This window comes from Coleofasciculus sp. C1-SOL-03 (assembly GCF_040220555.1).
In the GTDB taxonomy this organism is placed as follows: domain Bacteria; phylum Cyanobacteriota; class Cyanobacteriia; order Cyanobacteriales; family Coleofasciculaceae; genus Coleofasciculus.
The window spans coordinates 1-57,671 of sequence record NZ_JAVJUO010000210.1; the positions used below are offsets into that span (position 1 = coordinate 1).

At 46.1% G+C, this 57,671-nt stretch carries 57 protein-coding genes and 2 pseudogenes (1 of these 59 running past the window's edge); 29 read left to right on the forward strand and 30 right to left on the reverse strand.

Annotated features, from left to right (window positions below):
• Positions 1-232: 232 nt before the first annotated feature.
• The 3 genes from RIE73_RS32030 to zds all read right to left on the reverse strand — a co-directional run bounded on the left by RIE73_RS32030 (position 233) and on the right by zds (position 3,834).
• Positions 233-1,255 carry an acyltransferase family protein gene (locus RIE73_RS32030; RefSeq protein WP_446405016.1) on the reverse strand — a complete coding sequence of 341 codons (1,023 nt, stop codon included), beginning with the start codon at positions 1,253-1,255 and terminating at the stop codon, positions 233-235.
• Positions 1,256-1,720: 465 nt separating this feature from the next.
• Positions 1,721-2,170: an SRPBCC family protein gene (locus RIE73_RS32035; RefSeq protein WP_446405017.1), complete on the reverse strand. Its 450-nt coding sequence runs from the start codon at positions 2,168-2,170 to the stop codon at positions 1,721-1,723.
• A 194-nt stretch (positions 2,171-2,364) separates the two neighbouring features.
• Positions 2,365-3,834, reverse strand: a complete 1,470-nt coding sequence (gene zds / locus RIE73_RS32040; protein ID WP_446405018.1) for a 9,9'-di-cis-zeta-carotene desaturase — start codon at positions 3,832-3,834, stop codon at positions 2,365-2,367.
• A 430-nt stretch (positions 3,835-4,264) separates the two neighbouring features.
• Between zds and RIE73_RS32045 the strand changes: the two genes are divergently transcribed.
• Complete coding sequence (locus RIE73_RS32045; RefSeq protein WP_446405019.1) at positions 4,265-5,050, forward strand: hypothetical protein; 786 nt, start codon at positions 4,265-4,267, stop codon at positions 5,048-5,050.
• 372 nt (positions 5,051-5,422) lie between these two features.
• Here RIE73_RS32045 and RIE73_RS32050 read toward each other — a convergent pair whose 3' ends face one another.
• Positions 5,423-6,622, reverse strand: coding sequence for an extracellular solute-binding protein (locus RIE73_RS32050; RefSeq protein WP_446405020.1), 1,200 nt, complete (start codon positions 6,620-6,622; stop codon positions 5,423-5,425).
• 436 nt (positions 6,623-7,058) lie between these two features.
• On the opposite strand from RIE73_RS32050, the gene RIE73_RS32055 reads away from it, so the two are divergent.
• Positions 7,059-7,478 (forward strand): hypothetical protein, encoded by a 420-nt coding sequence (locus tag RIE73_RS32055; protein ID WP_446405021.1) that lies wholly within the window; start codon positions 7,059-7,061, stop codon positions 7,476-7,478.
• Between the two features lie 290 nt (positions 7,479-7,768).
• On the opposite strand, the gene cobT is transcribed toward RIE73_RS32055, so the two are convergent.
• From cobT to RIE73_RS32085, 6 genes are all read right to left on the reverse strand, one after another.
• Positions 7,769-8,923 (reverse strand): nicotinate mononucleotide-dependent phosphoribosyltransferase CobT, encoded by a 1,155-nt coding sequence (gene cobT / locus RIE73_RS32060; protein ID WP_446405022.1) that lies wholly within the window; start codon positions 8,921-8,923, stop codon positions 7,769-7,771.
• 48 nt (positions 8,924-8,971) lie between these two features.
• Positions 8,972-9,934 (reverse strand): cysteine synthase A, encoded by a 963-nt coding sequence (gene cysK, locus RIE73_RS32065; protein WP_446405023.1) that lies wholly within the window; start codon positions 9,932-9,934, stop codon positions 8,972-8,974.
• Between the two features lie 52 nt (positions 9,935-9,986).
• A complete protein-coding gene (locus RIE73_RS32070) occupies positions 9,987-10,466 on the reverse strand; it encodes a DUF4278 domain-containing protein (protein WP_446405024.1) in 480 nt (159 codons plus the stop codon).
• A 324-nt stretch (positions 10,467-10,790) separates the two neighbouring features.
• Complete coding sequence (locus tag RIE73_RS32075) at positions 10,791-11,624, reverse strand: DUF2232 domain-containing protein (protein WP_446405025.1); 834 nt, start codon at positions 11,622-11,624, stop codon at positions 10,791-10,793.
• A 111-nt stretch (positions 11,625-11,735) separates the two neighbouring features.
• Positions 11,736-12,947 (reverse strand): RRXRR domain-containing protein, encoded by a 1,212-nt coding sequence (locus RIE73_RS32080; protein ID WP_446405026.1) that lies wholly within the window; start codon positions 12,945-12,947, stop codon positions 11,736-11,738.
• Positions 12,948-13,277: 330 nt separating this feature from the next.
• The gene (locus RIE73_RS32085) at positions 13,278-13,985 is read right to left on the reverse strand and encodes a Crp/Fnr family transcriptional regulator (RefSeq protein WP_446405027.1); all 708 of its coding nucleotides are present in this window, start codon (positions 13,983-13,985) and stop codon (positions 13,278-13,280) included.
• Between the two features lie 420 nt (positions 13,986-14,405).
• Here RIE73_RS32085 and RIE73_RS32090 point away from each other — a divergent pair, with 420 nt between their 5' ends.
• Positions 14,406-16,775: a hypothetical protein gene (locus RIE73_RS32090; RefSeq protein ID WP_446405028.1), complete on the forward strand. Its 2,370-nt coding sequence runs from the start codon at positions 14,406-14,408 to the stop codon at positions 16,773-16,775.
• A gap of 11 nt (positions 16,776-16,786) precedes the next feature.
• Here the strand turns inward: RIE73_RS32090 and RIE73_RS32095 are convergent, their stop codons facing one another.
• Entirely contained in the window at positions 16,787-17,482 is a 696-nt protein-coding gene (locus tag RIE73_RS32095) for a hypothetical protein (RefSeq protein WP_446405029.1), read from the reverse strand.
• A 101-nt stretch (positions 17,483-17,583) separates the two neighbouring features.
• Here RIE73_RS32095 and RIE73_RS32100 point away from each other — a divergent pair, with 101 nt between their 5' ends.
• Positions 17,584-19,338: a hypothetical protein gene (locus RIE73_RS32100; protein WP_446405030.1), complete on the forward strand. Its 1,755-nt coding sequence runs from the start codon at positions 17,584-17,586 to the stop codon at positions 19,336-19,338.
• Positions 19,339-19,862: 524 nt separating this feature from the next.
• Positions 19,863-20,456: a sugar transferase gene (locus RIE73_RS32105; RefSeq protein ID WP_446405031.1), complete on the forward strand. Its 594-nt coding sequence runs from the start codon at positions 19,863-19,865 to the stop codon at positions 20,454-20,456.
• 244 nt (positions 20,457-20,700) lie between these two features.
• On the opposite strand, the gene RIE73_RS32110 is transcribed toward RIE73_RS32105, so the two are convergent.
• The gene (locus RIE73_RS32110; RefSeq protein ID WP_446405032.1) at positions 20,701-20,931 is read right to left on the reverse strand and encodes a hypothetical protein; all 231 of its coding nucleotides are present in this window, start codon (positions 20,929-20,931) and stop codon (positions 20,701-20,703) included.
• Positions 20,932-20,952: 21 nt separating this feature from the next.
• Between RIE73_RS32110 and pgsA the strand changes: the two genes are divergently transcribed.
• Positions 20,953-21,510, forward strand: coding sequence for a CDP-diacylglycerol--glycerol-3-phosphate 3-phosphatidyltransferase (gene pgsA, locus RIE73_RS32115; RefSeq protein ID WP_446405033.1), 558 nt, complete (start codon positions 20,953-20,955; stop codon positions 21,508-21,510).
• On the opposite strand, the gene RIE73_RS32120 is transcribed toward pgsA, so the two are convergent.
• The 4 genes from RIE73_RS32120 to purU all read right to left on the reverse strand — a co-directional run bounded on the left by RIE73_RS32120 (position 21,456) and on the right by purU (position 24,166).
• The gene (locus RIE73_RS32120; RefSeq protein WP_446405034.1) at positions 21,456-22,391 is read right to left on the reverse strand and encodes an NAD-dependent epimerase/dehydratase family protein; all 936 of its coding nucleotides are present in this window, start codon (positions 22,389-22,391) and stop codon (positions 21,456-21,458) included. The genes pgsA and RIE73_RS32120 overlap by 55 nt on opposite strands.
• A gap of 153 nt (positions 22,392-22,544) precedes the next feature.
• Positions 22,545-22,805: a hypothetical protein gene (locus RIE73_RS32125; protein WP_446405035.1), complete on the reverse strand. Its 261-nt coding sequence runs from the start codon at positions 22,803-22,805 to the stop codon at positions 22,545-22,547.
• Between the two features lie 8 nt (positions 22,806-22,813).
• Entirely contained in the window at positions 22,814-23,149 is a 336-nt protein-coding gene (locus RIE73_RS32130; RefSeq protein WP_446405036.1) for a DUF4388 domain-containing protein, read from the reverse strand.
• A gap of 147 nt (positions 23,150-23,296) precedes the next feature.
• Complete coding sequence (purU, locus tag RIE73_RS32135; protein WP_446405037.1) at positions 23,297-24,166, reverse strand: formyltetrahydrofolate deformylase; 870 nt, start codon at positions 24,164-24,166, stop codon at positions 23,297-23,299.
• 110 nt (positions 24,167-24,276) lie between these two features.
• Here purU and RIE73_RS32140 point away from each other — a divergent pair, with 110 nt between their 5' ends.
• The 5 genes and pseudogenes from RIE73_RS32140 (at position 24,277) to RIE73_RS32160 (ending at position 28,494) form a co-directional block, all read left to right on the forward strand.
• Complete coding sequence (locus RIE73_RS32140) at positions 24,277-25,047, forward strand: gamma-glutamyl-gamma-aminobutyrate hydrolase family protein (RefSeq protein WP_446405038.1); 771 nt, start codon at positions 24,277-24,279, stop codon at positions 25,045-25,047.
• Between the two features lie 175 nt (positions 25,048-25,222).
• Positions 25,223-25,795 carry a hypothetical protein gene (locus tag RIE73_RS32145; protein ID WP_446405039.1) on the forward strand — a complete coding sequence of 191 codons (573 nt, stop codon included), beginning with the start codon at positions 25,223-25,225 and terminating at the stop codon, positions 25,793-25,795.
• Between the two features lie 380 nt (positions 25,796-26,175).
• Positions 26,176-27,519, forward strand: a complete 1,344-nt coding sequence (locus RIE73_RS32150) for a CmpA/NrtA family ABC transporter substrate-binding protein (protein ID WP_446405040.1) — start codon at positions 26,176-26,178, stop codon at positions 27,517-27,519.
• A gap of 190 nt (positions 27,520-27,709) precedes the next feature.
• Positions 27,710-28,348: pseudogene (locus RIE73_RS32155) on the forward strand (hypothetical protein).
• The gene (locus tag RIE73_RS32160) at positions 28,345-28,494 is read left to right on the forward strand and encodes a hypothetical protein (protein WP_446405041.1); all 150 of its coding nucleotides are present in this window, start codon (positions 28,345-28,347) and stop codon (positions 28,492-28,494) included. Before RIE73_RS32155 ends, RIE73_RS32160 begins: the two are co-directional and overlap by 4 nt.
• Before the next feature lie 128 nt (positions 28,495-28,622).
• Here RIE73_RS32160 and RIE73_RS32165 read toward each other — a convergent pair whose 3' ends face one another.
• On the reverse strand, positions 28,623-28,892 hold the full coding sequence (locus RIE73_RS32165; protein WP_446405042.1) for a hypothetical protein: 270 nt from the start codon (positions 28,890-28,892) through the stop codon (positions 28,623-28,625).
• Positions 28,893-28,905: 13 nt separating this feature from the next.
• Here RIE73_RS32165 and RIE73_RS32170 point away from each other — a divergent pair.
• Positions 28,906-29,134 (forward strand): annotated as a pseudogene (locus RIE73_RS32170) (IS607 family transposase); the annotation flags it as partial.
• A gap of 26 nt (positions 29,135-29,160) precedes the next feature.
• On the opposite strand, the gene RIE73_RS32175 reads toward RIE73_RS32170, so the two are convergent.
• Together RIE73_RS32175 and RIE73_RS32180 are read right to left on the reverse strand one after the other, a co-directional pair.
• Entirely contained in the window at positions 29,161-29,853 is a 693-nt protein-coding gene (locus tag RIE73_RS32175) for a histidine phosphatase family protein (protein WP_446405043.1), read from the reverse strand.
• A 362-nt stretch (positions 29,854-30,215) separates the two neighbouring features.
• Entirely contained in the window at positions 30,216-31,073 is an 858-nt protein-coding gene (locus RIE73_RS32180; RefSeq protein WP_446405044.1) for a bile acid:sodium symporter family protein, read from the reverse strand.
• A gap of 177 nt (positions 31,074-31,250) precedes the next feature.
• Between RIE73_RS32180 and RIE73_RS32185 the strand changes: the two genes are divergently transcribed.
• Positions 31,251-31,379 (forward strand): element excision factor XisH family protein, encoded by a 129-nt coding sequence (locus RIE73_RS32185; protein WP_446395408.1) that lies wholly within the window; start codon positions 31,251-31,253, stop codon positions 31,377-31,379.
• Positions 31,380-31,408: 29 nt separating this feature from the next.
• Here the strand turns inward: RIE73_RS32185 and RIE73_RS32190 are convergent, their stop codons facing one another.
• Positions 31,409-31,531, reverse strand: coding sequence for a hypothetical protein (locus RIE73_RS32190; protein ID WP_446405045.1), 123 nt, complete (start codon positions 31,529-31,531; stop codon positions 31,409-31,411).
• 34 nt (positions 31,532-31,565) lie between these two features.
• Between RIE73_RS32190 and RIE73_RS32195 the strand changes: the two genes are divergently transcribed.
• The 5 genes from RIE73_RS32195 (at position 31,566) to RIE73_RS32215 (ending at position 35,126) form a co-directional block, all read left to right on the forward strand.
• Positions 31,566-32,939 (forward strand): AAA family ATPase, encoded by a 1,374-nt coding sequence (locus RIE73_RS32195; protein WP_446405046.1) that lies wholly within the window; start codon positions 31,566-31,568, stop codon positions 32,937-32,939.
• Positions 32,923-33,552 (forward strand): TIGR02646 family protein, encoded by a 630-nt coding sequence (locus RIE73_RS32200; RefSeq protein WP_446405047.1) that lies wholly within the window; start codon positions 32,923-32,925, stop codon positions 33,550-33,552. Before RIE73_RS32195 ends, RIE73_RS32200 begins: the two co-directional genes overlap by 17 nt.
• Positions 33,467-33,688 (forward strand): element excision factor XisH family protein, encoded by a 222-nt coding sequence (locus RIE73_RS32205; protein WP_446405048.1) that lies wholly within the window; start codon positions 33,467-33,469, stop codon positions 33,686-33,688. The genes RIE73_RS32200 and RIE73_RS32205 overlap by 86 nt, the downstream gene beginning before the upstream one ends.
• Positions 33,676-34,011 (forward strand): XisI protein, encoded by a 336-nt coding sequence (locus RIE73_RS32210; protein WP_446405049.1) that lies wholly within the window; start codon positions 33,676-33,678, stop codon positions 34,009-34,011. Before RIE73_RS32205 ends, RIE73_RS32210 begins: the two co-directional genes overlap by 13 nt.
• 485 nt (positions 34,012-34,496) lie before the next feature.
• Entirely contained in the window at positions 34,497-35,126 is a 630-nt protein-coding gene (locus tag RIE73_RS32215) for a hypothetical protein (RefSeq protein ID WP_446405050.1), read from the forward strand.
• A gap of 128 nt (positions 35,127-35,254) precedes the next feature.
• Here the strand turns inward: RIE73_RS32215 and RIE73_RS32220 are convergent, their stop codons facing one another.
• A complete protein-coding gene (locus RIE73_RS32220; protein WP_446405051.1) occupies positions 35,255-35,608 on the reverse strand; it encodes a DUF433 domain-containing protein in 354 nt (117 codons plus the stop codon).
• A gap of 362 nt (positions 35,609-35,970) precedes the next feature.
• Between RIE73_RS32220 and RIE73_RS32225 the strand changes: the two genes are divergently transcribed.
• Both RIE73_RS32225 and RIE73_RS32230 read left to right on the forward strand, forming a co-directional pair.
• Positions 35,971-36,198, forward strand: coding sequence for an addiction module protein (locus RIE73_RS32225; protein ID WP_446405052.1), 228 nt, complete (start codon positions 35,971-35,973; stop codon positions 36,196-36,198).
• Between the two features lie 76 nt (positions 36,199-36,274).
• Positions 36,275-36,490 (forward strand): type II toxin-antitoxin system RelE/ParE family toxin, encoded by a 216-nt coding sequence (locus RIE73_RS32230; RefSeq protein WP_446405053.1) that lies wholly within the window; start codon positions 36,275-36,277, stop codon positions 36,488-36,490.
• A 63-nt stretch (positions 36,491-36,553) separates the two neighbouring features.
• Here RIE73_RS32230 and RIE73_RS32235 read toward each other — a convergent pair whose 3' ends face one another.
• Entirely contained in the window at positions 36,554-36,676 is a 123-nt protein-coding gene (locus RIE73_RS32235; RefSeq protein ID WP_446405054.1) for a hypothetical protein, read from the reverse strand.
• A 285-nt stretch (positions 36,677-36,961) separates the two neighbouring features.
• On the opposite strand from RIE73_RS32235, the gene RIE73_RS32240 reads away from it, so the two are divergent.
• The 3 genes from RIE73_RS32240 (at position 36,962) to RIE73_RS32250 (ending at position 39,823) form a co-directional block, all read left to right on the forward strand.
• Positions 36,962-37,588, forward strand: a complete 627-nt coding sequence (locus RIE73_RS32240) for a Uma2 family endonuclease (protein WP_446405055.1) — start codon at positions 36,962-36,964, stop codon at positions 37,586-37,588.
• Positions 37,589-37,693: 105 nt separating this feature from the next.
• A complete protein-coding gene (locus tag RIE73_RS32245; RefSeq protein WP_446405056.1) occupies positions 37,694-38,473 on the forward strand; it encodes an RNA ligase family protein in 780 nt (259 codons plus the stop codon).
• 201 nt (positions 38,474-38,674) lie between these two features.
• Positions 38,675-39,823, forward strand: a complete 1,149-nt coding sequence (locus RIE73_RS32250) for an AAA family ATPase (RefSeq protein ID WP_446405057.1) — start codon at positions 38,675-38,677, stop codon at positions 39,821-39,823.
• A gap of 428 nt (positions 39,824-40,251) precedes the next feature.
• On the opposite strand, the gene RIE73_RS32255 is transcribed toward RIE73_RS32250, so the two are convergent.
• Complete coding sequence (locus RIE73_RS32255) at positions 40,252-41,898, reverse strand: acetolactate synthase large subunit (RefSeq protein WP_446405058.1); 1,647 nt, start codon at positions 41,896-41,898, stop codon at positions 40,252-40,254.
• 235 nt (positions 41,899-42,133) lie between these two features.
• Positions 42,134-43,498: an NAD-dependent succinate-semialdehyde dehydrogenase gene (locus RIE73_RS32260; protein WP_446405059.1), complete on the reverse strand. Its 1,365-nt coding sequence runs from the start codon at positions 43,496-43,498 to the stop codon at positions 42,134-42,136.
• Between the two features lie 281 nt (positions 43,499-43,779).
• Here RIE73_RS32260 and RIE73_RS32265 point away from each other — a divergent pair, with 281 nt between their 5' ends.
• The 4 genes from RIE73_RS32265 to RIE73_RS32280 all read left to right on the forward strand — a co-directional run bounded on the left by RIE73_RS32265 (position 43,780) and on the right by RIE73_RS32280 (position 51,249).
• Entirely contained in the window at positions 43,780-46,998 is a 3,219-nt protein-coding gene (locus RIE73_RS32265) for a sister chromatid cohesion protein PDS5 (protein WP_446405060.1), read from the forward strand.
• A gap of 1,126 nt (positions 46,999-48,124) precedes the next feature.
• Positions 48,125-50,335: a GAF domain-containing protein gene (locus RIE73_RS32270; RefSeq protein WP_446405061.1), complete on the forward strand. Its 2,211-nt coding sequence runs from the start codon at positions 48,125-48,127 to the stop codon at positions 50,333-50,335.
• Between the two features lie 442 nt (positions 50,336-50,777).
• Positions 50,778-50,978 carry a hypothetical protein gene (locus RIE73_RS32275; RefSeq protein WP_446405062.1) on the forward strand — a complete coding sequence of 67 codons (201 nt, stop codon included), beginning with the start codon at positions 50,778-50,780 and terminating at the stop codon, positions 50,976-50,978.
• 70 nt (positions 50,979-51,048) lie between these two features.
• Positions 51,049-51,249 (forward strand): hypothetical protein, encoded by a 201-nt coding sequence (locus RIE73_RS32280; protein ID WP_446405063.1) that lies wholly within the window; start codon positions 51,049-51,051, stop codon positions 51,247-51,249.
• A 219-nt stretch (positions 51,250-51,468) separates the two neighbouring features.
• Here RIE73_RS32280 and RIE73_RS32285 read toward each other — a convergent pair whose 3' ends face one another.
• The 6 genes from RIE73_RS32285 to speB all read right to left on the reverse strand — a co-directional run bounded on the left by RIE73_RS32285 (position 51,469) and on the right by speB (position 55,901).
• Complete coding sequence (locus RIE73_RS32285) at positions 51,469-52,593, reverse strand: geranylgeranyl reductase family protein (RefSeq protein WP_446405064.1); 1,125 nt, start codon at positions 52,591-52,593, stop codon at positions 51,469-51,471.
• Between the two features lie 109 nt (positions 52,594-52,702).
• The gene (locus RIE73_RS32290; RefSeq protein ID WP_446405065.1) at positions 52,703-52,927 is read right to left on the reverse strand and encodes a hypothetical protein; all 225 of its coding nucleotides are present in this window, start codon (positions 52,925-52,927) and stop codon (positions 52,703-52,705) included.
• 2 nt (positions 52,928-52,929) lie between these two features.
• Positions 52,930-53,478: a ribosome recycling factor gene (gene frr / locus RIE73_RS32295; protein WP_446405066.1), complete on the reverse strand. Its 549-nt coding sequence runs from the start codon at positions 53,476-53,478 to the stop codon at positions 52,930-52,932.
• A complete protein-coding gene (gene pyrH / locus RIE73_RS32300) occupies positions 53,465-54,193 on the reverse strand; it encodes a UMP kinase (protein ID WP_446405067.1) in 729 nt (242 codons plus the stop codon). The genes frr and pyrH overlap by 14 nt, the downstream gene beginning before the upstream one ends.
• A gap of 142 nt (positions 54,194-54,335) precedes the next feature.
• Positions 54,336-54,890, reverse strand: a complete 555-nt coding sequence (locus RIE73_RS32305) for a thioredoxin family protein (protein ID WP_446405068.1) — start codon at positions 54,888-54,890, stop codon at positions 54,336-54,338.
• Positions 54,891-54,995: 105 nt separating this feature from the next.
• Complete coding sequence (speB, locus tag RIE73_RS32310) at positions 54,996-55,901, reverse strand: agmatinase (RefSeq protein WP_446405079.1); 906 nt, start codon at positions 55,899-55,901, stop codon at positions 54,996-54,998.
• Positions 55,902-56,062: 161 nt separating this feature from the next.
• Between speB and RIE73_RS32315 the strand changes: the two genes are divergently transcribed.
• Both RIE73_RS32315 and RIE73_RS32320 read left to right on the forward strand, forming a co-directional pair.
• Positions 56,063-56,971, forward strand: a complete 909-nt coding sequence (locus RIE73_RS32315) for an alpha/beta fold hydrolase (protein ID WP_446405069.1) — start codon at positions 56,063-56,065, stop codon at positions 56,969-56,971.
• A 417-nt stretch (positions 56,972-57,388) separates the two neighbouring features.
• Positions 57,389-57,671: the 5' portion of a hypothetical protein gene (locus RIE73_RS32320; RefSeq protein ID WP_446405070.1), read on the forward strand. It continues 746 nt past the right edge of the window; the window shows 283 of its 1,029 coding nt (coding positions 1-283); it begins with the start codon at positions 57,389-57,391; its stop codon lies off the right edge, out of view.

Below are 57,671 nucleotides of genomic sequence, written 5' to 3' on the forward strand. Positions count from 1 at the left end.
TAAAAAAGTCCAGTTGTTGCAGCGAAGCACGGGGCTAATCGTCGTGCCTATACCTGGACTGTCAAACCTCACCGCGTCGAGCGGCACGGTTTGACCTCTATTCCTCCCCGCATTGCTTCGCGCTCATGCGGGGTCTCACGAGAAAAGCGATGAAAATTCATCAGTCTCGATCGTGATTGAGTTTTGAGAAAATAGTCTTGACTCAGATACCGGGCGAACGGCACAACAGGTATTAAACGAGGCGAAACATATATCGAAGCCGACTTGGTTGGCAAATCCGATACAGTGCGATCGGCGCATAAATACCTAGGGCTGTGCCAAGGATAAGGTGCGCGATCGGATTGGTAAACCCGAAAACATATTGGAGGAAAATTCGTAGTGATGCCGAAGCGATTGTATGAGCCACGAATATTTCTAGCGACAACCTTCCCCACTGTTTCACAAACTCAATTCTATTAAACCGATCCAGGAGAATCGCCAAAGCAATTGAGGCGGCGATGCCAAAGATAGCCACTATAGGCGTCAGTAATTTGACCGCCATCAAATTGAACCCAACCGCTAATCCCACAGCACAAAATCCAGCAATTGTAACCATGAGCAAAGTTTGGGTTTTCCATTGACTCAACTGTGACATGAATCGACTACTGCCTACTACCGCCCCCAAAGCGAGGTAGATAGCATAGCGGCGGACTGAATATAAAACCCTCCACGAACCCAAGCCAACATCAACAATTTGCGTCAAGTAAAACAAAATCGCCAAAATTAAAAATACTCTGGAAGAAACATTGAATTTGCGGACAATTGCGTAGACCACCATGATGACAAACAAAGTGTAGAGAAACCAATATTGCATCACGGGTTGGTAGATAATTCGCCACAAGTTACCCAAGGAAACTGAACTATTGGTATAACTCGATGCTATAGCCTGCAGAACAGTCTGAAGCACCGACCAGACCAAGTAGGGGTAGGCGATAACTTTGAGCTTACTGACGACAAACTTTCTTAGCGGTTTGGAGGCTGAACGCTCAATAAACAATCCTGAAAGGTAAAAGAATAGTGGCATGTGAAAGGAATAAATCCACTGATCAATCGAGACAACTATCATTGAAGTATCAAGGATTGAGCTATTAACTAAACCTCGGAGCGTATGACCAAAAACGACTAAAAATATTCCGATTCCCTTGGCATAATCAACCCATTGCACCCGCTGTTTTGTAGCTAATGGAGTTTGGATCTGTCTAGAGTTATTAGCCATCAGCCAATCCTCAACTCAGGGTGCATATAGCAATTTCCGGTTTGATGTGATACATCGTTAAGGGCGCAAGCTTTGCGCCCCTACATTGCCCCTCCATTTAGATGTACCTCACAGGCTGGGAAAGCGCTATATAGCGCTACGCGCTAGGCTTTCTTGCAATAGGCAATGGGCTTTCTTTGAAGAAAAACACTTACCTGACAAGGGATTGAGCGATTTAAATTTTTTTTCTTTTGTCCTAACGTGTATGCGTAGCGCTATATCTATGGGAATGTTTAATTATACTGAAAATTAAACATTTTTGGATTTAGGTTAGATTTTAACAGATCTAAACAGATGGTTAATCAGGAACGAGGAGTGATACCCAATCCGGGTAACGCTACCCCGTTATAACCCAGTCCGCGCAGGCGGACTTTGTTTGTGTAGCAGCGATTTCAATCGCCTCCTCTTGCTCAACAATCAACGTTCTTAAGTTTGGATTTTAAGCGCATAGTCCCGAAATCGCTCTAAATCGGCTTGAATCGTAGACTCGACAATTCGACCTAAAAATAAACCATCCATCAACTTACCCAAAATGCCAGGAATGTCGTAAGCTACCGTAAGTTTAACCACACTACTGCCGTGGCGATCGTAAAAGCGCACTGCACCCCGATTCGGTAAACCATCAACAGATTCCCACTGAATAATCTGATGGGGTACTAATTTCAGAATGCGAGAGATCCAGCTAAATTCAAAGCCACTGCTGGCGAGTTTCCAACGGGATAAATCTGGATTATCTTCCAGGACTTGTACTGAGTCAATCCACTTCATCCAGCGAGGCATTTGTTCTAAATCAGACCAGAGGCTCCAAACAGTTTCCATTGGCACCTCGACTTCAACTTGTACACTGTGTTCTAGCCAGTCAGAGTTATTTGTCATTTGTCAGGGAACAGGGAACAGGGAACGGGGAACAGGGAACAGGAAACAGGTCATGTAAGTTGCAGTCAAAGATAGTAGTTTTTCTCTTGCTGTTTTCCTATAAGGGCGGGTTTAGTCACGTTATTGGTTGTTTCCAGAATGTTATCGGTCAAACCCGCCCCTACACTCCGAATTTCCTGGTTTTCAGATATCGTTTAACTTGTAGTAACCAGGGTTGGTTCTACAGCTTGTTGAGCATGTTCTAGAATCGCTTTAGCCGCACGCCGTCCGGATAGAGTCGCGCCTTCCATACTATCGATGTAATCTTGTTGGGTGTAGCTCCCTGCCAAGAAGAAGTTGCTCACTGGGGTTTTTTGGTTAGGACGATAGGGGTCCATTCCTGGAGCTTCTCGGTAAAGCGATTGAGCTAATTTAATCACACTGTACCAGGTCATGTTCAATTCCCGCGAAGAGGGGAAGAGGTCGTGGACTTGCTGGAGGACATGGTGGGCGATGGATTCATTATTTTGCCGGATAAATGGATCACCGGGGGTTAGGACTAATTGCAACAGTGACCCTTGTCCTTCTTTGTAATAGTCACCGGGACTGGTTAAGGCTAAGTCAGCAAAGCAGGAGAAGTCTGCATCGGGAGTATAGAGGAGATTATCCATCCCCGTCGCTTGTGCGAGTTGCTTCCTTTTTTGAGCATCATGGAGTTCTGTCACCCAGCCATCAAACCGCAGTTGTACGGTGGCGACAGGTACGGTATCCAACTGGTAGAGATTGTCAAACTCTGACCATTTGCGCCAGGATTCTGGCAGCAGACGCTGCACTCCTGGCACATCAGCGGCGCAAACGTAGGCATCAGCGGTAATGGTTTCTTCGCTTTCACCTTGGGCGATGACTAAACCTGTCACGTTAGCTGAGTCTCCTGTCTCGGTGTAGAGGATTTCTCTCACCCGTCGCCTGGTATAAATTTTTGCTCCTCGTGCTTCCAGGTAATTGATAATCGGTTGATGTAAGTATTCATTCGGTGAACCTTCCAGCATCCTCAGAACTGAGGCTTCTGTTTTCGCGGCAAAGAACTGGAAGATTGTCAACATGCAACGGGCAGAGATATTCTCGGTATCGATAAAACCGAGGGCGTAGGCGATAGGATTCCACATCCGCTTTAAACTGCCGTTAGATCCCCCATGCTTACGGAACCAGTCGGCAAAGCTAATTTTGTCTAAGTCGCGAATCGTTTGCATTGCCCCGTCAAAGTCGATCAAGCCGCGTACTAGGGGACTGGTTCCGAGTGCGATCGCGTTTTGTAGCTTATCCTGAGGTGATAGCTGGGAGGTGGTGAAAAAGGCTTTGAGTCCGTTAAACGGCGCTCCGGTGATAAAGCGAAAGTCTAGCGCCCCCGTGCGCCCACCCCGATTAATAAAGGTATGAGTATGTTCCTTGAGACGTAGGTTTTCCAATGCCCCTACCTTTTGCATCAAGTCAAACAAGTTGTAGTAGCAGCCGAAAAAGACGTGCAACCCCATCTCGATGTGATTACCCTCGGCGTCTACCCAACTGCCCACTTTGCCGCCCACGAATGGACGGGATTCAAAGATTTCGACTTCATGTCCGGCATCGACTAATTCTACAGCCGTCGCCATTCCGGCAAGTCCTGCCCCAACAATCGCAACGCGCATTGAGCCTGTTCCTTTTCAGTTTTCTTTACAGATTGTAATAGAATTTGGGTTCCAGATGCAGCTTATCGGCTTGCGATCGCCGTTGATCCCAGTTTGGTTTGCGGGGATGAAATCTTGATAAAGTTGGCTAAACCGACTTGCTGATGTCAGCCAATAGGAATTAGAATGTACAGAGTGTCTTACATGTTATACATTACGTATTACAGACTTACCAGTCTACAAAAATTGGGTAACGCGAATATCTCGCCAAAGAGAAAGCAGGCAAGGTTACTCAATTAGAACATCAGGGTTGCTAATCAAAGGTAAAACACCAGTCAAAGTCCTTCTACCGAGTTAGGGTCTTAGACGTGAGCCTAATCCTAACCAAGCCGACAGGCAATAGCAGTTTTCATGTCACTGTTTTTGCTCAATCATTCTTATTGCAACTCAAATGTGTTTGAACAACAAAGAACTTAAAAGAGAGGAAGAGAAAGTATTATTATCTTCCTTAGCGGTTGAAGTCGATACAATTTTTTTGAAGCTTCGTAAAGCAGATCAAGTCATTCGCAATGAACTGAGCTTACTCAATCATCGCAGCATTCAAGCCTTTGAGAAGAGCCAGATTGAGCCAATCAATGTAGACCAATTAAAAAAAATTATTTATAAAATTCCGCCTCAACATTTACTGGTGGATGAATATGTTCTCTACATGCTTGACAGCAAGACAACAAGCATATTCGGGTTAGTTGAAGATTATAATCATTTCCTGGAGCGCCGCAATAAACTGCAACAAAGCCATGATCAGAGTGATCTCAAGCATGTCGATGAAAATTTAGTTTATGCGATTCGCCGTTTGGGGGCGATGATTTATCATTTAAATATTCACTTAAATTTGCTAACAGTTTTGTTAGTTAAAGCACCAATTCTGACCAATCATCAGCAACTTGCCATTAACGAGAGCAAAGATACGTTAGAAAAAAAGCTGCTGAATGACTGGGATAAATGGTATGACAATGTTCGGTTTTTAGAAATCACCATTGATGAACCTTATGCAATTGTAACCTGGGCGATGGAAGAGCTTTGTGGAAATGCCCTTCTCCAGCACGAGCAAGGCAATTGGCAATTGATGACAATTAGCACGAACCGATTCGATGCTAAAGCCTTTGAACCCGTGAATATTTCCGTGGATGCGGCTCAGCGTCTCCTCAAGCGTCATTACCAGAAACTGGGATTCTAAATTGATTGGACTTTGGACAAAAACAATAAATTTGCGTAATTTATTTGCCAAGGCATTTAGGGCAGAAAAATTAGATGTAGGGGCGGGTTTAGGGACTAAAGTCAGCTAGTCACCACGAACGGAACAACAAAACCCGCCCTCCCCACCAATCAATGAACAACAAAACCCGCCCATTCCCCCACTGGACTAGGTTATAACGGGGGTAGCTAACCCGGATTTGGTATGACAAACTCCGCCGTTAACTTTTATTGTCCTTACCTACTTACCGCGTCAAAGCTAAAGGAAGAATCGAGCTTACTAGGGATACCTTTTCTTTGAACCCGTTTCAACGGGTTTCAGCTTTTAGCCCCAACTTTAGTTGAGGGTTTAAGTCTAAACAAATTGCATTGTGCGAATTTCTTGCCACAGTTCTAGGTATTGGTCAATGGCTTCTGGGGGTAAGGGATATAGAAATTCACTGGCTTCAAGTATAGAAGGTTCGGGTAAGAGTACCGAACTCTGTCGCAGTGAGTCAGGTAACGTAGCCGGATTTAGGGTAACCAGTATTGGTGAAGCCGCATCACTTAATAACGAAATATCGATCGCGGATTGTTGTCGCCAGCAAAAATCAATCCATTGCTGGCTTAGTGATGTGAGCATTTCTTGGTCTGGTGTTGGTGATTCAGCCGCCGTCTTTTTCATAGCAGGTTGTACCCACACATCTGCCCAAAGAGAGGTTCCTGAACGAGGAAAGACGGCTTGAATTTGGCGATCGCGTCCCCGCAGGGATAGGATATCCGTAGACCAACCCACGGCTAACCAGGTATCGCCTAACACTAAAGGTTCTAGATAGTGATTTGAACTGTAGAGTTTAACCTGTTTATGCAGGTCTAAGAGTTCAGTTTTCAGATTAGGGACTTGACTCAAATTTTTGGTGTTATAGGAAAATCCTAATTTTTTCAAGGTCAACCCAATCACCTGTCGCGGACTATCGAGTAACGAAATGCGATCGCGTAATTCTGGACGCCACAAGTCACTCCAATCTGTCGGTGTCCACCCTAATTCCTCAAACTTATCCCGGCGATAGGCGATAACAACTGTCCCCCAGCGATAGGGTGCGCCCCAGATTAATCCTGATTCATCAAGTTGTCCTTGGCGATTGCGTCTGACAATCCCTTGCCAACGTGGGGGTAGGTTTTGCCATCCTGGTAATGTTGACAGGTCTAGGGGTTGAATCAGTTGTTGCTGGATAGCAGATTCTAGCCAATAATCTCCTAGTGTGACCAAATTGGCGATCGCAGGAGGTTTGCGACTAATCAGAGGAAGGGAAAACCCCTGGGAGGATTCGGGGTTTTCTGCTTGTTGTTTCCATACCCGAAGATTCTGGTATATATCCTTAAGCTGGGCTTGTGGATCAAACTTGAGTCTTACGGGTGACTCCAGGGTTCGACGAAATTCAGCCACTAGCTGCACTGGAATTGAATCTTGCAACAGTCCTACATTCAAAGCCGTTGACTGTCTATTGCCACACCCAGACGCCAATTGCCCCAGTGCTAGGGCGCTAGCGCCCATGAGAAAGGAGCGTCGTTTCATCCCAAAATCTGCTCAATTGAGTAAAAATACTAGGTTGTATGCGCGGTCTTCCCACAAACTAACATAATTTCATACTTTTTGTGTTCTTTGAAACTGACAGTCAAATAATCCATCTGCTACACAAGTGACCAGTGACCCGTGACTCGTTGGGCAAATCGGGGAACTTATCCAGAGTGCGAACACGTTGAAGACGCAATTGTAAATAAAACCTTAAATAGTTAGATCGGTGACATTGCAGGAAGATAAAGGGAAAATCTGGGAAAAAAGGCGATAAAAGCCCCAGATAAATCATTTTGGGGCTTGACTCAATGGTTGAAACTTGTGCGCTATGAACAATTAGCAGGATATCGGGGTATGAATTGTCTCAAATCGTTAAATGAATCCGCAGGAAGGTAGCCTTTGAGTGTAAATTGACTAGCATGAAATAGAACTCGTTATGGAAATTGGTAATCAGATGGATACAGTTCAACAACAAATCAGCGCCCTAAATCATAAAGTTGATGCCATATATCAAAGTATTGAGCAACTCAACCACAAAGTTTCCCAGTGTCTACCTGAAGTCGAGCCGATGCCCACTGTAGAGTCTGAGCTACAGGCATCAACTGCTAAGGTGAATGACATCCCCGTCTATGCGAATCCCCAACTGCTTGACTCTGTAACGGAACATCAAGATATCCTGATTGAGGATACGGGTGAAGTCGCTCAATTTCATACACATCACAACAGAAATCCTAATCCAGAGAATCCCTTGTCTGCTGATGTGCAAGTGCAACGTCTCACAGCCCAATTGACCGCTGCTTACAATCGCATTGCGGCGTTAGAAGAACAGCTTCTCGCCCGTCGCATTCACTCTTGACGAAGGTGATGGGGGAGCAGGGGGAGCTGGGGGAGCAGGGGAAGCAGGGGGAGCTGGGGGAGATAGAGGTTGAACAATAAACTATCAACAATCAACAAATGACGAATGACAAATGACAAATAACCTTTAAGTAGTCGGACAAAAAAAACGATACTGTATTAAGTGCAAGTAAATCACCCTCAAACCCTTACTGTTCCCTGTTCCCTGTTCCCTGTTCCCTGTTCCCTGTTCCCTGTTCCCTGTTCCCTGTTCCCTAATCTCAACCGTTAACTTTAATTGTGTCCACCCACTTAATGGTGTTGAGCCAGCAGTGCTTCAATGGCTTGGAGTAATCGAGTCGTATTCCATCCGTGGTAAAGATGGGATGCGATCGCACATCCTCCCGCACCGACACCTTCTTTGACATATCCTTGTTCGTAAGCCCGTAGCTGTGGATAACTTGACTGGGTAAAACTTAAATCGGTTGCCAAAAGTGGAACATCGCCAACTGACCGGGCTAATCCCACAGTATCACCCGTGGGATCATCTGCCACCCAGCGAGTTGTACCGACAACTACCTGCTTAGGTTGCCATGCGAAGGAATCCAGACTACGACGATAAGCTTCCCAGACGTGCCATGGCACGCCTCTACAAGCTTGAATCGACGCCAACGCCCGTGCTAGTGCATAAACTGCTAGCATTTGCGTCCCTCCAGCTAACAAAACACCAACACTTTGACTTGCGCCAATCACCATTCCGGCGGCTGTAATTTGCATGGGATCACCTACGGCGGCGACTAACTCGAAGGGATCAATGAATTCTGCCAGTTTTGTTTCCCAACCAGCCTGTTGTAGTCCCATCCGCACAATTTCTGCTTTTTGGCGATGATTACAGTGCGGATGGCTGCTATTGACTTTACCTATGGCGGCAATACCTAACCCTGTTAGCACACTCAAAGCCGTTGTGGTGCCGCCAACAACACATTCAGCAATCATCACATATCCGCTTGGGGTAATGGTTGCTAGCTTTTGACCCCAAGTTAAGCCTTGCTCAAATAGCTGTTTGACGGTACTGATGGGCAAGGCTTTTCCGGTGGTTAAACAGTCAGCGGGTAACCCCCCTAAATTTATGGCGGGAACAGCAGGCGGTTGAGGTAAACCCGCATTAAATAGATAAACGGGAAGCTGACAAGCCTCAACAACAGCACGAGAAATCAGCACAGGGGATGCCCCAGCATCCAAGGGAGGTAGAGGATACTGAGGATTGGGGCTAAAACCATTAACTAAGAATTCAGCATCCGCGATCGCAGTATACTTCCGATCCTCTGGAGTTGCCCCAGCCGCAGAAATGCCGGGGATCAACCCTGTTTCTGTAAATCCTAAAATGCAAGCGAGTAGGGGCGGTTGTCCCCGATACTGCTGCAACCATTGATTTCCTTGAATGAACTGGGTATAGATTCGGATCAATTACAAAGGACTCTTGACAAATGACAAAGGACAAATGACGAATGACCATTAAACTAGGACAGGTGTTTCCGATTGATCCAGTTCTCGGAACAAAGGTGTACTCAAATAGCGTTCGCCAAAACTGGGCTGTACCATAACAATTAGCTTACCCGCATTTTCTGGACGTTTCGCCACCTGAATCGCAGCACATAAAGCGGCACCGGAGGAGATTCCCGATAATAATCCTTCTTCTCGTGCCAAACGGCGACCAAAGGTTATGGCATCTTCATCACTGACTTGAACCACTTCATCAATCAGGTCTGTACGCAAAACTTGAGGGACGAAGCCAGCACCAATTCCTTGAATCTTATGGGGTCCGGCTTGTCCGCCAGAGAGAACTGGACTACTGGTGGGTTCTACGGCGATCGCGGTAAAATCGGGTTTACGTTGCTTAAGCACTTCGGCAATACCCGTAATCGTACCACCGGTGCCAACACCAGAAATCAAAATATCGACCTGACCCTCAGTATCTGCCCAAATTTCTTCAGCCGTCGTCTCTCGATGGATTTTGGGATTGGCTGGATTCTGAAACTGTTGCAGCATAAAGGCTTCCGGAGTATTTTCGGTAATTTCGTTGGCTCTGCGAATTGCTCCTTTCATCCCTTCGCTTCCGGGTGTCAGCTCTAGTTTGGCTCCATACGCTTTCAGCATAGATCGCCGTTCCATGCTCATCGTATCGGGCATCGTCAAGATTAGCTGATATCCTTTAGCGGCGGCTACCATCGCTAGGGCAATACCTGTATTCCCCGATGTCGGTTCCACTAACACCGTTTTTCCCGGATGAATCTGACCCGCTTCTTCTGCTGCCTGAATCATACTCATCCCGATGCGATCTTTCACAGAAGCGGCAGGGTTCATTCCCTCCAGTTTCACCACAATTCGTCCTACACATCCCTCGGCTTGAGGAATCCGGTTGAGCTGAATTAGGGGAGTGTGACCAATTACTTCTGTGATATTATGAGCAATCCGCATAGTTTCTCCTGATCAACGACTTGTCACTTCAGAGTTAATCTATCCTATCCCGTTACTGTTTTGTGTGAGTTAACTTCTCTTCTTTAACCACAGGTATTAATGCTTTGTGATCGCTAACGCTAACCCCTCGATATTTCAAGGGTAAGATAGTTGACGTAGCTGGAGGTTTCACCAAATGGTGAACTCTCAAAGCCTGACCCCGATATTTGCCGATCACCTCATCTTCCGTGACCTCAACCTGGGCAGGGGTTAGGTCATAGTTAACGCCTCGATAAACCAGCTTAACGTTATGCTCATCTGGCAATGACGACTCTGTGACGGGCTGAGACGATGAAGAACTGCGTCTATGATTGCTGAAAATGACTAATGCTAGCAGCAATAATTGAATTTGCCAGGGTGCTAAACATAACGTTACAACTAAGCTAACTAAAGCAATAGCAGCGGCAAGATAAGCCATTTCATTAGCCAATAGTTTAAAAAGATACGCAGTGACGATAAAAATCCCCAAGGGAATGATAAAAAATAAAGACATATCTAGTGACCTGTAACCTACTTAATTCGTTATTTTAGCGAATTACCAACGTATGTATCAATAGGAGAGTCAGTTATGCTGTAGCAATATTGACAAATACGTCATTTGTCATACTCGCTCCCTTGAGAAGTAAACTACGTCATACTCAAGGGAGCGCCAAGCCAGCTACGTTATTTGTCAGCCGTTGATTCATGTAGTCGGACAAAAGAAAACGGTACTGTATCAAGTGCAAGTAAATCACCCTCAAACCCTTGCTGTTCCCTATTCCCCGTTCCCTGTTCCCTCATTTCAACCGTTAACTTTAATTGTGTCCACCCACTTATTTCAATAATCCAGCAAAACTTGTACCCACTGAGGCGGGCGAGGAATGGGATTTTTCAGGCGATCAAAGATGAGTAATGCGACCAGATGAACCACAAATAAATAAATGGCATTATTGACCACAATTGCCACAATTGCCACAGCTTGAATTAACGTTAAACTGGGTTGCGCGAGTAAACCCAGCTTGACAAACCCCCATTCCACTAATTCGGTAATTTGAGTCATCACATAAACCCACAGATCCTCACTCAGAAGAATCGAGAGCAACCAAAAGCGAAAAAAGAATCCCAAAGTTCCCAGTAGCGTACCAATCCCAATCGAAAATAACCAATTCGCTTGACGTTTCCACAACGCGCCCAACTGAACGCCCATCAAACCGTAGGGAATCAAAAACAGGATACTGCGGGTTGGTCCTTGTAGCACCGACAGCAATAACCCTGAAACCAGTGCCGCCATCCAAGAGGCTCGATTTCCCCGACGCATGTACACCAAGGCGATTGGCACCGGGAAAAACATCTTCAAGACTGGACCGAGGGGAAAATAATAATTAATTAGCCAAATCAAACTCGCTGTACTGGCGAGGAACGCCGTTTCCACCATGACGACAGTGGTATTGAATTGTCGCTGTTGTGCCTGCTGTTGGGGACTCGCCGAATTTCTGCCCTGATTAGGCGTTTGCCTTTCAGGTCTAGCATTGGTGGATGGTTCCGTCTCTGGTTCTAGTTCCTCCACCAAATCCCATTCGTCATTGACATTTTCTGAGTCCTTCGAGGAGGATTCAGTATTCTGATCGGGATTAGGGCGAGGCGCTTGGGCATCCTCAAAAGAATCGCTCATTCAGCTTTTATCAACACTTAATCAACAAAATCGCGGGAATCCTCGCCCTCAACTCTCGTAGGGCGAGGAGGGATAGCGGGATGCCGGAAGAATGGAGGCATCCAACTTTTTTTACGCTACGCATAAGCCATTATTTCTCCTGATTAACTCAACTTTACTAGGAGCAAATTGCCCGATACGCTTCCAGGTGTAGTCGCAAACGGAAATATTTTTGGTCTTTTTGGTATCGGTAAACCCGCTGACGTAGCCAATGTAAACTTTCCCAGCTTTTTCGGCTCTAACCAAATCACCAATCCTCACTCCAAAGGGGGTAATCGTCCCACCCTTACGCTTTCTGACCCCCGACTTATCCGGGACTTCAAAATGTAATTGGCGGCGGAAAAAGCCATACTCTTTCCCCCGCTTCACCGCGCCAGGACGGGTGATGATTTTAAATGGGGAAGGGGTCACGGTAACGCTACGATGGCGGGTGTAACCGTGGGAGTTAGAGCCAGTAAACGGGACATATTTGACAAAATACCCACAAGCCAGTGTCACCCCATCAACCGCGTGGGTTTCCGGTTTGGCTATGGACTTGTTAACCAAGTCCTTCTCTAACCCTAGTTGGGTTCGGAGCTGAGATGTACCATTCCCATCCTTTTGCCAGCCGTGCCGGATATAGACAGGGGTGATACCCTGAGCGTTCGACTGAGCGCTCACGCCGAAGTCTTGTCGAAGGGCGATTTTTTCCATCTGGGATATTGCCCAATCCTGACCCACCATGACCGGAGAGAACCCCTTACCCGACTTGGCACGCTTACGTTGGGTTTTGTCTATGTCGGCTCTGACCCTCTCATACCCAATCGCCGCCACCGGGAAGATAGCCGCCAATTCTTTGACTACCCGTAACTCCAACTGTCGAGAAGCTTTGATGGATGGGGGTATTTTGTGACCTTTGCGATTGTCAAACCTGCATTGCCGATGGTTACGTTGATTGAATGGGACATATCGGTTAATCCGCCGAGATCGCCGTGACCGTCGCAGCATGGCGCGGGTTTCCATCCGTTTCTTGACTCGCCCAAACGGAAGGATCAGGTGTAGTTGTAGTAGGGTATATTTAGCCGACTGGACACCGACACCGGAATAAGACTTACCCGGATCGACTCCAACGGTAATGGGTTGCACGTCCTCAGCCGATGGTGGTGTGATGAGCTGGACGTAATAGACGTCAAGGTCTGACCACTTCCCCACTGCCTTACCAACATTCACCCACCGTCTAGCCCTGGATGGTTTGGTGGGCATTAAAGGTTTTCCTTCTTTGCTAACTACTGGGACACGATTCATAGATATAATCCACTCGTGTAAATGTTTACGTCTCTTGAGGCATTGGTAGGGGTGTGTCCTGGACTTACCCAGTTCTCAGAGATTCCTGAACCTACATTTAAGCCGAACTAGAGAAGCGTTCGGAAGTGGTTATCCCCTACCAACTCACGCCCTATTCATGACTTCCTGGCAGGTTCCCTCTGCCAATCCGCGTCTTCACGAAGTAAGGCGCGGTTCATGAACCTCCACTTTAACGCCCCTTTCACCTCGACATGATCGCCTGATCCCCTTACGGAGGTAAATCTGCCTCAAACCTGACCAATGACAAAGGACATAAGACAAATAACATTTCTAAGCAATAATCCGTTCTAATGCCGCCAGATCTGGGATAAACATAATATCGTGTTCTCGCTTAATCAAGCCTTTTTTTTCCAGCTTCGTCAACACCCGCGTCACTGTCTCCCGTGCTAATCCACTCAAACTACTCAACTCGCGATGAGGTAAGTTAGGAATCTCAGTGCCTTGCTGTTTGACTTTACCCTGACCCTCTGCCAAAAATAAAAGCGTGTCTGCCACTCGCGACGTACTATCCGACTCTCTCAGGCGCAAACGGCGATTCACTTGGCGCAAGCGCTTTGCCATAAGCTGAGACAAACGAACCCCGGCTAGCGGTTCATCATGAATAAGCTGGATAAAATCCTGAGCAGGTATACTGCCAATCGTCGTAGGCGTTAAGGTAATTACATCGGTAGAACGAGGCACCTCATCCAGCGCCGCCATTTCGCCAAAAATTTCCCCCTTCCCTAAGATGTTGAGCGTCACCTCTTTCCCTTCCAGGTTGTAGGTACGAATCTTTGCCCAGCCCTCCAAAATGAAGTAAACCGAGCCACCCCAGTCATTTTCTAGTAAAATAACTCGGTCTTTTGGGTGGCTGCGAGTAACCACATGAGCAGTTGCTTGATTCACACTAGCGTCTGGCAAGCCAGAAAATAAAGGAGCTGTGCGAATCAACTCATTAACATTAGAGTTCATTTCGTGTGAGCTGTATCGATCATCCATGAAGCCAAACCACATTGTATATGCCGTGGACAAGTACGGCGATTTGTTATCCTCAAAAACTTGAGCAGGTTCCCTCCTGTTCCACAACAGACCCAGGATTAGAGTCATTGTGGTACAAGCGCCCCTCATCACCCTATCTAGACCCACCATAATGGCAGAGACAAGGGACTCATGTCCTGATCGATGAACGGCGCTATACTCCCTGGAAGTGCCTTCCAGTCTAATCCTATCGGAGATTAGAGTTAATCCAGCCGGAGATTGGTACAAAGCTATTATGCTGCATATTGAGGGGGATTTCACCATTCAGATGCCAGCCATGAGGACTTGAGAGGATATGGGTAAGCCAGAATACGTTTATTATAAGGACAGACTCACCATGACTTCTGCGAAGCGTGAACATAAGTTGTCAGGCGTTCCACCGTGACTAAACAGAAGAAAATTCAATCGCTGATTGCTGATATTGACAGCCTCCTTGCCAAGTTTGGCTCCCGTTTACCTTGGTCTAAACCCAATGATTTAGCCCGCGATCGCGAAATCCTGGAACGGGTGCGTCGTTATTTGCTGTCGATACAGCAGGAAGACATGGCAATGTCGCCCCCCCAGGAATCATCCGTACAACCGATTGTGCAGGCGGTTGCCCAAGAAATGCAGAGTATCCGCCAACAGGTGACAGAACCCTTGCAGGCTGAATTGTCAGCCTTACGTCAACAGCGAGAGTCCTTGACTCAAGATATTCAGCGCCTAGAGCAGAAGAAACAGCAATTACACAATACCGTCACCGCTAACGGAGGAACCCAAGCGCCACCTCTGCCAGAATTTGCTCAGGATTTAATTCATCAGTCAACCGAACGCCTGACCCAGCAACTGGCTCAAGTCTTACTGAATTGGGAAGCCCAACTGCTCAACGCCGCATCGACATCGGGATCACCAGAGCCGTCAGCCTCGACAATGATGTTGCCACAAGAACGCTTGGAACAACTGCAGCAACTGCAACGGGAGAGCGATCGCATGTTGATCAATCTCGATGCCAACCAACGGTCACTCTTTGAGGCACTCGATCGGGATCTACAGGGATATCAGCAATCTTTGTCTCAAGGGCTTGACAAAATGCATCGCTTGAGCAACCAAGGCGAGTTATTATTTACAACCCTCGTCAATCGCCTCGCCCAGCTATTGGGACGAGAAACCTCAACTCTGATGCAATCCCCTCAACCTTGGTCAGAGGCGACAGAATTATCCCCATCGATGCCGGGTTCAACCTCCTCCTCCTCCTCCTCCTCAATGTCCAAACAAGAAGGCATTTTCGTGGGAATTGATCCCGTTTCTCCGCCGGAATTCGATGTGACCCTATCTGCCAACGCCTTAACCCCATCTCCACCAACTCAGGCTCAACTGCCGTCTAAGATTGGCGATCAGCAATGGACGGAAGAACTGGAGACAGAACCTTTAGCAGACAATCCCCTAGACGCCTTAATTGGCTGGGATATGGACACTTCTATCTCAGCAAATGATACAGAATTTCCCGACCTAGATTTCCTCTTAGGCATCGATAATACCCAAGAGTCCCCACCCCCATCCTCTCCATCTGCCCCCATCTCTCAGGCGGACGCCAAGCAACCCGTACAACCCCAGGTTGCCGATCAAACGGAAGTCGTAGAAAACCGCCACCATGAAATTGATGAGTTGTATAACACTCTATTTGGCACAGACGCTGCCCCAGACGTCCATACCCATCCTGCCGCAAATACCGCCGAAGAGACGGATGGGAACACCTCTGCAATATCAATCACAGACAGGCAAGAGGTGCGATCCCCGGATCACGCTTTAGAGGAAACTGTGTCAGTTGAAATTGCTGATTATCTATTTGACGGATTCACTGATCCCGCCGCGGAACCGAGTTCATCCGAATCTTGGGTTGAAGGCATCAATCCGGAACAACTCTCGTGGGAAACCCTACTATTTGAAACGCCACTCACTGATACCCCCGTTGAGTCAGAAGTCGTCACAATCCCAGAACCCGCCCCTTCTCCTCACCCGGAAAAGTTCGACGAGTCTCAAGAGGTTAAAACCATTACCGCCCTAACCGATTTACTCGATGAAATGGGGTTAAGTTATTCCCCCCCCGTAACCGATATCCCCTCAATGGCGGCGACTCGTGAGGAAGAATGGTTTTCGGAACACCCTGAAGACACCGATTCCTCCGTTACCTCCGTTGATGACCACTATATTCCCGCTTCACCCGACGAAGATTTGCTGGTTATGGATGAATCGCAACAGTTTTCCGGTCAAGAGATTCGCCTAGACCAAAGTACTTTCCAGCAGCTTAGTGAAGACCTACACAGCTTTGAAGCCGAAGACTATCTAAATATTGTTCCTCAGCCCTCCCCGTCTGGCGATCGCATTGTCCCACCCCCAAACTTCGATTTAGACTCAATCGAGTCGTTGCCCATGTCAGAGGAGTTGTTGGCAGAAGATTGGGAAGAGTTTGCCCTCCATGACCTATCCCAAGAAGATGTTATCTTCCCAGATTGGCAACAGACTACCCCAACTGACCGAGACTCCGGCGCATCCGATCCCGTTGTAACCGACTCTGAGGACAGTTCATTGTCCTCATCGGCAGAGTTGGAGGAGATTGCTGATGATTGGTTCGAGGAATCTATTGACTTAGAGCCAGACAATGTGGTAGAAGAATATGTCTTGGAAGACTCCGTGACTCCGGATCAACAGTCCGTAAGTCAACCTCAAGAAACGTCTTTAGAGGATGGCGAACACAATAGGGATCAGCAGTAGCTTTTTGGAGATCAATTTGAAACTAACTTTTTCTTCGCCAGCCAGCTAGATAGACCCAAGAGGCTTAATCCCAGGCTCAAGCTAGGTTCTGGAACAGCGGTGACATCATCGTTAGATTCGGGTTCTCCATGTATCGTGAATTGAAACTCCCAATTAAATTCATTCCATTTAATGTTGTCATCTCCACGCAAGAAAGAATTACCATATTGGGGCGCTACCCAGCCCCATGTGTCAGCTTCGTTAACTGTATCGTTGACAATAGATAATAGATACTGTCCAGCCTCTAGTGTCAAGATGTCAAAAGTGGCGGAATAATCGAAAATTTCCAGCCGGACTCCGGAGGTATTGATTCCGAGAATATTACCGCTATTTACACGAGTAACATCGATCCTGTTGAAATCCAACAAAGGCTCAATTGTAGGAGAACCATCAGAAAACTCGAAAATACGCAGCGAAAAATTATCATTCATCGGTGGTGTACTCTCAGGAGAATATATGCCACTCCAGCGGATTTCTTGGATATTGAAATCATCGTTGAGGATAAAATCATCTCCAGCTTGTTGTTCTCCACCGCCAAGAATAGGTGAACTGTTAAAATCGCTGAAGATTGCGGCGGCACCTGCAATATTGGCAGGAGTAATACTTGTCACTGTTGCCAAGACGGTAGTGCTAGCTCCGAGAATCAATTTATGATAGACGCTAACCATGGGAAAATTAATCCTAAATTATTAGTAAAACTTATTGAAGGAATTAAAGTCCTCTATAAGTAAAAATACACCCTCCTTTGGCAGTCAGTCGTGAAGATTTTATGAAGAGGTCAAGACCATCACCATCAAATTCACTAGAGGTGGAAACCAGTGACACTCTCTGGTATCTGGGAATTGACTTCAGCACCACCGGGCTGTCGGCTGTGGTGTTGAACAAAAACACAGGTCAGCACTACCCTTTATATTGGCAACAGGAATCGTCAACCACCAATCCCAATTCTGGCGATCGCCTGTTTCGCCTACCGACACAAACCTGCGCCAGTCCTACCTTGGCAAACGCAGCAGGAATAACGGTGTCCACGGTTAAACCCTATTTACCGTTGGCAATTCCTTACTATTGCCCAGAACGTCGTCAATGGGAACCGATGTTAGTGTTACCCGATGGACAGGTTCCTCTCTATTGGGTGCGGCGATCCTTACAGGCAATGTTAGCCACTTTAACCCCAGAGACTATTCGCACCAAGATGCCATTCCAAGTAGGGGCGATGGGTCTAGAATCAGACGTACTAGCAGACGCTTTAGCACAACTCGCAGGTGTCGTTGTCAGTTATCCAGCCGATTGGGGCGATACCTACCAGATTAATGTCCGAGAAGCAGTATTGGCTGCCAAGTTAGTCAAGGAATCGCCACAAATTGTCTTCTTAGAAGATGCGATCGCCTCCCTCTTAGCCGCTTTTCCCACACCTGAACCCGCCTCTCCCCCCTTGACGCCTCAATCTACTCCACTTGGACGGGGCTGGACGTTAGTGATCGATAGTGGCGCAACCACCACGGAATTGGCATTAGTGGATTTGCCTTACAATCCCCGCCAATTAACCTACGCCGATTTTAATCTTCAAAGTTGGTCTTATGCAGGTGAGGCGATTAATCAAGATATTATATGGCAGCTAATCTACCCGCAGATGTCTGAGGCGCAATTAGCCCAACTGAATCTTAGCCAGGATTTAGAACCACCCTTACCGGGTCAACCTGACCCCAAACGACGCGATCGCGCTTTATTTGAGTTACAACATTCGACCTTAGGACAGGCGCTACTCAAAGCGGCGGAATACTTGAAGTTGATTTTGTCACACAAAGCCGAATTTACCCTGGAATTGGGTACCTATCAATGGACGGTGCAGCAAAAAGAGTTTAATAGTGCCATTATCACACCGTTTATTGAACAACTCAACCAACAGGTTAACAAGCTGCTGATTCAAGCCGGACAATCCCAACAGGCGATCAGACAAGCGATTTGCACAGGAGGAAATGTAAAGTCCAAACGAGTTAAGCAGTGGCTTCAGGACAAATTGCCTAACCCTAAACTGATTCAAGACAGTGAACGCCCCCAGACGTGGGTCGCTACCGGATTAGCCCGGTTCTCCCTGTATCCTCATGTCTTTAATCGTGTCCAGCAACAGTATAGTGACTACTTTCTGCTGTCAGAACTGCTGAAGGCATTTCCCTCAACAGAGAAGGAATCAGCGACTCGGGATTATAGTCTGGCAGAGATTCGGCAACGGTTAGAACGTCAAGGTCTCAATACAGTCGCCTGTGATGAACGGTTACTGGGGTTTTTGCACGGTCAGTTACCGTCAGGGTTAATCCCTGAGTGCGATCGCCTACGGGGGTTCTCTTCAGCTTCTCTCCCAGATTTTCCTGATGCTGATCTGGCTGAGGTCAACCTGTTTTCGCCCACAGGCGATCGGCTGTATCGTGCCAATTTCCCACAACACGAACGTTTGCGTCAATATCTTAAGCTTGTGGGATCGAGTCTGTCTCAAACCTTTGATGAGCCTTTAATTATTAATTTTTAGCATTACTATAAGTAGACCCTATAAGCAGGAATTTTTTTTAACATTCTTACATTACCATAGTGTGTCTAAATCAGTTGTGAAATAGCAACCCTTACCGATTAAGCGTTTCAGTCCCATCCATGTTCATAAATCATTTAGACTCGCTCTAGCTATATAAGATGATCTTACCTCTTTAGATAGATGCCTAAAGCTAACGCCACAGAAAATGTATCACAGATTACATTCAGTTTTAAGCAGAAATGGTTAAGTAACGCAAACTTTGTTCATCCCAATTCATCATCTTTATAATATCTTCATAAAAAAGGTCGATAATTGTAAAGACTTCATGAAGTGTATCCAAAGGACTATGTTTTTTTAGACAAATTCTCAATAATATAGAGCATGATAATCGGCTAAAAACTTACAACTTGTAATACAACTGAGTTTCAACTGTGTTTAGTACATCCAACTGTTCCCCATCCTTGGCGGGTGAGTCCCTCGTTCTCACACATTCCCCTCGGTTACGTGTGCCGCATCGGTCTGCAATGTGTAAAATTAAACGTCTCATGGATATTTTGGGAGCCGTGGTTGGCTTGATCCTGACTGCCTTTCTTGCCATACCAATTGTGATCGCCATCCAGATTGACGATCCTGGTCCGATCTTCTACCGTCAACTTCGCTGTGGTCTGCGAGGTAAACCCTTTCGCATCTTAAAATTTCGTTCAATGGTTGTAGATGCTGATCGCAGGCAACATTTGGTGCAAAATCAGGCAAAAGGTCATATCTTTAAAAATACCAACGACCCTCGCATCACTCGTGTAGGTCGGTTTTTGCGGCGCACCAGCTTGGATGAATTGCCTCAATTTTGGAACGTGCTTAACGGCGAGATGAGCTTAGTCGGGACTCGTCCGCCCACCCTGAATGAAGTACAACACTACAAGCCGCATCATTGGCAACGATTGAGAACTAAGCCGGGAATGACTGGAGAATGGCAAGTCCATGGTCGCTCTAGTGTGATCGATTTTGAAGATATTGTGTCGCTGGATCTGGCGTATCAGCGCAAGTGGTCTCTTATCTATGACTTACAGCTCATTCTGAAAACTATCGCTGTAGTCCTGAAGAAACAAGGAGCGTATTAAATCGACGTGTATCTCGGTTTAAATTTCTGTTGCCGAAAATAATTCTTTGTCATTTTTCAATCCTTAATATTTAAACAACATCCAGCAATTAAAGTTTTCTAATCCTAACTCGATTAAAGTAAAAAAATAATGTTCAGGGACAATTGTAGGGGCGGGTTTAGGAACAATCGTAGGGGCGGATTTAGGGAATCAATCGTAGGGGCGGGTTTAGGGACAATCGTAGGGGCGGGTTTAGGGGCTAAATTCAGCTATTCACCATTAACGGAACAACAAAACCCGCCCTCCTCACCGATAACGGAACAACAAAACCCGCCCTCCTCACCATTAACAGCCAAACAAAACCCGCCCTCCTCACCGATAACAGCCAAACAAAACCCGCCCTCCTCACCGATAACAGCCAAACAAAACCCGCCCTGCCCACCGATAACAGCCAAACAAAACCCGCCCTGCCCACCGATAACGGAACAACTTGCACCCGCCCTGATTCATAAATCTGATGACACTACCCACATGGATTACATTTTCTCGATTACTGGGACTGCCCTTTATTCTATACGGACTGCATGATCCCACGGATCAGACGCGCTGGATTTGTCTGGCAATCTTTCTCATCGCCGCAGGTACGGATTGGTTAGATGGTTATCTGGCGCGGAAACTGGATCAAGTTACGGATTTGGGAAAATTTCTTGATCCGTTAGTGGATAAATTATTAGTCTTAGCCCCCCTTTTAGCCTTAATCGAATTGGGTCAAGTTCCCGCTTGGGGCGTGTTTCTAATTTTAGGGCGGGAATTAGCGATCGCGGGTTGGCGAGTAAACCCCAATTTGACCCAGGAAATTAGTGGCGCAAATATTTGGGGCAAACTTAAAACCGTAAGTCAAATTACAGCAATTGCCCTATTAATTGCACCACTTCCGCCAGTGTGGGAAATGCCATCCCTGGTTCTATTTTGGTTATCGGTTGTCCTCACCCTAGTTTCTGGCGGAATTTACCTTGTGCCTCAACTTGCGGCTAATATTTGGTCATCTAAGGAGAAATCCACCTTCGCTTCGTGACGCCCAGATGCTACGTAATCATTTTGGAATGAGTCCTTCAGCCCCGATATCAAGTCATATTCCGGTTCCCAATTGAGTTGAGTCTTGGCTTTATGGACATCGGCAAAAAAGTGTTGGGTTCGCAGGGGGAAGGCTTTGCGCTTGCCCAAATCAAATTTTCTGGGATTGTAATGTAAGAGGTCAAACTCCTCCGGAGATTTACCTGTGGCGACAATACAGGCATTTGCCAAGCCGTCAAAGGTTACATAGCGATCGCCGGATACATTATAAACTTGTCCAATGGCGTGCTGGTTCCCCAGTACCAGAGACATGGCACGGGCTAAATCTTTACAATGTCCCAGTTGTGTGATATAGAAACCACTACTGGGAATTAGGATCGGGCGATCGCGAACAATACGGTCGAAGAACCAGGCTTCTAAATCATTGTAGTTTTGAGGTCCATAGATATAGGTTGGACGAATCGCGGTAAAGGGAATTCCTTGGGCGTCTAGATACGCTTCCGTCTCATGTTTTCCTTTGTGACGGCTTTTGGGATCAACGGGATCGCCTTCTACATGGGGCATTTGGTCAGATTGTAAATAGACTCCCGCCGAACTCATATAGACAAAATGCTGTACTTTGTCTTTAAATATTTCAACTAGGGGTTGAGTGTCACTGAGTTCCCGCCCGTTATTATCAAAGATGGCATCAAACGCTTCTCCTGACAGCTTTTCCTTGAGTTGGATGGCGTCTTTGCGATCGCCATGAATCTGTTGTACCCCTTCGACAGGGGCGGGTTTATTCCCTCGGTTGAACAGTACCACCTCATGTCCTTGTTCAACTAAGATTTTGGTTAAGTAGACTCCGATGAAGCGAGTACCACCCATGATTAAAATTCGCATGATTATCCTTTGTGTCTAATCCCGTATGGAAATTTTACGACTCAAAACCACTCTATCGATTTTAGCGCCACAGGAAAAGAACGAAGCACCAGAGAATTTGATTTGCCAATTCTAGAACGCAATCCCACCTTTCAAGACGTCCAGGTTAAGCAATCACGCAATCTCTCGATTGCCGAGAACAGAACATTTCGCTAAACTGGCTCCAGCTAGGGAAATGTTAGTCATGGGCAATCGGTCTGATTTTTTTTTAGTCGGCTGTCTTGAGATATAATTCCGTATAGATTCTGTCCGATATCGATTAGGACAAAGTAGATAATCCAATGGCAATTTTAATCCGGTTAACTCCATATTGGGAATTATGGCATCTTTGTCGAAGCTGAAGCAAATTGTCGCCTCATCTTCAAGTACATGCAACTCGCGGATTACCTGAAACCTAAAAACCTAAACAATATTCTTGATTCTTTCACCGACAAAAATCCATTTTCGCGCAGGAAAATTACCAAGGGTAAAGAATCATTGTATACACTATCTATGACTCGTTGAAGGCTTCTTTTTCTAACCAAATAAAGTTCTAAAATTAGAGAGTACAATCCTAATTCATCAGTGCGGTGACTAGCCGCGACTAAATAACCTTTATTTACCCAGAAAAAATGATTAGTTTTGTCGGTCAAAGTTAGCAAACCTGTTTTTTTACTGCTCTGTAAATATTTAATGATTTCAGCTAAAGAAAATTCCGTGAAATCGCCCTTAATGCTCATTAGATGGACAAAAGAAAACAGCACTATATTAAGTGATGTAAACCCCCCTCAAACCCTTACTGTTCCCTCCTAATCTCAACCGTTAACTTTAATAAAAGTCCACCTACTTAGAGAAATAGGCATAGCCATACCCTCTACAGATTTTGCTTAAGCAAAAACCACAGTTCGATTTCCATAAACTAACACCTGATGGCATAAATGTAGGCGTACTGCCCTGGCTAATACCACCCGTTCTAAATCTTTCCCCTTGCGAATCAAATCCGCTACATTATCCCGATGACTAACTCGCACGACATCCTGTTCAACAATCGGACCAGCATCCAATTCTGGGTTAACATAATGAGCCGTTGCGCCAATAATTTTTACCCCACGTTGATAGGCGCGATGGTATGGTTTTGCTCCCGTAAACGCGGGTAAAAAAGAGTGATGAATATTGATAACGTGAGGAAATTGTGCCATAAATTCCGGGCTAAGGATTTGCATATACTTAGCTAGAACCACCAGATCGATAGTATAGTGACGTAGCAATTCAAGCTGTTTCGCTTCTTGTTCAGCTTTATTGTCTGGAGTAATCGGAATGTGGTGAAAGTCAGCGCCAAACTCTTCGCTAACCGTTTGCAAATCGGGATGATTGCTAATAATCAAAGGGATTTCCGCCGCAAACTCCTGGGCTTTTTGCCGCCAAAGTAAATCGAACAGACAGTGATCTTGCCGACTCACCCAAATGGAAACCCGAGGCACGCTATCGGAGAAATAAAGCTGCCACTTTGCCTGTAAAGGTTGGGCAATTGCTGCAAATGCTGGGTCAATCAACTCCCGTGATAGGTTAAAATCGTCTAACTGCCACTCGATACGAGTGAGAAACAGCCCGGCGGCAAAGTCAGTGTGCTGATCGGCATGAATGATATTGCCGCCGTTAGCATAAATAAAATTGGCAAACTTGGCAACCAGTCCCGGCTGATCAGGACAGGAGATTAGCAGTGTAGCCGTTTTGGGTTGATGCTCTCCCTTGGTCATTTTTCTTCCCTGTAGCTGAAATTCATTGCTGAGAATGCAGTGATTCTATCAATTTATTCCGTAAAAATTCTATAGGCTAAACCAGAAAACCCTTATCGATGCTTTCCTTGATGAATCCAAAGCCGATGACACCGCCAATCATTGGAATTACCACCTATAACTACAAGCCAACGGGAAATTTTTATTCCCCGGCGGGTTATACTCAGGCAGTCCAGTCTGCTGGAGGGATACCCATTTTGCTTCCGCCTGTTCAATCTGATCCTGCGGTGATCCTGAAGCAGGTGGATGGGTTAATTTTTACAGGGGGGGGTGATATCGATCCCGATTTCTACAACGGTTCCCCTCATCCGACGATTTATGGCACTGATCCGGAACGAGATCAGGCTGAATTGGCACTGGCGAAACTAGCATTGGCGAAACAAAAACCTGTTTTGGGGATTTGTCGCGGCTTAGAAGTGCTGATGGTAGCGAGTGGGGGTGATTTAGTCCCCCATTTGCCAGATGAATTTGGGGAAGATATCCTGCATCGCGAGGAAATGCTGAAACCGAGTCAGCATACGGTGCGGATTTATGCCGATAGCCAACTGTCTGGAATTATGGGAGAGGAGGAACTTACTGTTGTCTCTTGGCATCATCAAACCGTGCGTACAATACCTTGTGGTTGGCAGATTGTCGCTAAAGCCGAAGATGGCTTAATTGAAGCATTAGAACATAAACAGCATCCTTTTGCGATCGCGCTGCAATGGCATCCGGAACTCTCTGTCCCAGATTCGAGACATTTTTCCATTTTTCAAGCATTGATTCAAGCCGCAGGCTTTGATCAAGACAAATTCAACCCGAATAGTTTTCATTTGCAGACAACAGGTTGGGGATGTGGATGAACTGACCTAAACCGTGACGGTTTTTGGGATAATTGCCAATTTTAGGATAGTTTATGCATAAATCAAATAATTTTGATTCGTTAAATGCATAAATTATCCTAATTTTATGCCTAAATATACGAAACTGCAAAGTATAGCACTCCTCGATTGAGTGGCAGATATTGCAGTGAGTAATATGATTAATCGATTCATTCCGGAGGAACTGGCGATCGCGCCTGGGTATCCTGCCGGAACTCCTCCTCATCTAACTTTGAGAGAGGTATCCATTGATGGCAATACCTCCGTCCAGATTTGGTCGCCTAAATCAGATGCCATCTTGCTACCTGAAGAGGTAAACCTACTTAGGAGCGATCGCCTGCGTGTAGAAGTGATATGCTCTAGATTAGTTTGGTTACTTGGAGCAAATTGTTCAGAAAATGATGACTATTTAGGAGCTAGCGACAAGTTAATTTATCAATGGGAAGATGTTACCTATTTTGCGGGTAAATATGGATTTAAACCTAATGTTATTGATATATTGTTTTGTCCTTCAACGATTCGCCCGATTTATGGATCATCAGTCCAACGATTCGGCACACATTTGCCAAACACCCCGGTACAATGGGTTATGGAACCCGCCTGCTGGGAAATATTTTTCCTGGAAATTAAACCCGTGGTTGGGGGCTTTAAGGCTGAACCACGCAGCCAACTTTTATCGGTTATCGTTTGGACAGGTCAACCGATTAGTAAAACGGTAGTCGATACCTGATTGTTCGGATAAGCTGTCATGCATCTAAGTAGGTGGACACAATTAAAGTTAGCGGTGGAGATTAGGGAACAGGGAACAGGGAACAGGGAACAGTAAGGGTTTGAGGCTTGTTTACATAACTTAATCTAGTTAAGTTTATTTCCACCAACCTACTTAAATTGGGTATTAGTAGCGAGCAAGATGCTCCATGTATAGCACTACGCACTAAGGTTAGGATATAAAAGAAAAATTCAAACCCATCTTCCCCATCTTCCCTATCTCCCCCATCTCCCCTATCTCCCCCATCTCCCCCATCTTCCCCATCTCCCCCATCTCCTTGTCCCCCTAACGCGGTAGATTCAAGTCAGCATCTATAATTTATTGGGTGAGGATACAAGAACATGAAGCGCCGCCATTTTCTCAAATACACCAGTCTGGCAAGCACAGGATTGGCCTTTGCTGCTTGTAACTCGGGGAATCTGTCCACCTCCCAAAAGAATAACTCTGCTGAGTCCTCATCCGCCTCAACTGTTGACTTTGGCAAACTCGAAAAAACGTACCTAAACCTCGGCATTATCCCGATTACCGAAAGTGCGCCCCTGGTTATCGCCCAAGAACTAGGCTTTTTTGCTCGCTATGGACTGAATGTTAGCCTGAGGAAGCAAGACAATTGGCAGCAAATTCAGGATGGCTTACTCGACTACCAGTTAGATGCGGCTCAAGCCTTGTATGGAATGCCAATGATGGCACAATTAGGCTCAGAATCCGCCCCCATGATTGCCCTGATGGTACTCAATCTTCATGGCAGCAGCATTACCTTATCTCCCAAAGCCTGGGACGCGGGAATTCGACCAGCGATTGAATATTTTAACTTTCAGGAGTTTGCTGATTCCTATCGCGAGTATGTTCGCAAATTCCAGGAACCGCCTATTTTTGCTACTGAGTCGAATGCTTCCATGGATTATTACATTAGCCGCTATTGGTTAGCCGCGATGGGACTTAATCCGGAAAGTGAGGTTGAATTTATGGAGATTGCCCCCTCCCAAATGATTTATAAAATTCAAGCCGGGGTGATGGATGCTTACAGCAGCAGTGAACCCTGGAACCAACAGACAGTTTTACAGGGAAATGGATTTATCGGCAATATCTCTCAGAATATTTGGACGGGACATCCGGGAAATGTGCTAGCCACAATGCAAGCTTGGGTGGAGGAACATCCAACAACTGCTAGGGCTTTAGTTGCGGCAATTCTCGAAGCCTGTCAATTTTGTGAGCAAGCCAACAATCGTCGCGAAGTTGCCCAAATTCTTGCCCAAAGCAGATATCTGGATACGGAACAGGACTATATCGAACCTGCTTTATTAGGCAACTATAGTTATGGTGGGTTTGACAACCAGGAACGGCTGGAAACGATTCCTAATTTTTATCGGTTTTATGGTCAAAATAGCGATGATCCAGAAAAGCCGAATCCAGTCAATTATCCCTGGCGTTCTCATGGGATGTGGTTGCTGACTCAGATGATTCGTTGGGGTCAAATTGAGCAACAAGATTATCCCAAAGATGCTGATGAAATCCTGGAGGAAATTTATCCGTTAGACGTTTATACAGAGGTGGCGGAGGCATTGAAAATTGAGATACCCAGTGATCCGATGAAAGTCGAACCTGCTACCGTTTTTATTGATCAACGCCAATTTGATCCGAGTGATCCGATTGCTTATCTGAATAATTTTGAGATTCAGGCATAAGCCACTTCAACTTCGCTCAACCCACCAACATTAAATCAGTGACATTCTACTTAAGGTGAATGGTACTGACTTTAGAGTTTGTAGTAAGCGCTTTAGCGCTTCTGGCACTTTAGTGCCTACTACGAACCCAGTTTAAATCAGTGACATTCTACTTAATGTAAATTTACCGTCCAAGAGGTAATCTGTTATTGTGTCTTTTGAATCTTACAAAAATATTGGCGAAGTCTTAAAAGAGTATGAAATTACTTCCTCAGAAACGAACTATATTATCGAAACTGAAATTGCTGTTCGAGAATCCTTTAGAGAGGATTTAGAGTTTTGTCTGCGAGAATTAACCTTTGAAGAGTCAGACTATGCTGTTTGTGAAACGATTATTTTTCCAGTTCTGAAAGAGCTTTATCGCCTTTATCGAGATAAGTTTACTTTGTGGAGCCACAAGTCGCTGATTTATAATGAAAAATTATCAGGTGTATTTGACTATATCATAGCCAAACGATCGCCTCTGGGCAAAGAAATATTTGATTAGCCATTTTTTGTGGCTGTTGAAGCTAAACGGGATGATTTTATTAAGGGATGGGGTCAATGTTTAGCTGAAATGGTGGCGATTCAGAAAATGAATGACCAATCTGAACAGCAGACGATATATGGAATCGTATCTAATGGTCAGCTTTGGCAGTTTGGCAAACTCCAAAACAATCGTTTTACCAAGAATTTTGTAGCCTATACGATATATAATCTTGAACAACTTTTTGCAGCACTGAATTATGTGTTTAGACAATGCGAACTGGAATTAGAGGCAATCACAGATGGATGTAGGGACAATTCATGAAATTGCCTCAAAAAAGATTCTGGAGGAGCGATCGCACACCCATGGGTGTCAACTTAAGCCACATTACCCACGATAGGATACTGGGTGTGGGGTATGGGGTGTGGGGTGTGGGGGAAAGCGAGCAATTTTGGCTCACTATGTATTAAAGTTTCCTGTTTGGAAAAAACGTGGATGAATAGGTGAGGTGAATGGTGGTAGGTATGAGGTTTTTTAGCCGACAACAGACAATTCCATCCCGACACCCGACACCCGACACCCTTGCTCAACCGAGCTTTCACCTTAAGTTGACACCAATGTCGCACACCACGCACTCCAACCTAATGCCATCAGCATCAGTATTGAACTGAAGGACAAAATCTCGACCAACCTGCTCAATTGCAACATCGTCAAAGTCTTGGGAAAGCTTTAATCCCAGCACCACGGAAATTCTGTTTTGCCCTTTCTGAATTCCCGTCCAAGGTCTAACGTATATATTGAGTCGCTGTTCCAGAGCGATGACCAATCCGATCGCATGACCTTCCAACCAACCGCAGCAGGCTCTCATTCGATCTTCTCGGACGGCTGGTGGTCATCGTCGATACGATATTGCTGACTTAATTGGCAATAAATCGGGTAACGAATTAACCGTTGGTTATGCCAGAGTATCTAGCCACGACCAAAAAGACGATCTCGCATAGACAAGTTTTAGTCTTAGAAAGTTACTGTGCCAAACAGGGATGGGAATTTGAGATTATTCAAGATCTCGGTAGTGGCATGAACTATAAAAAGAAAGGACTGATTAGATTAGGTTACTTTCCCCCCTAAAAGATAGGTCATGAAGGTTGATCGCCTGCATCACTCGCCACTGTTGCATCGGGTGTTGCCGATTCTAGCTCCGGTGGCAGATGATTGGTGATTAAGGAACTCCAGTGAGGTATCCCACCTGAATCAAATTCCATCTGCAAAATTGACGCATTCGGTACTCGAAATCCTCGCGAAAATCCCAAAAGCCGACGCATGGCAACGGCATCAATTACCGTTGGGGAAGCCAAAATCTGCCACAGCATCGCTTTGATAAAAAATCCATGTGAAAAGACAACCACAAAACCGGATTGTTGTTGCAACTGGTTCAGAGCAGTTCGGACTCGTTCCATCAGTTGAACAAGCGACTCAGCGTTGGCTCCATCGACATATTCAGGGTCGCAGCGATCCCAGTAAGCTTTGCTCAGAGGTTTGCGAATCAAAGGTGTGGTTGGTTGGTCGAGCGGTAGGCTGAGATAGGTAAATTCCTGAATTTGCCAAACCTCAATGGGTGTATGTGGAAATTGTTCAATCAATGGTTGAGCCGTGAGTTGCGTTCTGAGATAAGGTGAAGTCACAATCAAGTCTGGAGACTGTTTAACGGTGGTTGGAATACATTTTGATTGTCGGTAGCCCAATTCACTCAAGCCATTGTCATGGGACCCGATGGTTGGCAACCCAGCATTAGAGCAACTTTCAGCATGACGAATAATCCAGATAGACACGGTTTGATATTCCTTCTTGTTATACCTAACGTAACGGTTTGTAGCAGTTCCAGTTGATGTTTACCAAACGTTTTTTCAATACGAATTTACTCAAACTGCGGTACAACGGTATCAGGTCTTGACTGCTTGAGATAATCACGTCGCAGTTGAACAATGCCCATGCAACCAATATGCGATCGCCCGATCTTGTCAGTCAGGTTGCGGGATGAAACCCAACACTCATCACGGCTTCTCCACCTCAGCCATAACTTCGATAACTTCTGCCTCGCTGAACAACATGATAGCTTGCAAAATCAAGCCCAGGTTCTAGATGACTTTAGATAACTTGTTTGAGGTGGTGTCGCAGGCGTGAAAGATGCTTGTCAACGTCGCGCTAACCCAGCAAAGACGGCACTTGTTGCGAACATGATTAAGCTATAGATGGCGGCTGGAATGGCTATGCTTGGCGTGTTTAAGAAAGTTGGTGCGCTGGCAATGGTAATGGCTAAAGTACCGTTTTGAATGCCGACTTCTACCGTAATGGCTTTGGCGCTGCGGATATCTAACTTAGCCAAGGTGGCGAGTGTAAACCCCAGTAGCATTGTACTCACATTCAAAGCGAGGGTAACCCAGCCCACTTTCAAGAAGAAGCTGGCAACATTAGCGCGTTCTGCTGCCAACAAACCCACGATAATTAGGGCTAAAAAGAATAGAGAGAGCCACTTAACCCATGTTTCCACCTGTGCGGCAAAACGAGGAGCATAGTGGTGAATTACCATGCCTAATGTCACTGGAATCAGGGTAATGACAGCAATTTGAATGACTGTGGTCAAGAAGGGTAGCTGTAGGATAGTAGCCTCCCCCAGAAAATGCTGCATCGCTAGGTTAACGACCAAAGGAATTGTAAATACTGTAATCACGCTGCTAATTGCCGTCAGCGTAATCGATAGGGCAACGTTACCCTGTACTAAGTAGGTGACTAGGTTGGATGTGGGTCCGCCAGGGCAAGCCGCTAAAACCATCACGCCAACCGCCAATTCTGGAGAAAGCGGGAAAAGGCTAGCCAGTAAAAAGCCGACTACGGGCAGCATGATAAGCTGAGCAATGAGTCCGAGAATTGCGGCTTTGGGTTCAACTAATACCCGCTTAAAATCACTGACAGTCAACCCTAATCCCATGCCCAGCATGATGATAAATAGGGCTAAAGGGAGAAAAATTGCGGTTAAAACGTTTGATTCCATTACTGCTGTACACACTCCTTACGTTGACAGCGCCCGTAGATAAGGTAAACTTTTCACTGTTTGCCACGAGTGAGTTTCACGTCCGTGCTACACACTCACCAGCCTGTAAACTTTTGCAACAACTAGCGGTATTTTTGCATAAAAACCTGTCTTCCAGTCTGAGAGATTAAACGAGCGCTGCAAAAAGAGCAGTGGGTGATAACTGATGACGCGCTCAGGTTTAAGTTTGGTAATGTCAACTGTCGGGTTGATCTGGGTGCAGAGCGTATGCGATCGCCCGATTTGGTAGGTTGGGTTGAAGGATGAAACCCAACACTCATCACGGCTTCTCCACCTCAAACAAGAGTGCGATCGCCCAATCGAGTCATGAGACTGGGATGAAACTGGCTAGGTGCAACTGTTTTGAGAGCATAATAGGGGTAAGTGCCTTCAAGTGCCGTTTGAGGTACTGTTGTCAATGTCGGAAACCTCTCAGGTTTGAACGTTACCGTTATGGAAATTCAACGGGTTATCTTAAATAACATTGGGCTATTTGAAAACCTGGAAATTCCTTTAGCACCCACCGAGCAAAATCCCAGCAACATCACTGTCTTTGTGGGTAATAACGGCGCGGGTAAAACCTCTGTGCTGAAAGCCTTAGCAACCTCCCTGAGTTGGTTTACGGCTCGTTTACGTACAGAAAAGGGTAGTGGTAACCCTATCCCTGAAGATGCCATACTTAACACCGCCAACGCCGCCAGTATTGAAATAGACATTTGTGATGCTTCTGGGGTATCAGACAATCCTGATCAAAACGAGATCCAGCATCACTTCAAGTGGACTTTAGCAAAAAACAGAACAGGACGTAAAGCCCGGTACACTAGCCATCTCAACGACTGCACCCGTTTAGCCAATCGTTATCGTGATGCCCTTACCCGTGATCACAAAACTAGCCTGCCCATCATTGCGTTTTATCCTGTCGAGCGCGTCGTACTCGATATTCCCCTAAAAATCAGGACTAAACATACATTCTGGCAACTCGATGGTTATGATAACTCTTTAAGTCAGGGGGTTGACTTTCGCCGCTTTTTTGAGTGGTTTCGGGAACGAGAAGATACCGAAAATGAATCAGGAATGCCAGAAGATTTTCTGAACCAACTGAAACCACTATTGGAAACCAATCCAGACGCATGGCAACGATTAAACGAACTCAATGCCTCAGCCAAAGATCGGCAATTAACCGCAGTTCGCACCGCCATTCGCCGATTTATGCCCCAGATGGACAACCTGAGAGTCCATCGTAAACCCCGTCTCTACATGGCGATTGATAAAAACGGTGAAACCCTGAATGTAGCCCAACTTTCACAAGGCGAAAAATCTCTCATGGCTCTGGTTGGTGATATTGCTCGCCGTTTAGCCATGCTGAACCCTGCTCTGGAGAATCCTCTGGCAGGTGACGGTATCGTCTTGATTGATGAAGTCGATTTGCACCTGCATCCCTCTTGGCAACGCAGCCTGTGCGATCGCCTAATCGCAACGTTCCCAAATTGTCAGTTTGTGCTGACTACTCATTCACCTCTGGTGATCAGTGACTGTAAAAATGTTTTGGTTTACACTTTAACCAATGGTGAATTGCGACAATTGCCTTCTCAGTATGGGCAAGATGCTAATACTGTCTTATTAGATGTTATGGATACCAGCATCCGTAATCAGGAAATCGATGCTGAACTGAATGATCTGCTGGATGCTATACAAGATTCAAAGCTAACCGAGGCTCAACAACTCCTTGCCAAATTAACTGAGGAACTACCCGCCAATCATCTGGAATTGGTCAAAGCCAAATTACTGCTCCGTAAACAAGAATTGCGTCATGCGAACCATTCGTAAAGGGACTGAGCCCTCCAGTTTGACAGTTTGGAAACGAGCAAATTCTCACGGACGCTACAACCAGTTAACTGAAGATATTCGCCGAACTATTCGGCAATATGCTCTAGCCGAACAATTCTACCTTTGTGCCTATTGCTGCCAGCGCATCCAAGACATTGATGCTTGCCACAATGAGCATATAGAATCTCAAAAATTGAATCCTAGACGCACACTTGACTTTTCAAATATTGTCGCCAGTTGTAATACCTCTAATCAATGCGGTGATGCTCATAAATCCCAACACCTACCCCTAACTCCCCTGATGACGGAATGTGAAACAGAACTTCGCTTTAAAATTAGTGGTCGGGTAGAAGGGTTAAGCGAGCGGGCAATCGTCACGATTCAAGTCTTAAACTTGGGGGATCATGAAAAAAATAACCGTGCCTTGATCGAAAAACGCAAGCAATTGTCTAATGCCTTATTATGGACAAATGGTATAGACCCCGATGAAGGCTTAGAGGATGAAGAACTGTTAGAGATGTTAATCAGTGACCTATCACAACCCCAACAGGGTCAGATGGAACCTTTTACTCCAGTGGTCATTAATATCTTGCGAAGTTGGCTTCAATCTTGAAAGCAACTCTGTTCCAGTTGATGTTTTCCAAACGTTTTTTCAATACGAATTCACTCAATTTGCGGTACAACGGTATCAGGTCTTGATAATTGTGTATGATCCAGTTAATGAGGTGATAGTTCGATGGACAAGGTAGCTCAATATCGGGAGTACGTTCAAACGTTACTAAGCCAGTACGCCAAGGATGATGTTTCGGATGATGAAGTCGAAGTGCAACTTATCTTGGACACGGAGCGGGATCATTATCAAAGGATGAACGTGGGATGGCAACAGCTTAACCGAGTTTATCGTTGTATTGTCCATTTTGATATCAAAGACGGAAAAATTTGGCTTCAGCAGAATCTGACCGATCAGAATCCGGCTGAGGATTTGGTTGAAATGGGTGTCAAGAGAGAAGATATTGTGTTGGGTTTACAGCCTCCTTACAAACGGCAGTACACAGAGTATGGTGCTGCTTGAATAATGCCCATGCAGCCAATATGCGATCGCCCGTTCTTTTAGGCTGGGTTGAAGGATGAAACCCGACACTCATCACTGCTTCTTCACCTCAAACAAGAGTGTGATCGCCCAATCGAGTCATGTTTGGTTTCACGTTACCTACTGATTTACAAGCAAGGACTTGACAGACTCAACCCAACCTACAGCAAGGGGCGATCGCACTCGTTCCAATGCTTCGCCTTCGCGGAACATACCAAGGCGGAGCTTCCAGCAAGCAGCAAAGCCGCAGCGGATTGACCAAAGCTGCTTGGGTAGGATAAAAAGACCCCAGCAAGCGCTAACCCGAACCGTTAGCCCGCCTCATCTCTGGGTTAGGATGGTAGACTTAGGTTAACTGTTTGCTTGTTAACTCTGTGACTAGAAAGCCAATCTACTCAACTTTTCAGTATCCATCTGCAATCCCAGGTAGTCCCAATGCTTATTGGGTTGTAGGTCATCTAGGAATAATGTATTCTGAGTTACAGTGGTTGCTCTTTGATTTCTGCCGTATGCACCAAATTGTGTACAAAGAAATAGTGCATATTGAGGAAGGATTGACTCGCTTTACTCAGGAAAATAAGGGAGAACTTACATTAAGCTCAACGCTTGATTTGTCGGAAGAAGAGTATTACAAAGAACTACAGAAAACAAGAATTTTAGATTCAATTATTGCTAAGGATCAAGAAAATAAGCGTGTGATTGGTTTTATTGATCAGATGTGCGTTGTAGGTTTATGGGCGCTTGCAGAGCAATTTCTAGGGAAGATATACAGAACATATATTGCTGTTACAACCAGCGTTGATGCCGACACGGTCTCTTCACCCTCTGGATGGGATGACTTTAAGAAGAAGTATACAAGCATGGGTGTTGTCCTCTCTACGTGTGACAGCTTTCAGGATGCTAATGAATGCAGAGTGGTTAATAATGCCATTAAACATAATCCAACAGTTGGAAAGAAGTTGGAGGGATTTCCATACTTCGCCCCCTACAAGGGAGAAAAGCTGATGGAGGTTCCGTTAGATATGCAGCGTTATTTGAATGGAGTAAACAATTTTTTAGGAAGCCTAATGGAAAAGGTAGAGGCACAGTTAGATTGAAGTAATGCCTAACCATATGCTGTTATAGACGGCAGGCTAAACTGTAACTTTTTCAAACAATGGGCGTACAGCCATACTGGAACCTTTTGGGAAGTGCTGGGCGATCTTGATAAACTCGATCGACATTCTCATCTAAAAGATACTTCAGTGCCACTTGCTTTCCTCATTGCTTCTCTTTCTGCTCTCAGTTTCCGCAGTTTTTCAGAAACAGGTGGAGGATTGTGTTTTTGTTCCTCTCGCATCCTGCGACCATGCTCAATCCAATTAGCGAGGTAGGTACTGACTGCTTCTTTGTTGTGCAGATAGTATAGAATCGTAGCGTAGACTGGTTCTAAATCTAGGGTTAGATAACTCTGGGCAATTTCCTCTGGAGTGCGACACCGATGAATGAAATCGTATAAAACAGTTTCAATCCCTATTCTTGTGCCTTTTATCCGAATGTCATCAGGACTGAGGAAATCAAAATAATCTTCTAATTGCATTTTTCCAGGCTTATAGATTCATCGGGGATAATACTAGGATAGCGTTGGCGATGCCGAAGGCGGTTCGCGTAGCGACCATCAGTCTTATAAGAAGTTGCAGTCTAATGTAGAATTTGTCATGCTGAGCGAAGTCCTGAACGAAGCGAAGGAACAGTAGCGAAGCATCTATCCAGATTCTTCGCTTCGCTCAGAATGATATGATAGAACGCAACTCGGTATTAAACCTGGGAGATAACCTCAATAGAGCCTATCAAGTTTGTTTAGCTGCGGTAGATCCAGCAGGCTGAATAGCAGAGGAGGAAACAATATCGTTATTGGTGATAAACTTGAAGCAAGACACCAATTGCGATGGTAAGGTCAGTATGAACACAGAGTTCACTCAAATGTTTGAGTTAACCCTTTCGGAAAAACTACAATTGCTGGAAGATTTATGGGACAGCATTGCCCAAATTCCAGAGCAAATTCCTGTGCTTGATTGGCAAAAAGAAGAGCTAGCCAAGAGAAAGGCTACCTATTTGCAGAATCCTGGCTCAGGTAGTTCATGGGAAGCAGCTAAGGAGCGAATTTGCAACGGACAGTATGGTGCTTAGGAATCTGATCATTCTGCCAGAGGCGGAACTGGATGTAGCTCAATATTATGTTTAGTATGAAGAACAAGAATTTGGTTTGGGTGAAGAGTTTCTTCGTTGTGTCGATGCTTGCATTCAGTTTATCCGGCGCAATCCGGAAATGTATCAGGTGGTGCATGAAAGCTATCGAAGGGCTGTTGTTCGGCGCTTTCCCTATGTTGTTTTTTATGAACATTCAGACATCACAGTTATAGTTTATGCCGTTTTCCACTGCTCTCAAGACCCGAAGAAATGGCGTAGTCGGTTGTTGTAGGAGCAGCTATGCTGCCATAAGTTTTAGTCGGGATGGGCAAATGCTGTTGCAAAGCCGGGGACATTATTTAACCGGAGGATTACCAGGCTCTCCTACCATAAGAACAACTAATTCAGGATATTGCCGCAAAAGTTGAGTTTGATAAACTCGATCGACGTTCTCATCTAAAAGATACTTCAGTGCCACTTGCTTTCCTCATTGCTTCTCTTTCTGCTCTCAGTTTCCGCAGTTTTTCAGAAACAGGAGGAGGATTGTGTTTTTGTTCCTCTCGCATTCTGCGACCATGCTCAATCCAACGCTCGACTCATAGAACTGCGATCTCAGGGCAAACAACTATCTAACTACCGCCATACCATTCGTTCATACTGGAACATCAATATTCTGGGGCAAAGCAATCAGAGGTTTGATTCGTCCTATGTATCACATAGCCGATTTGGTAGACTTGAGGCATTAATTGGACTCAGTTGACCTATGATTATTGCAGTCGAGCAAGCAATTCAACAGAAGCCACTTAGCTTTGACGAGTTTCTCGCTCGTCATGGTGGCGATAACCGCTACGAACTGATCGATGGAGAGGTGTTCGATTTGGAACCAACAGGTTTACATGAAGAAGTTGTAGCTTTCATTAGCGCAAAGATCTGTGTCCAAATTGACGCAATAGGCTTACCTTGGTTTGTTTTCCAGCGGGGACTATTGCGCCCTTCTAACGTTGGTATGACAGCATTTCGACCTGACGTTGCAGTTGTTGATCGAGATGAACTCGTCAAAGAACCGCTTTGGTCTGAGCAATCAATCCTAACGCTAGGCACTTCGATTAAATTTGTGGCAGAAGTGGTTAGTAGCAACTGGCAAAATGATTATGCCCGTAAGGTCGAAGACTACGCAGTTTTGGGCATTTCCGAATATTGGATAGCAGACTATGCAGGATTAGGTGGTACTCGACATATTGGAAAGCCTAAACAACCCACTCTCTCTGTCTGTAGATTAGTGGATGGGGAGTATGAAATTCAGCCGTTTCGGGGCAATCAGACTATTGTCTCTCCAACCTTCCCAGATTTAAAACTAACGGCTGAACAGGTGTTGAAGGCTAGCAGGTAATATCAAAAGTTGGGTATAAGTCCGTCTTGAAACATTCCCTCGTGAAGCCAGAAGCTCTAGGTTCCGCTACGCTAAACCTGGAGTAGTTCACGCTTCTGTTATTTGATGTACAAATACCCTCGCACTCCTCATATCCAAGGTTCACGGCTCCAACCGGGGGATGAAGATTTGGATAACGTGCCTTTCAGCTCCATCACCTCTCAATATATAGTGGTCGAAGAAAAAGTAGATGGAGCCAATGCTGCCATCCGTTTTACTCCTGATGGGCAAATGCTGTTGCAAAGCCGGGGACATTATTTAACTGGAGGAGAGCGAGAAAAGCACTTTAACTTGTTCAAACAATGGGCGTACAGTCATACGGGAACGTTTTGGGAAGTGCTGGGCGATCGCTATATCCTCTATGGCGAATGGCTCTATGCCAAACACACCGTCTTTTACGACGCCTTACCCCATTATTTCTTAGAATTTGATGTGCTAGATATTGAACAGCAGCAGTTTCTCAGTACCCAACGGCGCAAGGAGTTACTCGCCGGATTACCCCTGGTTTCCGTACCCGTCCTGTTTTCCGGTGTATTAACGTCCCACAAGCAGCTAATGGGATTGCTGGGTCACTCGAATTTTATTGAGTCAGGACATTTAGAACGCTTCCGCCAAGCCTGTGAGGAACGGGGATTGGATGTGGAGCGAAGTCTCAAACAAACTGACCCCAGTCCCCTAATGGAAGGGTTGTATATTAAGGTCGAAGAGGAAACAGTTGTAACTGCTCGTTACAAGTACGTCCGTCCTAGTTTTTCAACCACCATCCTGCAATCGGATAGTCATTGGCTCAACCGCCCCATCGTCCCCAATCTCCTACGTCCTGGTGTTGATTTATTTCAGTTATAGCGCTACGCGCTAGGGAACAGGCAATAGGCAACAGGCAACAGTAAGCTGTGATTGGGTTTCCGGCTAAAGATGTGTCCTAACCTTAAGACAAATGGCACTGACTTAAGCTGGGTTCGTAGTAGGCACTTTAGTGCCAGAAGCGCTGAAGCGCTTACTACAAACTCTAAAGTCAGTGGCATTCACCTTAAGATGTAGTGTTATATGACTTCTTCTATTTCTCAATCCCTATCCTGGTCATTTCCCTGGTGTCCCACGCCTCCAGACTGGACGCTAGATTGGGCATCGCTTCAGGCTGAGTTTGACTGGCTTCAATCGCTTCAGGATTGCCCCCAAGACCCCCGCTACCATGCGGAAGGGGATGTTCTCACCCATACTCGCTTGGTTTGTGAGGCGTTAATTGGATTACCCGCTTGGCGGGAGTTACCAGCCATCGAGCGATCGCGTCTATTTGCGGCTGCCTTACTCCATGATGTGGCAAAACCTGCTGCGACTGAAATTGAAGCCGATGGCAGGATCACGTCTAAGGGTCATGTCCGCCAAGGGGCAAAAATGGCGCGGCAAATCCTCTGGTCGCTCAACGTACCCTTTCATCAACGGGAGGCGATTGTCTCGCTGGTGCAGCATGGTAGTCTTCCCCTCTGGTTTTGGGACAAACCCAACCCCCAACGCGCTGTGATTAAAGCCAGTCAAGTGATTCGCTGCGACCTGCTGGCACTGCTGGCAGAAGCGGATATTCGGGGTCGCCTGTGTGACGACCCGCTAGAACTGCTGGAGCGGGTTGAGTTCTTTCGGGAATATTGTCAAGAGAATACTTGCTTAGTTTATCTCCGACCATTCCCCTCAGATCATAGTCGATTTGTCTATTTCCAAAAAGACGATCGCGATCCTAACTATGCTGCTTTTGATGACACTCGCTTCGAGGTTGTCCTGATGTCAGGTTTACCGGGTGCTGGTAAAGACTCTTGGATTCAGGAGAACCTTCCCGATTGGACTGTCATCTCCCTAGATGAACTGCGACAAGCGATGAACATCTCTCCTACAGATAACCAAGGTGCTGTAGCAGAACGAGCAAGAGCGATCGCGAAAGACTACATGAGAGCCGAAAAATCCTTTGTTTGGAATGCGACAAATCTCTCTCGCCAACTGCGTTCGTCCTTAATTAATCTATTTTCTGCCTACCATGGACGAATTCGCATTGTCTACCTAGAAGTCGCTTGGGAAGAATTACTGCGGCGCAATCGTTCTCGCGCTGCCAAAGTGCCGGAAACAGTGATGCAACGGATGCGCGATCGCGTAGAGGTTCCAGATATTACTGAAGCTCATCGCGTAGAGTGGATTGTGGAGAGTTGAGTGCATAGGGGATCTGGAAAACCTCTCTCCAAACCTCTCTCCTGCAAGGAGAGAGGCTTTGAATTCTCCCATGGAACAAAAAGCGAAGCAACATCTGGTCTCCCCCATGGAACCAAAAGCGAAACAACATCTGGTCTCCCCCTTTTGAAGGGGGACGGAAGGGGGATCTAAAAGGGGGAACGAGAGGGACGAGAGGGGGCTGGGGGGTTAGGTTGAATGTCATTGACTGGTATGCTGGTGGGCAATGCCCACCCTACGGTATATCAAAGGTTTCGGCAATTCCCTAATGCTTATTTCAGTGTCATTAGTGTTAGGTTTGATATCGATTTGTCTAGATGGCGTGAAAAGCCAGATAGTAGCGAGGGGCAATTCATGAATTGCCCCTACAGTTAGCACTACTCTTGTCAAAGAAACGCCAGTTCTAAGACCTACATCTTACAACTCAAATCCCCAGCTTTTTGACTAAAGCGGAGATTTTCGCCGTAGTCTACAGGGCAATCAATCACCGTCGGCACATCTTGTTTTAAGGCTTCTTGCAGCGTGGGAATAAATTCCGCCACTGAATTCACCCGATAGCCTTTTAACCCCATACTTTCGGCAAACTTGACAAAATCAGGATTGCCAAATTTAATAAACGTCGAATCGCCAAATTGATTGTGTTGTTTCCACTCAATCAACCCATAGCCACCATCATTAAAAATTAAAGTGACAAAGTTTGTGCCGACTCGCAGGGCGGTTTCTAGTTCCTGACAATTCATCATAAAACCGCCATCACCCGTCACCGCGACGACATTCCGATCAGGATGAACTAATTTTGCCGCGATCGCTCCCGGCATGGCAATCCCCATCGCCGCAAATCCATTGGAGATAATACAGGTGTTGGGGCGATCGCAGTGGTAATGGCGTGCCATCCACATTTTATGGGCACCAACATCGGAAATAACAATATCTTCAGGTCCCATCACCTGACGTAAGTCATAGATGAGTTTTTGCGGCTTAACTGGAAACGCCTCATCATTGGCATATTGTTCATAATCCGCCCGAATATCGGAACGCAATTCCACCGCATGGGGTGTCGCCTTGCCTTCCCGATCGCCTTGTTTCATGATTTCATTCAGCGAATCGGAAATATCCCCAACCACTTCCACCAAAGGAATATAGCTGCTATCAATTTCAGCATGGGCAGCACCGATGTGAATAATCGGAATCTTGCCCTCTGGATTCCATTTCTTCGGTGAATATTCGATTAAATCGTAACCCACCGCAATCACTAAGTCCGTTTGATCAAAGGCACAGCTAACGTGATCACGCTGTTGTAATCCCATAGTCCATAGGGCTAGGGGATGGGTATAAGGAATCACGCCTTTGCCCATAAAACTGTTGATCACCGGGATATTCATCCGGGTGGCAAACTCGGTCAGGGCTTCAGCAGCATGGGCGCGAATTGCCCCATTTCCGACTAAGATTAAGGGATTCTTTGCCTTGGAAATGGCAACGGCAGCCTTGCCAATACTCCGGAATGAGGCATAGGTTTTTTCCCGTTCATCTTTATTCAGGGGTTCCCCTGAAACAGGCATGGCGGCGATATTTTCCGGCAGATCAATATGAACTGCACCGGGTTTCTCACTTTGCGCCAGTTTAAAGGCTTTACGGACAATTTCCGAGGTATTGCTGGGACGGACAATTTGCGTGTTCCACTTGGTTACGGGGGCAAACATTGCCACCAAGTCTAAGTATTGGTGAGATTCGATATGCATGCGATCGGTTCCCACCTGTCCCGTAATCGCGACCACTGGCGCACCATCTAGGTTAGCGTCAGCGACTCCCGTCATTAAGTTCGTTGCCCCTGGTCCTAATGTGGAAAGGCAGACGCCCGCCTTTCCAGTTAATCGTCCATACAAATCCGCCATAAACGCTGCCCCTTGTTCATGGCGGGTGGTGATGAATTGAATGGAGGAGTGCTTGAGTGCTTCTAACACATGCAAGTTCTCTTCTCCCGGCAATCCAAACACATATTCGACGCCTTCATTTTCCAGGCATCTGACTAGCATGTCGGCTGTATTCATTTCGCCCATCTCAATTTTCCCCTTAATTTTCTTTGGTTATCGTTTGATGGTTAGCGCGATGTCCTATTTCGTCGCAATTCGTGCCTGCTGTCATTTAAGCAGGACAAGTTAGAGGGGGCTAAAGCTAGGACTGGCTGTTAGCTATCCCCGGTAAAAATTCAAAGCTAAGGATCAAAATCCTATTGTTAAAATTCGGTTTTTTTAACAATAGCCTTTACGGTCGTGTTCCGTCCATAGTTCTTAACTATTTCACCCAAACGGTTTTAATGTTGACAAATTCGTGAATTCCTTGTACTCCTAATTCTCGTCCATAGCCGGAGCGCTTAATCCCGCCAAAGGGTAGACGGGGATCAGATTTAACTAATCCGTTGATAAAGACAGCGCCAGCTTCAATCTCGTCAATGAGTCGTTGGGCTTGGGTTTCGTCCGTTGTCCACGCACTCGCCCCTAAACCAAACGGAATCGCATTGGCTTTAGCAATTGCCGCGTTAATGTCAGGAATTCTAAACAATAACGCCACCGGTCCGAAAAATTCTTCGTTGTCAGCGGGGGTTCCTGGAGGAAAGTTCGCCAAGATGGTGGGGGGGTAAAAATTACCCGGACGATCTAAGGGTTTGCCCCCAATCATAACCTTAGCGCCTTTGGCGATACAAGCTTGCACCAGTTGATCTAACTCTTGGAGGATGCTAGGCGTTGCCAACGGACCAATATTGGTGGTTTCCTCCATTGGATCACCCACATTCAGGGCTTTAAATTTTTCAATCAAACGGTTTTCAAACTCATCCGCGATCGCATCGGCTACAATGAAGCGTTTAGCGGCGATGCAGGATTGACCATTATTCAGCATCCGGGCGGTAACAGCGGTGGTAACAGCAGCGTCTAAGTCGGCGCTTTCTAGGACAATAAATGGATCACTTCCACCGAGTTCCAGCACAGTTTTCTTCAGGTGTTTCCCAGCAGTAGCGGCTAAAGACGCGCCTGCGGGTTCGCTTCCGGTTAGGGTAGCGGCTTTAATCCGGGAGTCACTGACAATGGCTTCGACTTGAGACGCCCCAATTAATAAGGTTTGGAATGCCCCTTCCGGAAACCCTGCTTCCTTGATAATGTCCTCAATTGCCAAGGCGCATTGCGGCACATTCGAGGCGTGTTTCAGGATACCGACATTTCCCGCCATTAACGCGGGTGCAGCAAACCGAAACACTTGCCAGAACGGAAAATTCCACGGCATGACCGCTAGAATAATCCCTAAGGGCTGATAGCGGACAAAACTCTGGCTGGCATCCGTGTCAATGTGATGATCTGCCAAAAACGTCGCCGCGTTTTCAGCGTAGTAACGGCAAACCCAGGCACATTTCTGCACCTCCGCGATCGCACTTTTGATCGGTTTGCCCATTTCCAAGGTCATCAGTTGACCAAACTTGATCTTATCCCGTTCCAGAATATCCGCCGCCGCATTCAGCCAATTTGCCCGTTGCGCCATTGGCGTCTTCCGGTACGACTCAAACACCTGTTGTCCCAGGCTGAGTTTGGCTTCTATCGACTCATGATCTAGTGGCTCAAAGGTTTTGAGCGTTTCTCCCGTTGCTGGGTTAATTGTGGCGATCCCCATAGCCTTCCTCTTCGACTCCATTACTTTTGATGGAGTTAGCAGTTTCATTCTCAAGTCTACTGCGATGGTGTCTGGTAAAAGACAATACATTTACATTGCTTTACATTTTAGCATGGGTCGGCAGGTAGGGGTTTGGTTTCCAAACCCAGTTCCCAAACCTAGAATTTAGTTCCCATGTAGGGGTTTGGTTCCCAAACCCAGTTTCCCAACCCAGTTTTCCAACCCCTACCCCTAATCCAGTAAGCCATAATAGCAACTAAAGGTGATTGCTCAAATCAGAGATGGAACCCGTATCAATCATGCTTGGTGGATGGTTAGGCGAATTTGCCACCTTAAAGATTGCCGAAACATTACTCACTGGAGTTCGCAGTAAACTCAATCCTCAAGATTTAGACAAAGCCTTAAACGCGGCGACGAAAACAGCACAGGAACAACACCGACTATTATTATTCTATAGCTGTCCCCCCGCTTTTATCGGTCAGTTTTTAACCAAATTTTTTAAGGGGGCGGGATTAGCCGAGTTACAGAAACCCCTGAATAATCAAGGAACGCCAGATGTTGATTATTTAGTCGCTGCCTTTAAACAAGCGGCAAAACAGGATTCTAAGATGAACCAGATTAACGAATCTCTGGTTCAGCCGTGGATGGAGGTATTTGTTCGCACTTATTTTCAGCGAACGACGGAGTATTTAAGATTTCAGGTAGCGAAAGCTGATTATTGTGAGCAATTGATCAATTGGTTTGATGATGTTAAGTTTGCCGGGATTTCCGTTGCTGGACAAGAGATAGAAAAATCTGAACATCTTGCCCAAATTTTCGTTATGCCCGATGTCGTGGAAGAACGGCAAAAATGGGATAGTTTCTATTTCTCAGGACATGGCTCATTTGAGAATCGTCAACTGGATTTGCTCCGCGAACAAGGAAAACGAGTGGAGTTAGAAAACCGTGTAGGTAGACGGTTTAATGCACAACAATTGTTCGGTGGAGGACTGGAGTCTATACGTCAGAAAAAAGTTGTGCTGTTAGGTGCGCCCGGTTCGGGTAAAACTACGTTAATGAGTTATTTTGCTGTGATGCTGGCGCAGCAACATTATGTCTCCACTGATTCCGCTGTAGTTGACCATTTAGATCCCCCCCAGCCCCCCTTAAAAAGGGGGGAGATAGGAGAATTACACAATAGAGATAGTGGGAATAATGCATTAGGGTTAAATACCACTATAGATTGGCTGCCGATTTTAATTAAAATTCGCGACTTGGCTCGACAACCGGATATCAGTATTCTCGATTATGCGCGGCAGTTTGCTGAAGATACGATGGCAGTTAAACCTTTGCCAGAGGGATTTTTTAACTATTGGTTAGAAGATGGGCGGACGCTAATTTTATTAGATGGCTTGGATGAAGTTGCCGAAGAAGGCAAACGTTATCAGGTGGTGCGGCGAATTGAGAATTTTCTGGGGCAATATAACCAAAATCGCGCCATTATTACCTCTCGTCCGGCGGGATATAAGCGAGATTTCTTTAAAACCCAGGAGTTTCCTCACTATCAGTTACAACCTTTTAATGATGACCAGATTGAGGAATTTATTAACCGTTGGTATGATAGCCGCATTCCTGATAAAGCAGAAGCAGAGCGGCGTAAACATAGTTTAAGAACGGCATTGTCCAATAATCCCCGGATTCAATTACTGGCACGAAATCCGCTACTGTTAACGATTATTGCCCTAATTCACCGCTATCAAGCTCATTTACCGAAAGAACGGTACAAGCTGTATGATAAGGCAGTGGAAACGCTATTAACCTCCTGGGATGCTAATAAAGAACTGACGAATCAGACGGAATTAAAGTATCTAGAGTTGGATGATTTACGGCGGTTGATGGAAATCCTGGCATATTGGATTCATACCCAAGGTAGTAGCGGGGATAAAGAGGGTGGAACGTTAATTGAAAAGGATGATTTGATTGATCAGTTGAGTCGAGAGATTCAGACGCTGAAACAGATTCAACGCTATGAGGCAAAGAACGAGGCGGAGCGGTTTGTCAACTTTATTCGAGAACGCACAGGATTATTGAATGAACAAGGGCAAGATTATTATGCTTTTGTACATAAGACGTTTCAGGAATATTTGTGCGCTCAGGAGATTGATTATCAGGCAGATAATGAGGGAGATTTTGATATTATTCTCGATCATATTCGAGAGCATCTGCATGATCCGCATTGGCGAGAGGTTTTGTTGTTGTTGATTGCCCAGCAAAAGCCGAAGAAGGCGGCGAAAGCGATTCGGGCGATTTTGAATCATCAGAGTGAGTATGAGTCATGGCTGCATCGGGATTTATTCTGGGCTGGCACGTTGCTGACGGAAAATATTAAGGGGTTGAAGGGGGCTGATAAGGGTTTAGTTGAGGAGATTTTGACGGGATTCGTGGAGTTGGAGGTGAGTGATGAGGCGCGTGTGGGGGAAAGGGTTCGCGAGCAGGTTTATGAGATTTTTTGCCATTTGAATGAGACGGAGTTTGAAGCGCAAGCGCTGGAACTTTTGAAGGCAAGGGCGGAAATAATTGGTGAAGGGCGATTGCTGGAATATCGGGCTGCGTTGGGGGAACGGGAAGCGGTAATTGATATTTTGTTATCGCGTTTAGAAGATGAGAATTCTAGTGTGCGTACTATGGTTGCCTTGTTGGTGAGCAATTTGGGGCAGAATTCAGAAAAGGTAATTAATGCCCTGCTTTTGCGCTTAGATGATGAAAATGTTGGTGTACGTTTATTAGCTGCGTGTGCCTTGGGCATATTGGGGCAGAGTTCAGAAAAAGTAGTCAATGCACTGCTTTTGCACTTAGATGATGAAAATGCTGGTGTACGTTTATTGGCTGCCACTACTTTGGGCAAGGTGGGGCAGAGTTCAGAAAAAGTAGTCAATGCTTTGCTTTTGCGCTTAGATGATCACGATGCTGGTGTGCGTTTATTGGCTGCCGCTACTTTGGGCAAGGTGGGGCGCGGTTCAGAACAGGTAGTCAATACCCTGCTTTTGCGCTTAGATGATCACGATTCTAAGGTGCGTGAATCGGCTGCCGCTACTTTGGGCGAATTGGGGCAGAATTCAGAAAAGGTAGTCAACGCTCTACTTTTGCGCTTAGATGATCACGATTCTGACGTGCGTAAATCGGCTACCAATGCCTTGGGCAAGTTGGGACAGAATTCAGAAAAGGTAGTCAACGCTCTACTTTTGCGCTTAGATGATCACGATTCCAAAGTGCCTTTCTCGGCTGCCAATGCCTTGGGCAAGTTGGGACAGAATGTAGAAAAGGTAGTCAACGCTCTACTTTTGCGCTTAGATGATCACGATTCTGACGTGCGTGAATCGGCTGCTGAAGCTTTAGGTAAATTGGGCAAAAATAACCCTGATATTTTGCCACTTATCGTGCAATGGATTGAGCAGCATCAGGATTCAGACTATATCGGCTGTGGGATTGATGCGCTGTGGGATATGGTGGCAACCGATTAACAAGCAAGGTTCGTCACTTTGTCGTGGCGTGGCACACCTAATGTGATAGATTATTTTGCCCAGAAACCGTAGGGGCGCACCGACGTGCGCCCGTGTAAACTTAAGGCTGAAACCCTTACTTAATAAGAGATCCCCCCTAGCCCCCTTTTTGATCCCCCTTCCGTCCCCCTTCAAAAGGGGGAGACCAGATGTTGCTTCGCTTTTTGTGGCATGGGGGAACCCCTTCAAAAAGGGGAGACCAGATGTTGCTTCGCTTTTTGTGGCATGGGGGAACCAGAAATTAATCAAAGTCCCCCTTTTGAAGGGGGATTTAGGGGGATCTAAACTTTGAGCGCTAGTTATACAAAGTTTTAAGTTGACACCAATAACCAACGTGCGCCCGATTTAATCGTAATATCTACTCCATTTTGGTGGGTTACGGTGGATATCAATTTTAAGGGTTATTGGCTTAATTAAATACTGCCTAACTCACGATGGAGGCGTGACACAGCTAAAATTGTGGGAGAGATTGTACTTTTAGAATGGGCGCACGCCTAGCGCCCCTACAATGCAAATCCACAAATTAAGGTGTGCCCCGCCACTACGTCTGACGTGCGCCCAATTTAATCGTAAAATCTCTTCCATTTTGGTGGGTTACGGCGGATATCAAATTTAAGGGTTATTGGCTTAATTAAACACCGCCTAACCCACCCTACGGCGGGGTTAACGTTAATCTTCATTCAACACACATTATGATTACACATTATGATTAGTTGATTACAGCATAAATTGCATTTAATGATTATTTCCTCAATTGAATACCGCTTAACTCATCCTACGTAATCTTGCCTCAACATACTTTATGATTGGTGGGTTACGGCGGATATTGAATTTAAGGGTGATTGGCTTAATTAAACACCGCCTAACCCACCCTACGATGGGGTTTATGTTAATCGCGACTAATGACAAGTGGTTTATGAGAAAAATTTTGCAAAATTTTAAGACTATATTTCGCTTCACTTGTCAAGTTTTAAATTCTGTGATCAAATAGAAAGACGGCTTAGGGTTTCATTACCCTTTTACCCTGATGTGGGATGAAAACCGACAGTCCATTGCCGACAGTTCCCCGGAGGTTAACCCGCCTGCGATGTCTAACTCTAATTCCCATTCTCAACCCGTAACGGATGAATCAACCTTTAGCGATCGCAAGACGATGACGAATCAGGCGAATTCGGGAAATCATGATTGGTTGGCGCGTTTCCAGCACCATAGCAAACTATTGATGGCGTGGGTTGAACCGGGGAACTTCGCTCTGTATTATGCCAATCATGCTTTTTGCCGCTTAATCGGGATTGATGCTCCCACGGGGAACTTACAACACCAGGGTATTCACCTATTTGATTTATTTATAAACGTTGATGCTAAAACCCTCGAACAGTTATATCGGCGTCATTTACTGGCACTAATATTACGAGATGTATATAAAATTAATCATAGCCAATGGCGCTTTTTAGATGAACCTGTGATCGCGACTCTCGATAATTCCCCCGATTCCGAACCCCATTGTGTGCAATTTTGGCTGCGTTCTAAACATTTAACGGTTGAACGGATTAATCCAGACCTTAACGAATTTTCGGATATCGATTTCTGCCAACAACCGATTCGGCAAATTATCCTTAATCCCATCTGGGAACAACGTTTAAACCTGGAGAATTATCGGGTGAGGGGTCAGCTTTTGTGGGAAGGATTAGATGTTACCCACCAAGAAACCATTCGACAACTGATTAGCCTACTGGTTGAACGCGACTCCCTGTTGCGTTCCGGGAAGTTTCGCCTATTCAATCAAAAAATGCGATCGCTGTTTCGCGCTGATCAGATTCTGCTGTTGCGGGTGAAGCGCCAAGAGGTGAAACTGTTTACCAGTGAAAATAATCAACTGATTCAAACCCAAGTCTATACCTGGGATTCCCTACAAGGTTCCCATTTCCAAGCCGCCGCCCAAGCGAATCAGGTTTGGATTGTCGCCAATTTAGAGAGTCATTGTCAAACAGAGTTTGAGCAAGCCTTGTTCAACCAAGGTACTCGTTCCCTCTTGCTGATTCCCCTATCGGTTTCGGCGGCTGAAGCTGAAACCCCCAGCCAAAATTTAATGGGAATGGTGGGGTTAACCAGTGATCAGGCGGATCATTTCGATTCTCTAGATATCAACCATGCTTGCGCCTTAATCCCCGCCTTAACCGCCGCCCTGCGTCAAGCGGCTCAAAGTCAATTTAATCATATCCATCCTGCTGTAGAATGGCGGTTTCTGGAAGAAGCGGAACGCCGCAGTTGGGGACTTCCTCCAGAACCGATCGTGTTTACCGATGTTCATCCCATGTATGGGATTTCCGATATTCGGGGTTCGTCGAATGAACGCAATCGGGCAATCCAAGTCGATTTACTCAGCCAGTTTAATTTGGCAATGGCGATAGTGGATGCGGCGAACCAATCCCAACCGCTGCCCTTGTTGCAACAATTGCGCCTAGACTTGTCAGCTTATATTGAACGGTTAGATAAGGGAGTGACGGTGGATGAAGAGGTGACAGCGATTAAGTATTTAAGGAGTCATCTGGAAATTTATTTTGAATATTTCCAAAACTGTGGCGACACGGCGGTTGACGCGGTAAACGCCTACAAACAAGCATGCGACAATCCTCATGAGTGTATCTATACCGCCCGCGATCGCTATGATCGGATGATTTATGAGATTAACGAACAACTACGGCAAACCTGGGAACGGTGGCAAATGCGGATGCAGCAGATTATCCCCCACTACTGTGATCACGAACTCACCGATGGCATTGATCACATGATCTACGCGGGGGCTTCGATTAACTCGCAGTTTACTGTATTCCATCTCCACTGTCTGCGCTACGAACAGCTACGGGCAATCTGTGACTGTGCCAGGACTTGTTTTCAAATGCGCGATCGCTTTGACACTCCGTTACAAGTCACTCATCTGGTATTAGTCCAAGAAACCACGGTGGATATTTTCCACGACGAACAAACCGAAAAAATCTTCGATTTACGCAGTAGCACCCGTGACACCCGCTACGAAATCGTCAAAAAACGGATTGATAAAGCCCTAGACGCCACCACCCAAACTCGCATCACCCAACCGGGGATGTTGACTATCGTCTATTCCAGCCAAGCCGAATGGACAGAATATCAACAATACTTACGCTTCCTCGCCCGCGAAGGTTGGGTGGATTCCCATATCGAATCCAGCACGGTGGAAAAATTGCAAGGAATCACAGGACTCAAATTTGCCCGTGTCCGCATTCTGCCTGAATCTGAGCCATCTTCTCCAGAGGAATAGACAGTGTAGAGACGTGCCATGGCACGTCTAAGACATCGGTCAAGAAACCGGGTTTCTTTGGGTGAAAGCTTGATATTTCGTTGTCATCTTCACGAGAAACCCGGTTTCTCATAATACGACGCTCTATAAAGCTGGGCGGGTTTTGCACCAAGGTTATCGTCAACAGTGTCACAAAATTCCCTAAACCCGCCCCTACAACCATATTTGACTAGCGCCGCGAAAGATTTTTTCCCAATCCTCGCCCCCTTTGCTGTGATCTAGCTTAACTTGTCTTAGTGATCAGACAACTTGTCTGTTTCAGGCGGTTATGTTTCAAATCTATAACATTAAGATTTGTAAATAAAGCGATTCTGTAGTGAATGTTACAGAATTTTCTTGTTATAGTTATTTTGTAAGGAAAAATTCAGTGAAATATCACGCTTAGCAATCGGAGGATACACAAATGTCTACTCAAGAACAAGCTAGAGCCTTAATGATGCGTCATCATCATGCCGCCAAGAACAGGCAACAATCCATGCTCAATAGAGCAGCTAATGAAGTCGGTTTCGATGTTGATAACGTCAACTATTGGGATTTAATTCAAGGCAAACCCAATTCTGGTTTCCGTACCAGTTACGGGCGCAGCCGTGCTTCCCTCAGCTAAACAATGTTTTAAAGCTCTAAGAAGGAAAAACTCAATCAAATCTCACGCTTAGCAATCGGAGGATACACAAATGTCTACTCAAGAACAAGCCAGAGCATTAATGATGCGTCACCATCACGCTGTCAAGAACAGGCAACAATCCATGCTCAATCGAGCAGCTAATGAAGTCGGTTTCGATGTTGATAACGTCAGCCACTGGGATTCGATTCAAGGCAAACCCAATTCTAGTTTCCGGACTAGCTATGATCGCAGTCGCGCTTCTCTAAGCTAACGCTTCACTTCCTAAGATATGCAGCCTCTCAAGATAGAGATTTGCATAACTTAGCCGGACTTTTATCATAAAACTCTTTCGAGGTAACGAAATCTCACGGATCACTTGACCGTGAGATTTTTGGTGCTGGTGGGCAATGCCCACCCTACGGTATATTTCCACAAATGATTTAGCTGGCTTCTTTTCGGGAACGAGTATGACGAATGACAAATGACAACCCTACCGTGAGAAGAATCCGCCACTCAAGCGTTTAAGAGCAAAACCTGCCACCTCTGAATACTTCAATTCCCCGCATAAAATCTGGAGCATAATCAAAGTGGCTGAAGGTCGCTTCACGCCTACCTTATAGCCGATTTTTGGAAAACCATAGAAGGCACCCGCTAAACGTTTCGCCCAAACCATCTCGTTACCCCATTCGTCCTGAATCACTTGGGTATACTGGGTTAGGGCGTTGGTTTGACCGCCTAAAGCCGCATCAATTGCCTCCGCCGCTTTGACGCCACTAAAGATAGAGGGACGAATACCTTCAGCCGTAAACGGATCAGCCAAACAAGCGGTATCGCCAACCAACAGCGCGTTTTGCCCGTGTAACTTTTGGTTTCCATCCCACAGACACATGGGATGACTGTGAACTTGACAGAGTTTCGGATCAATATTGAGTTGCTGAATATACTTTGTGCCTATCTTTTGTAAATCCTGCTTGTCATTCCCCTTAAACGTCCCCACACTAACCGAATAGCTATCAGTTTTGGGAAAATTCCAGATGTAGCCATTTTTCACTTGCCCAAAGTCAAAATGGATCGTCGGGTCACTGCTTGTGGGGGCGGGATTGGGGGCTTCTAGCGTCACCGCCATCCGTTGGGGACGATCTTTAAAGCCTAACCATTTTGCCATAGACCCATTGGCACCATCCGCCGCAATCAGATACCGGGCTTCTAGAGGTTCATTAGTTGTGTTAACCTGCCAGCGATCGCCTTTAAATTCAATACCCGTGACAGTCGTTTGGTCTTGCAGTTGAGCGCCTTGCTCTTTTGCCTGTTCGATCAAAAACTGGTCGAAAACATCTCGCTGTACCATCCAGACGGGTTTTTGTTTTTTGAGACTGACTTCCACCGGATCATCCATTTGCCAGGTGTAGCGAACTCGGCTGACATTGAGTGCGATCGCAGGTGCAAGATCAAAATCAAACCACTGCTGCACGCTTGGGGACACACCACCACTACAGGGCTTGTATCGGGGTAAAGAATCTTTTTCTAGAATCAGTACCGAGCGCCCTCGCTTGGCGAGGTGATAGGCGGCGGTTCCCCCAGCAGGACCTGCCCCAACAATAATGCAGTCAAACATTAGGCTTTAAAGATTAAGAAACTCATGAGTGCGGCAAGGAGGTATTACTGTGATATTTAGTTTAAACCTCTGACATAGTTTACCAAGAAACTGGGGAATTGGTCATTGGTCATTGGTCATTCGTCAGGGAATAGGCAATAGGCAATAGGCAATAGGCAATAGGCAATAGGCAATAGGCAATAGGCAATAGGGAACAAGTAAGGTAGACTTTTGAGTGAACTTCCCCATCTCCCCGATCTCCCTCATCTCCCTCATCTCCCCCATCAGACTGGAGAAGCGGGCAAGATGCCCGCCCTACTGCTACAACTTTACCCCAATGGGATGTTGCTGCCACCTTTAAACCGTGGTAATATCCTTCTCTTTTGCCGCTAACAAATCATCAATTTTAGCCGTGTACTTATCCGTCATTGTCTGAATCTGGTCTTGCAGATCACGGGATTCATCTTCAGAAATTTCGCTCTTTTTCTCCTGTTTACGAACCGACTCAACCGCATCACGACGGATATTCCGGATCGAGACTTTTCCTTCCTCAGCTAACTTACCCGCCATCTTCACAAATTCCTGGCGGCGTTCACTGGTTAAGGGAGGAATATTCAGGCGCACGACTTGACCGTCATTATTGGGGGTTAAGCCGATATCCGATAAGGAAATCGATTTTTCAATCAGAGTCAGCGTACTCTTGTCATAGGGTTGAATCGTAATCGTGCTAGCATCTGGCGTATTAATGCTTGCCAGAGACTTCAGCGGAGTGGGACTACCATAGTATTCCACCATCACTCGATCCAATAGACTCGCATTCGCCCGACCTGTACGAATGGTATTGAAAGCCCGTTGCGTTGCTTCAACGGCTTTCTTCATTTGACTTTCAGCGTCAGCTAACTTCACAAAAACCTCCCACAATTGTTCCGACAGATTCTCCTTGAACAGCGCGGCGGATATTCCCCCGCCCTGTCAAATCAAATACCATAATTGGGATATTATTTTCCTTGCATAAGGCGATCGCTGTACTATCCATCACCCGCAGATCCTGAGCCAGGACATAGTTATAGGACAGCGTGTGATAGCGGCGAGCCTGGGGATTTAGCTGGGGATCAGAATCATAAATCCCATCGACTTTCGTGGCTTTAAAGATCACCTCCGCATCAATTTCGGCGGCTCGTAAAGCTGCCGTCGTGTCCGTGGTGAAAAAGGGATTCCCTGAACCTGCGCCAAAAATGACCACTCGCCCTTTTTCCAGGTGACGAATGGCACGGCGACGGATATAGGGTTCTGCCACTTCTTGCATCGCGATCGCGGTTTGCACACGGGTAGGTATTCCCATTTGCTCTAAGGCATCTTGTAGGGTCATGGCATTCATGACTGTGGCGATCATACCAATATAATCACCCGTTGCCCGATCCATTCCACCAGCAGCCGCTTTCAAACCGCGAAAAATATTGCCACCACCGACGACGATTGCCATTTGGATACCACTTGCCACGACTTCGGCGATTTCAGCAGCGATGTCCTGAACAACCCCTGGATCTATGCCGTAGCTCAGTTTGCCCATCAAGGCTTCACCGCTAACTTTTAGTAAAACCCGTCGGTATTTCATCCCCATGCTACGACTCTTTCTTTCTTGACTATTGCCTTCCCCATACGATAACAGTCTACCGATAATTCTGACAGAGTGCTTTGACCGTGACGAGGTTTAATTGCTTCTGTGTTCCCAGACGTAGCCGGCTACGTCTCTACATTACTCCCTAGCGACGCCATACTAGGGGACTACCCAGGGTGGGAGTTGATTTGGGCGAGATAGGTTCCCCAGCCAGTAACGCAGCGATCGCATTCTTGACGTAAGCTTTGTTGACGGTTTCGGGATCTTGGCTATTATCGTCAATTTGACCTCTGTAGCGCAAGACCCCCTGTCCATCAATCACAAAGGCTTCTGGGGTTTTTGAAGCACCAAATCCTTGTGCCACGTCCTGAGTTGGGTCCCACAGGTAAGGAAAATTCAACCCTCTACTACTGGCAAACTGCTGCATCTGACTAAAACTATCTTCGGGAGATTGGTTCGCATCGTTGGAGTTAATGCCAATTAGGATAAATCCCTGTTCCCGAAATCGGGTTTGCAGTTGTTTGAGTCTGTCTACATAAGCGGCGGAGTCGGGACAGTTATTACTCAAAAAAATTACCACCACTCCTCGCCACTTTTCCAGATATCGGGATAGGTGGTGAACATCCTTATCAGTGCCTAAAAGCTCAAAATCGGGAGCATAGCTGCCAATGGATGTGCCGTGTTTTTCCTTCAGACTCATATTATGTTACGGTGTGTGTTTGACAATGTATTCTTCGTTGTTTCCTTTTTCCCAGTCCCGTGTGCCGATCATCCTGGATCAGGCGGTGGATTTCAGCCATCGTGACTACCTTTGTGCCAGAGTTTGATAGCCGATGAGTTTGTAAACCAGTTTAGCGGCACTAAATTGGGAGACTACTGAATCAACCACAGGAGCCAACTCCATCACATCGCAACCGATCACCTGATGGGTTTCAAACAATCGCCGCAAAAAGGTTATGAGTGCATACCAATTCAGCCCACCCGGTTCGGGAGTGCCAACCCCAGGCATTGAAGCCGGGTCAATGCCATCTAAGTCAATGGTAATAAATACTCGCCCTGTTGGGATAGTCGCGATCGCTTCGTCTATCCAATGGGGATTTTGGGCAATGTGTCGCGCCCAAATTACGGGGATGGATTTTTGTTTAATTAAGTCGGCTTCTTCTTGACAAAGGCTGCGAATGGCGACGGGTAATGTGGGTAATCCCATATCCACTATCCGGCGCATCACACAGGCGTGGTTATAAATTGAGCCTTCGTATTCGTGGCGTAAATCTCCGTGGGCGTCTATTTGCACCACGGTAAAGGCTTCGTGACTCCTTTGACGGTAGGCGTCTACAAGTCCCGTGGTAATACTATGTTCACCCCCAATCGCAATCACAAATTTACCATCATCGATCAGCCCAGATACGGTGTCGCGAGTCTCTGTCAGCATGGATTGGGCAGACATCTGTCGTCTACCTCTCGTATCTGCGATCGCGCCATGGGTATAAATCCTGGCGTCTTTACAGATCTCGCGTTCCAACTCATCATCGTAGTATTCTAGCTGGATGGACGCCTCCAAGAGCGCATCGGGTCCATTTTCTGTGCCTTTACGATAGGTTGTGGTTGCCTCGTAGGGAATCGGCAAAATAACCACTTGTGACGCTTTATAGGATGCCTGTATTTCCGATCCCAGGAACGGGATAACAGCAGCAGACGTTTGCACCAACATAGAGGACGCACCAAAAAATTTCTTAAGGTTAATTTTGACACAAGACGAGACAAAGGCATCATGGTAGAGACGTTGCATGCAACGTCTCTACTCAGGTTGATCTCGCAAAACGCTATTTTATTACAGAATGTAAATAGTAAACCTGTACGCTTGAAATCCTCATGACCTTTTCTTCCTCCACCCTACCCAAACCCCCTGAACGCGACACTCACACCTGGACATGGCGTGGGTTTCCCATTGCCTATCAAGTCCACGGCAATTCTGGACCGGCCGTAGTGATGGTGCATGGCTTTGGCGCCTCTTGTGGACATTGGCGTAAGAATTTACCCGTATTAGCCGAATCCTGTCGATGCTATGCCATTGACTTAATTGGCTTTGGTGCCTCTGCCAAACCGATGCCGGGACTTGAGGTGGAGTATACCTTTGAAACCTGGGGACAGCAAGTCCTTGATTTTTGCCGGGACGTCGTGAAGACTCCAGCGTTTTTGGTGGGGAATTCAATTGGCTGTATTGTGGCAATGCAAGCGGCTGTGGATTGTCCAGATAGGGTATTGGGCGTTACCCTGATCAACTGTTCCCTACGGATGCTGCACGATCGCAAACGAGTTACATTACCTTGGCATCGTCGCATCGGCGCACCCATGGTACAACAGTTACTGGGAGTTAAGTGGGTGGGGCAACTTTTTTTCCGGCAACTGGCGAAGCCACAGGTGGTGCGTAAAATTTTATTGCAAGCGTATCGCAAATCCGAGGCAGTGACCGATGAATTAATCGACTTGCTGATGAAACCGGCGGCTGATGTGGGTGCGGCTGATGTGTTTATCGCATTTACCCGCTATTCCGCAGGACCTCTAGCCGAAGACTTATTACCTCAGCTACAATGTCCCACACTGATTTTGTGGGGAACCGATGATCCTTGGGAACCCATTGCACAGGCAAAAGAATGGGTCAATTTCCCCGCCGTGGAACAATTTGTCCCCTTAGACGGTTTAGGTCATTGTCCCCAAGATGAAGCCCCTGAGGTGGTTAATCCCATTTTGCAGGATTGGATTGCCCAGCATTCAGTTTAGTTTCGTCATTTGTCATTTGTCACTCTAGTGCAAGAAGACAGAAATAGCTGAACAGTTAATCTAGTTAGGACATAAAAGAAAAATTAAAATCGCTCAATCCCTTGTAAGGTAAGCTTTTTTCTTCAAAGAAAGCCCATTGCCTATTGCAAGAAAGCCTAGCGCGTAGCGCTATACTTCCCTAACTATTGAGAATTTTTTCAAAAAAGACTATCCTTTGACTGGTGGGTAGATAATAGAGAGTTAGAAACTCAGGACTAAGCACCTATGGGTAAGCAAGCGTGCTAGAACACCAATTTAGTTATCTAACTTAACCCAACAATGTAACATTAACTACCAAATAACCCTTTTTGTTACTGTTGACTGTATCACTACCGCCATTTTGCAGCCTGCATTGACGTTCTAGACAAGGGGTGTGTCATGAGTACACAGGAGAAGCGAGGTCATGCTCAACCGTCACAGACCGAGAAAATCGCGACGGTCAGAAAGCTATCCAAACTCTGGGCAAAAAAGTATATCCAACAACACAGTACATCAGACAAAACGTGGCAGTCGAATTCTACAGGATTACGAGCCGTTATAGCGCAGCGGTTACTTGATTCCTTGCGATCGATAATGATTCAAGCCTGGACAAAAACTGAAGCCTTACTCTGCCAAGAAATTAAGCGGCAAGGAATTAATTATCGCCTAATAGATCCTTGGC

Bases quoted from the DNA above. Each gene is read 5' to 3' on its own strand.
- RIE73_RS32030 (WP_446405016.1), bottom strand. From the start codon at position 1,255: ATGGCTAATAACTCTAGACAGATCCAAACTCCATTAGCTACAAAACAG.
- RIE73_RS32035 (WP_446405017.1), bottom strand. From the start codon at position 2,170: ATGACAAATAACTCTGACTGGCTAGAACACAGTGTACAAGTTGAAGTC.
- zds (WP_446405018.1), bottom strand. From the start codon at position 3,834: ATGCGCGTTGCGATTGTTGGGGCAGGACTTGCCGGAATGGCGACGGCT.
- RIE73_RS32045 (WP_446405019.1), top strand. From the start codon at position 4,265: ATGTGTTTGAACAACAAAGAACTTAAAAGAGAGGAAGAGAAAGTATTA.
- RIE73_RS32050 (WP_446405020.1), bottom strand. From the start codon at position 6,622: ATGAAACGACGCTCCTTTCTCATGGGCGCTAGCGCCCTAGCACTGGGG.
- RIE73_RS32055 (WP_446405021.1), top strand. From the start codon at position 7,059: ATGGAAATTGGTAATCAGATGGATACAGTTCAACAACAAATCAGCGCC.
- cysK (WP_446405023.1), bottom strand. From the start codon at position 9,934: ATGCGGATTGCTCATAATATCACAGAAGTAATTGGTCACACTCCCCTA.
- RIE73_RS32070 (WP_446405024.1), bottom strand. From the start codon at position 10,466: ATGTCTTTATTTTTTATCATTCCCTTGGGGATTTTTATCGTCACTGCG.
- RIE73_RS32075 (WP_446405025.1), bottom strand. From the start codon at position 11,624: ATGAGCGATTCTTTTGAGGATGCCCAAGCGCCTCGCCCTAATCCCGAT.
- RIE73_RS32080 (WP_446405026.1), bottom strand. From the start codon at position 12,947: ATGAATCGTGTCCCAGTAGTTAGCAAAGAAGGAAAACCTTTAATGCCC.
- RIE73_RS32085 (WP_446405027.1), bottom strand. From the start codon at position 13,985: ATGGATGATCGATACAGCTCACACGAAATGAACTCTAATGTTAATGAG.
- RIE73_RS32095 (WP_446405029.1), bottom strand. From the start codon at position 17,482: ATGGTTAGCGTCTATCATAAATTGATTCTCGGAGCTAGCACTACCGTC.
- RIE73_RS32100 (WP_446405030.1), top strand. From the start codon at position 17,584: ATGAAGAGGTCAAGACCATCACCATCAAATTCACTAGAGGTGGAAACC.
- RIE73_RS32105 (WP_446405031.1), top strand. From the start codon at position 19,863: ATGTGTAAAATTAAACGTCTCATGGATATTTTGGGAGCCGTGGTTGGC.
- pgsA (WP_446405033.1), top strand. From the start codon at position 20,953: ATGACACTACCCACATGGATTACATTTTCTCGATTACTGGGACTGCCC.
- RIE73_RS32120 (WP_446405034.1), bottom strand. From the start codon at position 22,391: ATGCGAATTTTAATCATGGGTGGTACTCGCTTCATCGGAGTCTACTTA.
- RIE73_RS32130 (WP_446405036.1), bottom strand. From the start codon at position 23,149: ATGAGCATTAAGGGCGATTTCACGGAATTTTCTTTAGCTGAAATCATT.
- purU (WP_446405037.1), bottom strand. From the start codon at position 24,166: ATGACCAAGGGAGAGCATCAACCCAAAACGGCTACACTGCTAATCTCC.
- RIE73_RS32140 (WP_446405038.1), top strand. From the start codon at position 24,277: ATGAATCCAAAGCCGATGACACCGCCAATCATTGGAATTACCACCTAT.
- RIE73_RS32145 (WP_446405039.1), top strand. From the start codon at position 25,223: ATGATTAATCGATTCATTCCGGAGGAACTGGCGATCGCGCCTGGGTAT.
- RIE73_RS32150 (WP_446405040.1), top strand. From the start codon at position 26,176: ATGAAGCGCCGCCATTTTCTCAAATACACCAGTCTGGCAAGCACAGGA.
- RIE73_RS32160 (WP_446405041.1), top strand. From the start codon at position 28,345: ATGAAATTGCCTCAAAAAAGATTCTGGAGGAGCGATCGCACACCCATG.
- RIE73_RS32165 (WP_446405042.1), bottom strand. From the start codon at position 28,892: ATGAGAGCCTGCTGCGGTTGGTTGGAAGGTCATGCGATCGGATTGGTC.
- RIE73_RS32180 (WP_446405044.1), bottom strand. From the start codon at position 31,073: ATGGAATCAAACGTTTTAACCGCAATTTTTCTCCCTTTAGCCCTATTT.
- RIE73_RS32195 (WP_446405046.1), top strand. From the start codon at position 31,566: ATGGAAATTCAACGGGTTATCTTAAATAACATTGGGCTATTTGAAAAC.
- RIE73_RS32200 (WP_446405047.1), top strand. From the start codon at position 32,923: ATGCGAACCATTCGTAAAGGGACTGAGCCCTCCAGTTTGACAGTTTGG.
- RIE73_RS32210 (WP_446405049.1), top strand. From the start codon at position 33,676: ATGGACAAGGTAGCTCAATATCGGGAGTACGTTCAAACGTTACTAAGC.
- RIE73_RS32215 (WP_446405050.1), top strand. From the start codon at position 34,497: ATGTATTCTGAGTTACAGTGGTTGCTCTTTGATTTCTGCCGTATGCAC.
- RIE73_RS32220 (WP_446405051.1), bottom strand. From the start codon at position 35,608: ATGCAATTAGAAGATTATTTTGATTTCCTCAGTCCTGATGACATTCGG.
- RIE73_RS32225 (WP_446405052.1), top strand. From the start codon at position 35,971: ATGAACACAGAGTTCACTCAAATGTTTGAGTTAACCCTTTCGGAAAAA.
- RIE73_RS32240 (WP_446405055.1), top strand. From the start codon at position 36,962: ATGATTATTGCAGTCGAGCAAGCAATTCAACAGAAGCCACTTAGCTTT.
- RIE73_RS32245 (WP_446405056.1), top strand. From the start codon at position 37,694: ATGTACAAATACCCTCGCACTCCTCATATCCAAGGTTCACGGCTCCAA.
- RIE73_RS32250 (WP_446405057.1), top strand. From the start codon at position 38,675: ATGACTTCTTCTATTTCTCAATCCCTATCCTGGTCATTTCCCTGGTGT.
- RIE73_RS32255 (WP_446405058.1), bottom strand. From the start codon at position 41,898: ATGGGCGAAATGAATACAGCCGACATGCTAGTCAGATGCCTGGAAAAT.
- RIE73_RS32260 (WP_446405059.1), bottom strand. From the start codon at position 43,498: ATGGGGATCGCCACAATTAACCCAGCAACGGGAGAAACGCTCAAAACC.
- RIE73_RS32265 (WP_446405060.1), top strand. From the start codon at position 43,780: ATGGAACCCGTATCAATCATGCTTGGTGGATGGTTAGGCGAATTTGCC.
- RIE73_RS32270 (WP_446405061.1), top strand. From the start codon at position 48,125: ATGTCTAACTCTAATTCCCATTCTCAACCCGTAACGGATGAATCAACC.
- RIE73_RS32275 (WP_446405062.1), top strand. From the start codon at position 50,778: ATGTCTACTCAAGAACAAGCTAGAGCCTTAATGATGCGTCATCATCAT.
- RIE73_RS32280 (WP_446405063.1), top strand. From the start codon at position 51,049: ATGTCTACTCAAGAACAAGCCAGAGCATTAATGATGCGTCACCATCAC.
- RIE73_RS32285 (WP_446405064.1), bottom strand. From the start codon at position 52,593: ATGTTTGACTGCATTATTGTTGGGGCAGGTCCTGCTGGGGGAACCGCC.
- pyrH (WP_446405067.1), bottom strand. From the start codon at position 54,193: ATGGGGATGAAATACCGACGGGTTTTACTAAAAGTTAGCGGTGAAGCC.
- RIE73_RS32305 (WP_446405068.1), bottom strand. From the start codon at position 54,890: ATGAGTCTGAAGGAAAAACACGGCACATCCATTGGCAGCTATGCTCCC.
- speB (WP_446405079.1), bottom strand. From the start codon at position 55,901: ATGTTGGTGCAAACGTCTGCTGCTGTTATCCCGTTCCTGGGATCGGAA.
- RIE73_RS32315 (WP_446405069.1), top strand. From the start codon at position 56,063: ATGACCTTTTCTTCCTCCACCCTACCCAAACCCCCTGAACGCGACACT.